General features: G+C 58.8%; 57 protein-coding genes (1 of these 57 cut by a window edge). 39 read left to right on the plus strand and 18 right to left on the minus strand.

From position 1 onward, the window contains the following. From ACIROY_RS21945 to mfd, 4 genes are all read right to left on the minus strand, one after another. Nucleotides 1-96: CoA-transferase (locus tag ACIROY_RS21945; protein ID WP_402278782.1), on the minus strand; the 96-nt coding region annotated here is incomplete at its 3' end. Nucleotides 97-216: 120 nt separating this feature from the next. Then, entirely contained in the window at nt 217-597 is a 381-nt protein-coding gene (locus ACIROY_RS21950; protein ID WP_402344214.1) for a DUF4870 family protein, read from the minus strand. A 34-nt stretch (nt 598-631) separates the two neighbouring features. After that, nucleotides 632-1,474 carry a phosphoserine phosphatase SerB gene (gene serB, locus ACIROY_RS21955; protein WP_402344217.1) on the minus strand — a complete coding sequence of 281 codons (843 nt, stop codon included), beginning with the start codon at nt 1,472-1,474 and terminating at the stop codon, nt 632-634. Nucleotides 1,475-1,502: 28 nt separating this feature from the next. Next, entirely contained in the window at nt 1,503-4,949 is a 3,447-nt protein-coding gene (mfd, locus tag ACIROY_RS21960) for a transcription-repair coupling factor (protein WP_402344220.1), read from the minus strand. Between the two features lie 167 nt (nt 4,950-5,116). On the opposite strand from mfd, the gene ispD reads away from it, so the two are divergent. From ispD to ACIROY_RS21975, 3 genes are all read left to right on the plus strand, one after another. After that, complete coding sequence (gene ispD / locus ACIROY_RS21965) at nt 5,117-5,857, plus strand: 2-C-methyl-D-erythritol 4-phosphate cytidylyltransferase (RefSeq protein WP_402344223.1); 741 nt, start codon at nt 5,117-5,119, stop codon at nt 5,855-5,857. A gap of 20 nt (nt 5,858-5,877) precedes the next feature. After that, complete coding sequence (gene ispF, locus ACIROY_RS21970) at nt 5,878-6,381, plus strand: 2-C-methyl-D-erythritol 2,4-cyclodiphosphate synthase (RefSeq protein WP_402344225.1); 504 nt, start codon at nt 5,878-5,880, stop codon at nt 6,379-6,381. A gap of 164 nt (nt 6,382-6,545) precedes the next feature. Then, entirely contained in the window at nt 6,546-6,749 is a 204-nt protein-coding gene (locus ACIROY_RS21975) for a cold-shock protein (protein WP_053197264.1), read from the plus strand. Nucleotides 6,750-6,968: 219 nt separating this feature from the next. Here the strand turns inward: ACIROY_RS21975 and aceB are convergent, their stop codons facing one another. Next, the gene (aceB, locus tag ACIROY_RS21980) at nt 6,969-8,555 is read right to left on the minus strand and encodes a malate synthase A (RefSeq protein ID WP_116435587.1); all 1,587 of its coding nucleotides are present in this window, start codon (nt 8,553-8,555) and stop codon (nt 6,969-6,971) included. A gap of 181 nt (nt 8,556-8,736) precedes the next feature. On the opposite strand from aceB, the gene ACIROY_RS21985 reads away from it, so the two are divergent. Continuing rightward, nucleotides 8,737-9,645: a LysR family transcriptional regulator gene (locus ACIROY_RS21985; RefSeq protein ID WP_116435586.1), complete on the plus strand. Its 909-nt coding sequence runs from the start codon at nt 8,737-8,739 to the stop codon at nt 9,643-9,645. A 28-nt stretch (nt 9,646-9,673) separates the two neighbouring features. Here ACIROY_RS21985 and ACIROY_RS21990 read toward each other — a convergent pair whose 3' ends face one another. From ACIROY_RS21990 to ACIROY_RS22000, 3 genes are all read right to left on the minus strand, one after another. Continuing rightward, the gene (locus tag ACIROY_RS21990; RefSeq protein WP_402344228.1) at nt 9,674-10,930 is read right to left on the minus strand and encodes a serine hydrolase domain-containing protein; all 1,257 of its coding nucleotides are present in this window, start codon (nt 10,928-10,930) and stop codon (nt 9,674-9,676) included. Nucleotides 10,931-10,939: 9 nt separating this feature from the next. After that, nucleotides 10,940-12,400 (minus strand): threonine synthase, encoded by a 1,461-nt coding sequence (gene thrC, locus ACIROY_RS21995; protein ID WP_402344231.1) that lies wholly within the window; start codon nt 12,398-12,400, stop codon nt 10,940-10,942. A gap of 92 nt (nt 12,401-12,492) precedes the next feature. Beyond that, nucleotides 12,493-13,629, minus strand: coding sequence for a helix-turn-helix transcriptional regulator (locus ACIROY_RS22000; protein WP_402278753.1), 1,137 nt, complete (start codon nt 13,627-13,629; stop codon nt 12,493-12,495). A 192-nt stretch (nt 13,630-13,821) separates the two neighbouring features. Here ACIROY_RS22000 and ACIROY_RS22005 point away from each other — a divergent pair, with 192 nt between their 5' ends. The 5 genes from ACIROY_RS22005 to ACIROY_RS22025 all read left to right on the plus strand — a co-directional run bounded on the left by ACIROY_RS22005 (nt 13,822) and on the right by ACIROY_RS22025 (nt 18,132). Continuing rightward, nucleotides 13,822-15,471 (plus strand): COG3014 family protein, encoded by a 1,650-nt coding sequence (locus ACIROY_RS22005; protein WP_402344234.1) that lies wholly within the window; start codon nt 13,822-13,824, stop codon nt 15,469-15,471. A gap of 42 nt (nt 15,472-15,513) precedes the next feature. Next, complete coding sequence (locus ACIROY_RS22010) at nt 15,514-15,936, plus strand: YcfL family protein (RefSeq protein WP_402344236.1); 423 nt, start codon at nt 15,514-15,516, stop codon at nt 15,934-15,936. A 60-nt stretch (nt 15,937-15,996) separates the two neighbouring features. After that, nucleotides 15,997-16,596 carry a penicillin-binding protein activator LpoB gene (gene lpoB / locus ACIROY_RS22015; protein WP_402278747.1) on the plus strand — a complete coding sequence of 200 codons (600 nt, stop codon included), beginning with the start codon at nt 15,997-15,999 and terminating at the stop codon, nt 16,594-16,596. Nucleotides 16,597-16,630: 34 nt separating this feature from the next. After that, nucleotides 16,631-17,479 (plus strand): hypothetical protein, encoded by an 849-nt coding sequence (locus ACIROY_RS22020; RefSeq protein WP_402344239.1) that lies wholly within the window; start codon nt 16,631-16,633, stop codon nt 17,477-17,479. 224 nt (nt 17,480-17,703) lie between these two features. Next, nucleotides 17,704-18,132 (plus strand): surface-adhesin E family protein, encoded by a 429-nt coding sequence (locus ACIROY_RS22025; protein WP_402278743.1) that lies wholly within the window; start codon nt 17,704-17,706, stop codon nt 18,130-18,132. Nucleotides 18,133-18,267: 135 nt separating this feature from the next. On the opposite strand, the gene ACIROY_RS22030 is transcribed toward ACIROY_RS22025, so the two are convergent. Continuing rightward, nucleotides 18,268-19,578: a homoserine dehydrogenase gene (locus ACIROY_RS22030; protein ID WP_402278741.1), complete on the minus strand. Its 1,311-nt coding sequence runs from the start codon at nt 19,576-19,578 to the stop codon at nt 18,268-18,270. A gap of 129 nt (nt 19,579-19,707) precedes the next feature. Next, complete coding sequence (locus ACIROY_RS22035) at nt 19,708-20,937, minus strand: pyridoxal phosphate-dependent aminotransferase (RefSeq protein WP_402344242.1); 1,230 nt, start codon at nt 20,935-20,937, stop codon at nt 19,708-19,710. A gap of 210 nt (nt 20,938-21,147) precedes the next feature. Here ACIROY_RS22035 and ACIROY_RS22040 point away from each other — a divergent pair, with 210 nt between their 5' ends. From ACIROY_RS22040 to ACIROY_RS22085, 10 genes are all read left to right on the plus strand, one after another. Further along, nucleotides 21,148-21,531 carry an Mth938-like domain-containing protein gene (locus tag ACIROY_RS22040; RefSeq protein WP_402278739.1) on the plus strand — a complete coding sequence of 128 codons (384 nt, stop codon included), beginning with the start codon at nt 21,148-21,150 and terminating at the stop codon, nt 21,529-21,531. A 13-nt stretch (nt 21,532-21,544) separates the two neighbouring features. Further along, entirely contained in the window at nt 21,545-23,263 is a 1,719-nt protein-coding gene (locus tag ACIROY_RS22045) for a glycosyltransferase family 39 protein (RefSeq protein WP_402344245.1), read from the plus strand. After that, nucleotides 23,260-23,631, plus strand: a complete 372-nt coding sequence (locus ACIROY_RS22050; protein ID WP_053197238.1) for an EamA family transporter — start codon at nt 23,260-23,262, stop codon at nt 23,629-23,631. Before ACIROY_RS22045 ends, ACIROY_RS22050 begins: the two co-directional genes overlap by 4 nt. 114 nt (nt 23,632-23,745) lie before the next feature. Next, entirely contained in the window at nt 23,746-24,867 is a 1,122-nt protein-coding gene (locus ACIROY_RS22055; protein ID WP_402278734.1) for a DegT/DnrJ/EryC1/StrS family aminotransferase, read from the plus strand. A gap of 144 nt (nt 24,868-25,011) precedes the next feature. Beyond that, nucleotides 25,012-25,968, plus strand: coding sequence for a glycosyltransferase (locus ACIROY_RS22060; protein ID WP_402278732.1), 957 nt, complete (start codon nt 25,012-25,014; stop codon nt 25,966-25,968). Continuing rightward, complete coding sequence (locus tag ACIROY_RS22065; protein WP_402278730.1) at nt 25,965-26,882, plus strand: formyltransferase; 918 nt, start codon at nt 25,965-25,967, stop codon at nt 26,880-26,882. The genes ACIROY_RS22060 and ACIROY_RS22065 overlap by 4 nt, the downstream gene beginning before the upstream one ends. A 14-nt stretch (nt 26,883-26,896) precedes the next feature. Next, nucleotides 26,897-27,952 carry a bifunctional UDP-4-keto-pentose/UDP-xylose synthase gene (locus ACIROY_RS22070; protein ID WP_402278728.1) on the plus strand — a complete coding sequence of 352 codons (1,056 nt, stop codon included), beginning with the start codon at nt 26,897-26,899 and terminating at the stop codon, nt 27,950-27,952. Between the two features lie 243 nt (nt 27,953-28,195). Beyond that, nucleotides 28,196-29,137, plus strand: coding sequence for a polysaccharide deacetylase family protein (locus ACIROY_RS22075; RefSeq protein ID WP_402278726.1), 942 nt, complete (start codon nt 28,196-28,198; stop codon nt 29,135-29,137). Between the two features lie 78 nt (nt 29,138-29,215). Beyond that, nucleotides 29,216-29,695: a peroxiredoxin gene (locus tag ACIROY_RS22080; protein WP_255419432.1), complete on the plus strand. Its 480-nt coding sequence runs from the start codon at nt 29,216-29,218 to the stop codon at nt 29,693-29,695. Nucleotides 29,696-30,138: 443 nt separating this feature from the next. Continuing rightward, nucleotides 30,139-31,827, plus strand: coding sequence for a PhoH family protein (locus tag ACIROY_RS22085; protein WP_402344248.1), 1,689 nt, complete (start codon nt 30,139-30,141; stop codon nt 31,825-31,827). An 80-nt stretch (nt 31,828-31,907) separates the two neighbouring features. On the opposite strand, the gene ACIROY_RS22090 is transcribed toward ACIROY_RS22085, so the two are convergent. From ACIROY_RS22090 to rpsF, 7 genes are all read right to left on the minus strand, one after another. Continuing rightward, complete coding sequence (locus tag ACIROY_RS22090; RefSeq protein WP_029363364.1) at nt 31,908-32,915, minus strand: inorganic phosphate transporter; 1,008 nt, start codon at nt 32,913-32,915, stop codon at nt 31,908-31,910. Between the two features lie 85 nt (nt 32,916-33,000). Then, nucleotides 33,001-33,627, minus strand: coding sequence for a DUF47 domain-containing protein (locus tag ACIROY_RS22095; protein WP_016833914.1), 627 nt, complete (start codon nt 33,625-33,627; stop codon nt 33,001-33,003). A 109-nt stretch (nt 33,628-33,736) separates the two neighbouring features. After that, a complete protein-coding gene (locus ACIROY_RS22100; protein WP_402278720.1) occupies nt 33,737-35,143 on the minus strand; it encodes a replicative DNA helicase in 1,407 nt (468 codons plus the stop codon). Nucleotides 35,144-35,315: 172 nt separating this feature from the next. Then, nucleotides 35,316-35,768: a 50S ribosomal protein L9 gene (gene rplI / locus ACIROY_RS22105; RefSeq protein WP_116435565.1), complete on the minus strand. Its 453-nt coding sequence runs from the start codon at nt 35,766-35,768 to the stop codon at nt 35,316-35,318. 26 nt (nt 35,769-35,794) lie between these two features. Further along, nucleotides 35,795-36,079, minus strand: coding sequence for a 30S ribosomal protein S18 (gene rpsR / locus ACIROY_RS22110; protein ID WP_007882558.1), 285 nt, complete (start codon nt 36,077-36,079; stop codon nt 35,795-35,797). A gap of 33 nt (nt 36,080-36,112) precedes the next feature. After that, nucleotides 36,113-36,406 carry a primosomal replication protein N gene (gene priB / locus ACIROY_RS22115; RefSeq protein ID WP_402344251.1) on the minus strand — a complete coding sequence of 98 codons (294 nt, stop codon included), beginning with the start codon at nt 36,404-36,406 and terminating at the stop codon, nt 36,113-36,115. Nucleotides 36,407-36,440: 34 nt separating this feature from the next. Next, a complete protein-coding gene (rpsF, locus tag ACIROY_RS22120) occupies nt 36,441-36,809 on the minus strand; it encodes a 30S ribosomal protein S6 (protein ID WP_016833918.1) in 369 nt (122 codons plus the stop codon). Between the two features lie 252 nt (nt 36,810-37,061). Here rpsF and lexA point away from each other — a divergent pair, with 252 nt between their 5' ends. The 10 genes from lexA to ACIROY_RS22170 all read left to right on the plus strand — a co-directional run bounded on the left by lexA (nt 37,062) and on the right by ACIROY_RS22170 (nt 47,137). Next, a complete protein-coding gene (lexA, locus tag ACIROY_RS22125) occupies nt 37,062-37,706 on the plus strand; it encodes a transcriptional repressor LexA (protein WP_402344254.1) in 645 nt (214 codons plus the stop codon). Nucleotides 37,707-37,890: 184 nt separating this feature from the next. Beyond that, nucleotides 37,891-39,858, plus strand: coding sequence for a tetratricopeptide repeat protein (locus ACIROY_RS22130; RefSeq protein ID WP_402344257.1), 1,968 nt, complete (start codon nt 37,891-37,893; stop codon nt 39,856-39,858). Between the two features lie 337 nt (nt 39,859-40,195). Then, complete coding sequence (locus ACIROY_RS22135; protein ID WP_402344260.1) at nt 40,196-41,284, plus strand: flagellin; 1,089 nt, start codon at nt 40,196-40,198, stop codon at nt 41,282-41,284. Between the two features lie 77 nt (nt 41,285-41,361). Further along, complete coding sequence (locus ACIROY_RS22140) at nt 41,362-41,721, plus strand: flagellar protein FlaG (protein WP_402344263.1); 360 nt, start codon at nt 41,362-41,364, stop codon at nt 41,719-41,721. Between the two features lie 228 nt (nt 41,722-41,949). Next, the gene (fliD, locus tag ACIROY_RS22145; RefSeq protein WP_402344266.1) at nt 41,950-44,019 is read left to right on the plus strand and encodes a flagellar filament capping protein FliD; all 2,070 of its coding nucleotides are present in this window, start codon (nt 41,950-41,952) and stop codon (nt 44,017-44,019) included. A 26-nt stretch (nt 44,020-44,045) separates the two neighbouring features. After that, nucleotides 44,046-44,465 (plus strand): flagellar export chaperone FliS, encoded by a 420-nt coding sequence (fliS, locus tag ACIROY_RS22150; protein WP_402344269.1) that lies wholly within the window; start codon nt 44,046-44,048, stop codon nt 44,463-44,465. A gap of 50 nt (nt 44,466-44,515) precedes the next feature. Next, entirely contained in the window at nt 44,516-44,851 is a 336-nt protein-coding gene (locus ACIROY_RS22155) for a flagellar protein FliT (RefSeq protein ID WP_402278703.1), read from the plus strand. A 2-nt stretch (nt 44,852-44,853) separates the two neighbouring features. Further along, the gene (locus tag ACIROY_RS22160; protein ID WP_402344272.1) at nt 44,854-46,026 is read left to right on the plus strand and encodes a flagellar hook-length control protein FliK; all 1,173 of its coding nucleotides are present in this window, start codon (nt 44,854-44,856) and stop codon (nt 46,024-46,026) included. After that, the gene (locus ACIROY_RS22165) at nt 46,013-46,300 is read left to right on the plus strand and encodes an EscU/YscU/HrcU family type III secretion system export apparatus switch protein (RefSeq protein ID WP_402344275.1); all 288 of its coding nucleotides are present in this window, start codon (nt 46,013-46,015) and stop codon (nt 46,298-46,300) included. Before ACIROY_RS22160 ends, ACIROY_RS22165 begins: the two co-directional genes overlap by 14 nt. Before the next feature lie 81 nt (nt 46,301-46,381). Continuing rightward, nucleotides 46,382-47,137 (plus strand): flagellar brake protein, encoded by a 756-nt coding sequence (locus ACIROY_RS22170; protein ID WP_402278697.1) that lies wholly within the window; start codon nt 46,382-46,384, stop codon nt 47,135-47,137. A 111-nt stretch (nt 47,138-47,248) separates the two neighbouring features. On the opposite strand, the gene fliE is transcribed toward ACIROY_RS22170, so the two are convergent. Further along, nucleotides 47,249-47,590 (minus strand): flagellar hook-basal body complex protein FliE, encoded by a 342-nt coding sequence (gene fliE, locus ACIROY_RS22175; protein WP_402278695.1) that lies wholly within the window; start codon nt 47,588-47,590, stop codon nt 47,249-47,251. Nucleotides 47,591-47,858: 268 nt separating this feature from the next. On the opposite strand from fliE, the gene fliF reads away from it, so the two are divergent. From fliF to fliO, 10 genes are all read left to right on the plus strand, one after another. Beyond that, on the plus strand, nt 47,859-49,622 hold the full coding sequence (gene fliF, locus ACIROY_RS22180) for a flagellar basal-body MS-ring/collar protein FliF (protein WP_402278693.1): 1,764 nt from the start codon (nt 47,859-47,861) through the stop codon (nt 49,620-49,622). Further along, entirely contained in the window at nt 49,615-50,610 is a 996-nt protein-coding gene (gene fliG / locus ACIROY_RS22185) for a flagellar motor switch protein FliG (RefSeq protein ID WP_402278691.1), read from the plus strand. The genes fliF and fliG overlap by 8 nt, the downstream gene beginning before the upstream one ends. Nucleotides 50,611-50,690: 80 nt before the next feature. After that, nucleotides 50,691-51,389 (plus strand): flagellar assembly protein FliH, encoded by a 699-nt coding sequence (gene fliH, locus ACIROY_RS22190; RefSeq protein WP_402278689.1) that lies wholly within the window; start codon nt 50,691-50,693, stop codon nt 51,387-51,389. Nucleotides 51,390-51,443: 54 nt separating this feature from the next. Next, the gene (fliI, locus tag ACIROY_RS22195; RefSeq protein WP_402344278.1) at nt 51,444-52,847 is read left to right on the plus strand and encodes a flagellar protein export ATPase FliI; all 1,404 of its coding nucleotides are present in this window, start codon (nt 51,444-51,446) and stop codon (nt 52,845-52,847) included. Between the two features lie 37 nt (nt 52,848-52,884). Further along, complete coding sequence (gene fliJ / locus ACIROY_RS22200; RefSeq protein ID WP_053197188.1) at nt 52,885-53,325, plus strand: flagellar export protein FliJ; 441 nt, start codon at nt 52,885-52,887, stop codon at nt 53,323-53,325. Between the two features lie 20 nt (nt 53,326-53,345). Continuing rightward, nucleotides 53,346-54,608, plus strand: coding sequence for a flagellar hook-length control protein FliK (locus ACIROY_RS22205; protein ID WP_402278686.1), 1,263 nt, complete (start codon nt 53,346-53,348; stop codon nt 54,606-54,608). A gap of 112 nt (nt 54,609-54,720) precedes the next feature. Continuing rightward, a complete protein-coding gene (gene fliL / locus ACIROY_RS22210) occupies nt 54,721-55,242 on the plus strand; it encodes a flagellar basal body-associated protein FliL (RefSeq protein WP_402278684.1) in 522 nt (173 codons plus the stop codon). Nucleotides 55,243-55,246: 4 nt separating this feature from the next. Beyond that, nucleotides 55,247-56,260 (plus strand): flagellar motor switch protein FliM, encoded by a 1,014-nt coding sequence (gene fliM, locus ACIROY_RS22215; RefSeq protein WP_116435545.1) that lies wholly within the window; start codon nt 55,247-55,249, stop codon nt 56,258-56,260. Continuing rightward, complete coding sequence (fliN, locus tag ACIROY_RS22220; RefSeq protein WP_016833952.1) at nt 56,253-56,702, plus strand: flagellar motor switch protein FliN; 450 nt, start codon at nt 56,253-56,255, stop codon at nt 56,700-56,702. Before fliM ends, fliN begins: the two co-directional genes overlap by 8 nt. Further along, nucleotides 56,699-57,142, plus strand: the 5' portion of a protein-coding gene (gene fliO / locus ACIROY_RS22225; protein ID WP_402278681.1) for a flagellar biosynthetic protein FliO. It continues 24 nt past the right edge of the window; only the first 444 of its 468 coding nucleotides appear in the window; its start codon is at nt 56,699-56,701; its stop codon lies off the right edge, out of view. Before fliN ends, fliO begins: the two co-directional genes overlap by 4 nt.

The raw sequence follows: 57,142 nt of genomic DNA on the forward strand, positions 1-57,142 counted from the left end.
AATGCCGCACAGGCCGAAGCCGCCGACGGCAATCGTCTGGCCGTCCTTGACGATGCCGGATAACGCGCTGGACGCGTCGGGATAGACTTTATTCATGCTGTCGCCTCTCTTTTCTATTATTTCCAGTTGCTGATGTTGCTGAGGTTGCTGCTGTTGCCGAAACTTGCCGGCCCATTCTAATCCATCTGCATGACAGGAGCTTGACGCCCCACCCGATCAAACAGGCATGGCCTTGTTGTCGTTGAGGTCGAGCCAGCCTTTGATGATGCGATAGGCTTTCCAGATCCATGCCAGCGACCAGATCAGCACCGCCAGCGGAATGCCAATCAGGGTGATCCACGCCAGGCCGCCTGCAAACATCCAGAACAGATACCACCAGAACGAGCGGATCTGCCAGCGGTGGTGGCTATAGACGAAGGTATCGGCGGCGTCGCCGAGCTTGATGTAGTTGACGATCAGCGGCAGCCACGACAGCATGCCCAGCGACAAGACCAGACTCAGCCCGTGGAAGATGTACAGCCACCACGCCAGGTCCTTGGCCGATTGCAGCCTGGCGTCGAACACCAGTTCCTGATTTCCCTGACTTGTCGTGTCCATGCGTTTCTCCCGGGTTGTTTGCAGATGCGTGTGATTACGCCAGTATGTTCAAGATGCCGTCGAGTCCCACAAAGTTCAATGCCACGCTTGCCTGAGCGCGCACGACTGGTTTGGCGCGGAACGCCACCGAAAGTCCGCTCACGCCCATCATCTTCAGATCGTTGGCGCCGTCACCCATGACGATGGCTTGCGAGGTCGGCACACCCAGTTCGGCGCAAACGCGCTCCACGGTCAGGCGTTTTTCCTCGGCGTTGACGATGCCGCCGACGACTTTGCCGGTCAGCTTGCCGTCGACGATTTCCAGTTCGTTGGAATGCGTGTAGTCGAGATTGAGGCGACTCTTCATGCGGTCGGTGAAGAAAGTGAAACCACCCGACACCAGCAAGGTCTTGAGACCGGCGGCCTGGATCGCCTGCAGCATCTTCTCCGCGCCCAGGGACAATTGCAGGCGTTCGTCGTAGACGCGCTGCAAGGCGCCGGCATCGAGTCCCTTGAGCAAGGCAACGCGACGCGTCAGGCTCTCGTTGAATTCGATTTCACCGCGCATGGCGGCTTCGGTGATTTCAGACACTTGCGGCTTCAGGCCTTGCATGTCGGCGATCTCGTCGATGCATTCAATCGTGATCAGCGTCGAATCCATGTCCATCGCCACCAGCTTGAAATCCTTGAGCGTGCGGCCCGCTTCGACAAAAGCGTAATCGACTTGTTGCGCCAGGCAGGCGGCGTCGATTTGCGCCTTGAGCGCGGCGCTGTGGGCAATACCCTCGCAACGCCAGGCATGCGCGTTGATATCCACCACGCGCTGCGGCTGCGCGAGTGCAACGATGGCCTCGATGTCGGCGCGATTGGTGTTCAGTCCCTGCAAGATCAGATTCATGGTGCGTCTTCTTTGTATTTAAAATTTTTCAGCCGACCAGCGAGCGCATGGTCGCCTTGATTTGCATCACGCGCGCGTTGAGATCGGGCATGTTGGCAGTGATGCGCAACTTGTCCTGGCCGTTGAGCTTGATGTGGCGATTCTTCTGGATCAGCTCGATGATGCGCATGGCGTCGACCGGCGGATTCGGCACGAATTGCAGCAGCGCCGATTCGGCATGCGCGTCGATCTTGATGATGCCGAGCGGCTTGGCAGCGATGCGCAGGCGATGCGTCTCGACCAGCGCCTTGGCGACTTCAGGCAGCTTGCCGAAGCGATCGATCAGCTCTTCCTGCAAGGCGTCGATGGTTTCCTGCGAAGTACAGTTGGCGAAACGTTTGTACAGCGACAGGCGCTCGTGGACGTCGCCGCAATAATCGTTCGGCAGCAAGGCCGGCACATGCAGGTTGATCTCGGTGGTGCTGGCCAGCGGCGCCGCCAGATCCGGCTCGCGACCGTCCTTGAGTGCACGCACGGCTTCGCTGAGCATGTCGGAATACATCTGAAAACCGATCTCGTGCATCTCCCCCGACTGGCTGTCGCCGAGCACTTCGCCGGCGCCGCGGATTTCGAGGTCGTGCATGGCGAGGTAGAAGCCGCTGCCGAGTTCTTCCATCTGCTGGATCGCTTCGAGACGGCGTTGCGCCTGCTTGGTCAAGCCCTTGACGTCGTTCACCAGAAGATAAGCATAGGCCTGGTGATGCGAACGGCCGACGCGGCCGCGCAACTGGTGCAACTGCGCCAGGCCGAACTTGTCGGCGCGATGCATGATGATGGTGTTGGCGGTCGGCACGTCGATGCCAGTCTCGATGATGGTGGTGCACAGCAGGATGTTGGAACGCTGCGCGACGAAATCGCGCATGACCGTTTCCAGGTCGCGCTCATGCATCTGGCCGTGTGCGATGACCACGCGTGCTTCCGGCAACAGCGCTTCGAGCATGGCCTTGCGGTTTTCAATCGTATCGACTTCGTTGTGCAGGAAGTAGACCTGGCCGCCGCGCTTCAATTCGCGCAGGCAGGCCTCGCGGATGGTCGACTCCCCTTCCGCGCGCACGAAGGTCTTGATCGCCAGTCGTTTTTGCGGCGCGGTGGCGATGATGGAGAAATCGCGCAAACCTTCCAGCGCCATGCCCAGCGTGCGCGGAATCGGCGTGGCGGTCAGCGTGAGCACGTCGACCTCGGCGCGCAGCGACTTAAGCGCTTCCTTCTGGCGCACGCCGAAGCGGTGTTCTTCATCGATGATGACCAGGCCCAGGCGCGAGAATTTGACGTCGTCGGACAGCAGCTTATGCGTGCCGATGATGATGTCGAGCGTGCCGTCGGCCATGCCCTTGATGGCTTGGGTGATTTCTTTTCCGGTACGGAACCGCGACAGCTCGGCAATGCGTACCGGCCAGTTGGCGAAGCGGTCGGCGAAGGTCTGCGCATGCTGCTCCGCCAGCAAGGTGGTCGGTGCCAGGATGGCGACCTGCTTGCCGCCCATGACGGCGACGAAGGCGGCGCGCAGGGCCACCTCGGTCTTGCCGAAACCGACATCGCCGCAGATCAGCCGGTCCATCGGCTTGCCGCTGGTCATGTCGCCGATGACAGCGTTGATGGCGGCAGCCTGGTCGGGCGTCTCTTCAAAGCCGAAACTCTCGGCGAAGGTTTCGTAATCGCGTGCGGAATACTGGAAGGCATGGCCCTGGCGCAGCGCGCGGCGCGCATACAGGTTGAGCAATTCTGCCGCGGTGTCGCGGATCTGCTGCGCCGCCTTGCGCTTGGCTTTTTCCCACTGGCCGGAACCGAGCGAATGGAGCGGCGCATCTTCCGGCGAGGCGCCCGAATAGCGCGCGATCACATGCAGTTGCGAAACTGGCACGTAGAGCTTGGCTTCCTTGGCGTATTCCAAGTGCAGGAATTCAGTCTCGCCCTCGCCCAGATCCATGCTGAGCAAACCCATGTAGCGGCCGATGCCGTGGTTGGCGTGTACCACCGGGTCGCCGATCTTGAGCTCGGACAAATCGCGCACCATGTGCTCGACCTGCGTGACGTTTTCCTGCTTCTTGCGGCCGACGCGGCGACCGGAACCTGCATACAGTTCGGTCTCGGTAATGAAGACGACCTGCTCCTGTTCCAGCTCGAAGCCGGCATGCAAGGGCGCCACGCCCAGCATCAGCGGCTCGGTGTTGCCGATGAAGCTGTCGTAGCCGTCGCACAGCGCCGGATGCAGGTCGTATTCGGCGAAGTATTGCTGCAAGGTTTCGCGACGTCCGTTGGACTCGGCGCACAGCAAGACGCGCTTGCCGGTTTTGAGCAGATAGCCGCGCAGGTTGGTCAGCGGATCGTCAGTACGACGATTGACTGCGACGTTGGGAATCGGCGCAGACAAAGCCGATGGCGCGTCGTCGGTTTGCAATACCCAGCGGCCGTAAGGCTTGACCAGTGTGAAGAAATCCTCGTCGGTGAGGAACACCTGCTCCGGCGCCAGCACCGGACGTTCGCGATCGGCCTTGAGGAAGTTGTGGCGCGAGCGCGTGTCGCTCCAGAAACGCTTGATGGCCTGATCGATGTCGCCGACCGTGGCGAACATACTGTCCTCGGGCAGATAGCGGAACAATGTCGCGGTCTCTTCAAAAAACAACGGCAGATAATATTCGATGCCGGCCGAGGCGATGCCGTTGCCGATGTCCTTGTAGATCGCAGATCGAGAAGGATCGCCTTCAAACACTTCGCGCCAGCGGCTGCGGAAAGCGGTGCGTGAAACTTCGTCCATCGGGAATTCGCGGCCCGGCAGCAGGCGCACTTCGCGCACCGGATACAGCGAACGCTGGGTGTCGGCGTCGAAGGTGCGGATGGTTTCGATGGTGTCGCCGAACAGATCGAGGCGATACGGCAGCGCCGAGCCCATTGGAAAAATATCGATCAGACCGCCGCGCACCGAATACTCGCCGGGCGACATGACTTGCGTGACGTGGGTGTAACCGGCCAGCGTCAATTGCGACTTCAGACGCGCCTCGTCGAGCTTCTCGCCCTGCTTGAAGAAGAAGGTGTAGGCGGCCAGGAAACCCGGCGGCGCCATGCGCAACAAAGCGGTGGTGGCCGGCACGATCAGCACGTCGCACTGGCCGCTCTGCACTTCATACAAGGTGGCCAGACGCTCCGAGACCAGATCCTGATGCGGCGAAAAGGCGTCGTAAGGCAGCGTTTCCCAGTCCGGCAGCAAATGGCAGCGCAGCTTGTCTTCGCCCTCAGCGCTACGCTGAAACCACGGGATTTCCGCCAGCAGGCGCTGCGCATCGGTGGCGTTGGCGACGACCACGGTCAGCATGCGCTTGTTGGCTTTCAAGGCAAGCGCGGCTTGCGCCAGCAGATAGGCGTCGGCGGAACCATGCGGCGCCGGCGGAACAAAGCGCGCACCCGGCTTGGGAAGGGATTTTTTCAGGTCAAAAGACATTAGCTGGATCGGAAGGCGCCTGGGGCGCGCAAAATACTGCGAAAGAAGCCAAATTTGGCTTTAGAATTCAGCCTCACATTATAAACGAAGCCCTCTGCTGGCAAGGCTGCGCCCCAAGGCGCCGCACGCAGGCATTTTCTGCGCTCTTGCCGTCATGGCGCACCGGCATGACCGCTTCCGCATCGTCACCTCAGGCCCGCCATTTTGCGCTGATCCCCGCCGCCGGCATCGGCGCACGCGTGGGCGGCGCCATTCCCAAGCAATACCTGCCGCTGGCCGGCAAACCGATGCTGCAATATGCGCTCGACACCTTCGCTTCCAGCGCGCTGATCGCCCACACTTTCCTCGTGGTCAGCGCCGACGACGGTTACATCGGCGACTTCCTGAAGACGCAGCCGCAACTGGCAGGCAAGCTGACAGTGCTGCGCAACGGCGGCGCGACGCGCCAGGATAGCGTGCTGAATGGTTTGCAAGCGATCAGCGCGAAGCTCGGCGCGGACGACTGGGTGCTGGTGCATGACGCCGCACGCCCAGGGCTGACCGCTGAATTACTGGAGCGTCTCATCGCCTCGCTGCATGACGATGAAGTTGGCGGCCTGCTGGCGCTGCCGGTGGTGGACACGCTCAAGCGCAGCGGCGGCACGCCGGAGCGGCGGGAGCGCGTGCAGGCCACCGTGCCGCGCGATGCGCTGTGGGCGGCGCAGACGCCACAGATGTTCCGCTACGGTTTGTTGATGCGGGCGCTGGAACAGGCGCATGCGCAAAATCGCGTCAGCGACATCACCGACGACGCCAGCGCCGTCGAGATGCTGGGCCTGCAGCCAAAGCTGGTCGAAGGCAGCCCGCGCAATTTTAAAGTCACGCTGGCGCACGATGTCGCGCTGGCTGAACTCTTCCTGAAGACATAAGGATATAAAGGATATACCGCATGACGTTTTCCCCTCCTCCATTCCGCATCGGCCAGGGCTACGATTGCCACGCTCTGGTGACAGGGCGCAAGCTGATCATCGGCGGCGTCGACATCCCGCACAAGACCGGCCTGCTTGGACATTCTGACGCGGATGTGTTGCTGCACGCCATCACCGATGCGATTTTCGGCTCGGCGGGATTGGGCGACATCGGCCGCCATTTCCCCGATACCGATGTGCAGTTCAAGGGCGCCGACTCGCGCGTGCTGCTGCGTGAAGCGGTCAAGCGCCTGGCCGCCGCCGGTTATGTGATCGGCAACATCGACGCCACCATCATCGCGCAAGCGCCCAAAATGGCGCCGCATATTCCATCCATGGTGGCCCATGTGGCCGCTGATCTTGGCATTGCACCGGAGCAAGTAAACATCAAGGCCAAGACCAACGAAAAGCTGGGCTACCTCGGTCGCGAAGAAGGCATCGCCGCCGAAGCGGTCGTTTTGGTATACAAAACGGCAGCAAATTAAATCATTCTCATAGAGTGAAAAACGCTTGCATTGGCGATTTAATCGGTATAATTAAACGGTCGTTAAGATTCGAGTTGGTAGTGCGGTATTAGTCTGTCATTCCTCTCTAGGTTTAAACGATAATAACGGGCAAAAAGCCCACACTAACTTATTTAGGAATTAACATGGCAACTGGTATCGTAAAGTGGTTCAATGACTCGAAGGGCTTCGGCTTCATTACTCCTGACGAAGGCGGCGAAGATTTGTTCGCTCACTTCTCGGCTATCCAATCGAACGGCTTCAAGTCCCTGAAAGAAAACCAACGCGTTTCTTTCGAAGTGACTACTGGTCCTAAGGGCAAGCAAGCTTCGAACATCGTCCCGCAATAATTGCGCAGATAAGCAAATCGATTCGTCGGTTTGCTTCGATGATGAAAAATCCCCGACTTGTCGGGGATTTTTTTCGTCCGGAGATTTGTGATGACACGTTGGTGAGTGCCCTGCTCCAATGCAAAACGCCCGGCATGACCGGGCGTTTTTGCGTGTAGAGCGATGCTGGAGAAACGGCGACCTCAGTGCAGATCGCCGCCTCGCCGCATCAGCGCTTCATCAGATTTCTTCGTACAGCGGCAATGTCAGGAATTCGGCAAACGTCTCCGACGTCGACATGTCTTCGAAGATCTTGGCGGCGCGGTCGTAGGTCGGACCGGTACCGGCCACTTCCTTGACCTTGGCCAGTTCTTCCGGAATCATCGCGCGCACCATGTCGGCAGTGACCTTGCGGCCGTCTTCCAGGTTGCCCTTGCTGCTGCGGATCCATTGCCAGACTTGTGCGCGGCTGATTTCCGCAGTTGCCGCATCTTCCATCAGGTTGTGGATAGGCACGCAACCGTTACCGGCCAGCCAGGCACCGAGGTAGTGGATGCCGACGTTGATGTTGTAGCGCAGGCCGGCTTCGGTGATCGGCGTTTCAGGCTGGAAGTTGAGCAGGTCGGCCGCCTTGACGTCGACGTCCGGACGTTGCTTCTCGAACTGGTTCGGCTTGTCGCCCAACACCGCCACGAATTCCTTCATCGATGGTTCGACCAGACCCGGGTGAGCCACCCAGCCGCCGTCGTAGCCGTCGGTCGCATCGCGACGCTTGTCGTTGATGATGCCTTGCATGGCGATGGCGTTCTTTTCCGGATCGTTCTTGATCGGGATCAGTGCGCTCATGCCGCCGATGGCGGGCGCGCCGCGCTTGTGGCAGGTCTTCAGCAACAGCAACGCATACGAACGCATGAACGGTGCGGTCATCGTAACCTTGGCGCGGTCGGCCAGGCAGAAGTCCTTATCGTTCTTGAATTTCTTGATGCAGGAGAAGATGTAATCCCAGCGGCCGGCGTTCAGGCCCGAGCTGTGCTCGCGCAGTTCGTACAGGATTTCTTCCATTTCGAAGGCGGCGGTGATCGTTTCGATCAGCACGGTCGCCTTGATGGTGCCTTGCGGCAGGCCGATTTCGTTTTGCGCCATCACGAAGATGTCGTTCCACAGGCGCGCTTCCAGGTGCGATTCCATCTTCGGCAGGTAGAAGTAAGGACCGGCGCCGCGCGCCAGTTGCTCCTTGGCGTTATGGAACAGGAACAGCGCGAAGTCGAAGATGCCGCCGGAGATGCGCTTGCCGTCGATGGTGACGTGCTTCTCGTCCAGGTGCCAGCCGCGCGGGCGCACCACCAGCGTGGCGATCTTGTCGTTGAGCTTGTAGCTCTTGCCATTCGATTCCAGCGAAATGGTGCGGCGGATGGCGTCGAACAGATTGATCTGGCCGCTGATCTGGTTGTCCCAGACCGGCGAGTTCGAATCTTCGAAGTCGGTCATGTAGCTGTCGGCGCCCGAGTTGAAGGCGTTGATGACCATCTTGCGCTCGACCGGGCCGGTGATTTCGACGCGGCGGCATTTCAGTGCTTCAGGAATCGGTGCGATCTTCCAGTCGCCGCTGCGGATGTTCGCAGTCTCAGGCAGGAAGTCGGGACGCTCGCCGGCGTCCAGACGCTTTACACGCTCAACGCGCGCGGCCAGCAACTCTTGGCGACGCGACTCGAAGGCGCGGCTTAATTTGGCTACCAGCGCGAGCGCGTCAGGCGTCAGGATCTGTTCATAACCAGGCTTGATTTCACCAGAAATCTGCATCCCGGCCGGCAGTGTCAATTGCGTCATGCTGTGCTCCTAAGTAGATAAAAAATCGGATGACAATGTCTTGTCGAATTGTATTTTTGTGCACTTAGTATATTTAAACTAAATCCACATGAGTGAAACGTTTTATCACTTTATCTTTGCGTTTTAGTCACAAGTGACGAGATAATGGCTGTGCCGCTTTCCAGCCTTCGAGAGTACCGCCATGGATCAGTTCAAGCAAATCTCCACCTTCGTTGACGTCGCCGCCAAAGGCAGCCTGTCGGCCGCCGCCCGCGCCGAGGGCATCGCCCCCGCCATGATCGGGCGCCGGCTCGATGCCCTGGAGGAACGCCTGGGCGTCAAGCTGCTGCAGCGGACCACCCGCAAGATCGTGCTGACCAATGAAGGTGCGGCCTTCCTGGAAGACTGCCAGCGCATCCTGACCGACCTCGAAGACGCCGAATCCTCGGTCTCGGAACGCAGCGCGCGCGCCAGCGGCAACCTGCTGATCTCGGCTCCCGCCGGTTTCGGCCGCCAGCACGTGGCGCCGCTGGTGCCCTCCTTCCTGACCGAACATCGCGACGTCACGCTCACGCTCAACCTCAACGACCGCATCGTCGACCTGATCGGCGAAGGCGTCGACGTCGCCATCCGTATCGCCGCGCTGACCGATTCCAACCTGATCAGCGTCAAGCTGGCCGAGAACCACCGCGTGGTGGTGGCGGCGCCTTCTTATCTGCGCCGCCATGGCATTCCCGAGACGCCCGACGACCTGGCGCGCCACAACTGCCTGGCCATCAGCAGCGAAGGCAGCCAGCGCGGCTGGACGTTGAGACAGCACGGCAAGGTCAGCGTCTACAAGGTCGGCGGCAATATGGTCTGCAACGACGGCGAAGTGCTGCACAACTGGGCGCTCAACGGCAAGGGGCTGGCCTGGCGTTCCATGTGGGAAGTCGGCGCCGCGCTCGAATCGGGTGAACTGGTGACGGTGCTGGACAAGTTCGATGCACCGGCGCCGGCGATTTATGCGGTCTTTGCCCAACGCCGGCATCTGCCGCTGCGAATACGCGCCTTCGTGGATTTTTTGCGGCATACCTATGCCCAGCCGAATTACTGGCGGCATCCGGCCTGAGCAGTTCGACGAGATCGGGCGATGGCGATTACCACTTGCCGTAAGTCGCCACGATCCCCCGCAACAAAGCGTCGCGCTCTGCGCCGAGATGCGCGCCGCTGGCGTCGCCTGATGCGTCCTTGCCCACTGCCGTGTGCACCACCACCAGCCTGAGTTCAGGGTCGACGAAAACCGCCTGGCCGTACACCCCCAGCAGCGCAAAGCGACGCCGGCTGCCGGGCAGGATCCAGGTTTGCAGGCCGTAGCCGGAATACTTGCTGCCGTGATACGACATGGTCCCCGGCCGGAATGCCGCGGGCTGACGCTCAGGGTCGGTCATGTCGAGCAGATGTTCGCGCTGCACCACGGCGTTGCCGCGCACCTCGCCGTCGGCCGCCATCATCATCCCAAGTCGTGCGTAGTCGTACACAGTGGCGTTGAAGCCGCCTTGCGCCACTTCGATGCCGTCGCCGGGATTGAGCATCCAGGTGGCCTTGGCTTGGGCGCCGATCGGCTGCCAGATTTTTTCACCGATGTAGTCGCACAGAGTGCGCCCGGTGGCGGCGCGCAACACCAGCGCCAGCACGTTGGTCTGCGCGCCGGCATAGTTGAAACGCTCGCCTTCCGGATCGCTGCGCTCGATGACGCTGCGTACAGCTTCAAGCGTGCCTGACTTGCGCATGATGTCGTTGAAGGCGGCGCGGTCATCGTGCGCCGAATAGTCTTCGACATACCTGGCGCCGGAGGCCATGCGCAGCAGATTGACGATGCGCGTTTCGCCATAGAGAGAGCCGGCCAGTTTTGGGACATAGGTTTTCGCCGGATCTTCCAGCGAGTGGATGCTTCCGTCTTCCAGCGCCTTCATGACGCCCAGCGCGACGATGGTCTTGGCCATGGAATTGGACAACATGCGCATGTCGGGCGTGCGCGCGTAGTTGTAGCGCTCGGCCACGATGCGGCCGTCTTTCACCACCACGACGGCCGTGGCGCGCTGGCGCGTCATGTAGTCGTCGAGCGTGAACGTGTCGCCGCGAAAGCGATAGATGAAAGCGGTCTCGGTAGCGTTCTTTTCCAGCGCCACCGGATCGCGCGACGACGCCAGCGTACAGGAGGGATTGAAGCTGTCCATCGCGCTGAAGGAGCCCACCAGGTAGTGCTGCTGATAGGCCTGGCGGAGATTGGAGGCGACCGGATAGCCGGAAGATTTTCCCAGCGCGTCTTCGTCAGGAGCCGCCGCGGCAGAGGCGACGACGCCGGCAAGCAGCGACGACGCGACCAGCAATCTGATGGTCGCGACCTTGCTCATGTGCTTTGCTTACAGCCCGGTGTGCGTTGCCACAAAGGCTTTGACCTTGGCGGCGTCGGCAGACATGACCTCGAAACGCTGCGGCAGCGCTTCGATGTTTTCAAAGCCCGCCGGACGGTCGGCATCGCGGCCCAGCGCTTCACGGATGGTCTCGTTGAACTTGGCCGGCAAAGCGGTTTCCAGCACGATCATGGTGACGCCTTCGGCGAGATTCTCACGCGCGACCTTGATGCCGTCGGCAGTATGGGTGTCGACCGTGATGCCGTAGCTCTTTTCGGCGAAGCGGATGGTTTCCAGGCGGTCGGCATGCGTCGACTTGCCCGAGGCGAAGCCGTAGCGGATCACGCTGGCGAATTCATCGCCGTCGCTGCCCGGTTTGCCGGTCAGGTCGAAGCCGCCTGCGGTCTCGACCTTGTGGAACAGGGCCTTGACGCGTGTGCTGTCGCGACCGAGCAAGTCGTAGATAAAGCGCTCGAAGTTGGACGCCTTGCTGATGTCCATGCTCGGGCTGCTGGTGTGGTAAGTCTCGGCCGACTTGCGCACGCGATAGACGCCGGTGCGGAAGAATTCGTCGAGCACATCGTTCTCGTTGGTGGCGACCACCAGCTTGTCGATCGGCAGGCCCATCATGCGCGCGATGTGGCCGGCACAGATATTGCCGAAATTGCCCGACGGTACCGTGAACGAGACCTTCTGTTCATTGCTGGTCGTGGCCGAAAGATAGCCGCGGAAGTAATACACCACCTGCGCCACGACACGCGCCCAGTTGATCGAATTGACTGTGCCGATTTTTTGCGCGGCCTTGTAGCCGAGATCGTTGGAGATTGCCTTGACGATGTCCTGGCAATCGTCGAACACGCCTTCCACCGCGAGGTTGAAGATGTTCGGATCCTGCAGGCTGAACATCTGTGCGGTCTGGAACGCGCTCATCTTCTTGTGCGGCGACAGCATGAAGACACGGATGCCCTGTTTGCCGCGCATGGCGTATTCGGCAGCGCTGCCGGTGTCGCCGGAAGTCGCGCCGACGATGTTGAGTTCAGCGCCCTTCTTGGCCAGCGCATATTCGAACAGGTTGCCCAGCAACTGCATCGCCATGTCCTTGAAGGCCAGCGTCGGGCCATTCGACAGGCCTTGCAGTACCAGCTTCTTGCCATCCTTGTCTTCCAGCGTGCGCAGCGGCGTGATCTGCGCAGCATCTTCACCGGCACGCGTGTTGCGATACACCTCGGCGGTGTAGGTCTTGTGCGTCAGCGCCTTGAGGTCGGCGTCGGGAATGTCGCCGGCGAACTTCTTCAGCACTTGATAGGCCAGGTCCGCATAGGACAGCGTGCGCCATTGATCGAGCTCGGCGCCGGTGACTTGCGGATACTGCGCCGGCAAGTACAGGCCGCCGTCCGGCGCCAGGCCGCCCAGCAGGATTTCGGAAAAGGAAGGTGTGGCAGAGTGACCGCGAGTGGAGACGTATTGCATGGCGTAAGTAAGAGTGGAAGTGGTCTTGCAACATGTTGCACGGAGACCGCCATTATAGCTGGCTCGCGTACCGAGTCCGCGTTTTTGCCTTGCTAAAGCATCACGTGCGGCTGCGACGCCAGCAAGGTACGGATCAGCTCCGCCTGGCGCTTGGCGCCGGTTTTGGCGAACAGGCTGGCCAGATGGGTACGCACGGTATTGCGGCTGATGTCGTTTTTGAGCGCATACGACTCGATGGTGTCGTTCTCGAGCAGCGCTTCGGCCAAGCGTGTCTCGGCCGGCGTCAGGCGATAAATGACCTGCAATTGCGCCGATCGCGAGACGCGCTGGCGCGTCATGTCCTGCAGGATCAGCAGGGCAAACGGACCGCCGCACAAGGGATCGAGCGCAGCAGGAATCGTCGCCGGAATCACCGACACCAGCAGCGGCGTCGATTGCTTGCGGCGCGCGATGGCGAACCATTGTCCCTGCCGCGGCTCCGTCGTGGTCGCCATGCGCAGCGCGTGCTGCAGCCGTTCGGCGTCGGCCGGCTCGGACACAACCAGCTTGTCATTGCGCACGGACAAGCCGTCGGCGGCGGCCAGGATGGTGGTCGCCTGCGGATTGAGCGAGACGATGCGGCCAGCGGCGTTGATCCATAAGGTACCGTAAGGCAGATGCGCCACCACCGATTCGCTGGCCGTCTGCTGGCGCTCCAGCGTCTGCATGCGTGCGCGCAGCGTGGCCGAACGGATCAGGTGTGGCGACAGGCTGCGCAGGAAGGCGTATTCGGTTTCGGCGTATTCATCCGCGCCCAGCGGACGCAGGAAAGCGATCGCCTCGGATTGCGTGGTGCGCTCGCCGATACGCCCGACCACCATGTGGCGGCCGCCATACTTGAACAGGAAGTCATTGTAGATTTCGCTCTTGCGCACGAATCGCTCGTCGAAACGCTGATGGTCGGCGCGCCACTCGCCGACCCGCCCGGTGGCAAGCCAGCCGAGGCGGTCGTCGACCTGGCTGTAGTATTCCTTGTATTCGAGATCGCCGGCTTGATAGTCGCTGTTGCTCACGCAGGACGCGATCACTTCGCGGCTTTCCACATCCATGTGGACGTAGTGACCGGCGATGGCGCCCACCTCGCGGCAGATCATTTCCATGGCCGGCGCGATCCGGCTCAGATCCTGGACGGAGTCGTAAATCAACTCCACCAGCTGGCCGAAGCGCTGTTCCGCATTCCCCGTTGACATAAAGAAACCCCTGAATCGCGTTGTTTGACGTTTTTTGTCGCGACTTCTATCCCTGTGGCCGAGCATAGAACATTTCGCCATCTCATTCAAACGAATGAGGCTTTTTTCGACGGCCGTCTTTACAATAAATGCAACAAAAAAATGCCTGCCGGCATCTTTCGGCAGCAGCTCATATCCTGGGGAGGATAAAAAATGCAAGAACAAAACAAATCCGTCGCATTGACCATCAAGCGGCTCGGAAAAAACATGGGCGGCGGCATCTGCCTGATCTCGCTGGTTTCACTATTGGCCGGTTGCGCCACCAACGGCTACGACCGCAAGGCGACCACGACCGTCGACGCCATGAAGTCCGGCAGCGCGGACCTGGCCTTGCAGGCGCTGGAACAGCAGAACCCCGACAAGGACAAGGACCTGCTCTACTTCATGGAAAAGGGCGAACTGCTGCGCATGAAGGGTTCCTATGAAGCCAGCAAGGAAACCTGGCTGGCCGCCGACGAAAAGGTGCGCGGCTGGGAAGACCAAGTCAAGACCGATCCGTCCAAGCTGATGGGCGACATCGGCTCCTTCGTGCTCAACGACACCACGCGCCGCTATGACGGCCGCGACTACGAAAAAGTCTTCATCAACCTGCGCCTGGCGCTGGACCATCTGGCCATCGGCGACTGGGATTCGGCGCGCACCGAAATCAAGAAGATGCACGAGCGCGAAGCGATCATCGCCGACTTCCGCAGCAAGGAACTCGACGCCGCCAAGAGCAGCGCCGAATCGAAGGGTCTGAAGACCACTTCCTTCAAGGAACTCAACGGCTATCCGGTGGAAACGCTGGAAGACCCGGCCGTGCGCGCACTGAAGAATTCCTACGAGTCGGCGTTCGCCAATTACCTCGCCGGCTTCGTGTACGAAGGCCTGGGTGAGCCATCGCTGGCGGCTGCCGGCTATCGCAAGGCGATCGAAATGCGTCCCGGCCAGGCCACGCTGGAAGAAGGATTGAAAGGACTGGACGGTCGCGTACGCAACCGTTCGCCGAAACTGGTCGATACGCTCATCGTGATTGAGTCGGGCAGCGCGCCGGCGATCAGTTCGATGACCCTGCCGATCATCCTGCCGATCCCTGGTCGCAGCGGCCTGAGCCTGATCGCCACGCCGATTTCGTGGCCGGTCATCCGCGCCGCCGACAATTCGGTGGTCCCCGCCAGCATCACGGTCGACGACAAGCCGGTGCAAGTCGCTCTGCTGACCAGCGTCGACCAGATGGCGCGCCGCGCGCTGTCGGATGAAATGCCGGGCATCATTGCGCGCTCGTCCATCCGCGCCATCACCAAGGGCGTGGCGCAAAAAGCCATCGACGACAATTCCGGCTCGCTGGGCATGTTCGGTTCGCTGCTGAGCATCGCCGCCAAAGCCGGCACGATGCTGGGTGAAGTCGCCGATGAACGCACCTGGCGCACCCTGCCGGGCTTCTTCTCGGTGGCGCGCGTGAAACTGGCACCGGGCATGCACAAGATCCTGCTGCCGACCGCGACCGGTCCGCAATTGCGCGAAGTCGGCGTCTCCGGCGCGTATGCCATGGTCTCGCTGCGCACTTCGGGTCCCTCGCTCTATCTGGCGCAGACCCCCTATAATGCCGAGCAAGCAGCTTTAGCGTTGGCGGCGCCGGAAAAACCGATCCCCGCAGCCAAGAACGCCAAGGCCAAAACCACCGGCAAAAAGGTGGCGGCGAACAACAAGAATGCTGGCAACGATACGGTAGCCGCAGCACCGGCGGAAAAAGCCGCGACGATCGCCAGCAACACCAAGAAAAAAGCCATTGTGCCGGTATCGGCCAGTGTCAGCGCACCGTGAACACACGGGCGCTGAAACAGGATTAAACAGGGAGTCGTCCACATGAACATCAAACACGCATTGCGCGCAGGCGCACTGGCGTCCGCGTTCGCGCTCGGCATGCAAGCCATGCCGGTCCAGGCGCAAACCATCGCCTCCAAAATCGAATTGCTGGGAGCCCCGGCGTCGCTGGAATTCACCGGCCTGCGCATGCGCGAACAGAACGGCCTGCTCAACGTCCAGGCCGAACTCACCAACCGTGACAACCGCCAGCACACGGCTTACTACCGTGTCAAATGGATGGACGAAACCGGCTTCCAGGTGTGGGACGACGAACCGTGGAAACCACTGCTGGTGAACGGCGAACAAAAGCTGACGCTGCAGATGGTCTCGCCGACCACCAAGGCGCGCGACTTTGCGATCCAGTTCAGCGCCACCATCAACAAATCGCTGTCGACCAGCGACGCTCCTTTAATGGGACGCTGAGACCGCACCGGTCTCCGTCTCCGCTTTGATTCACATTACTGATTACCACAAGGAATTGCCATGATGCACACTACCGCCCGCTACGCCGGCCTCACCCTGATTTCCGCCCTGCTGTTCGGCTGCGCCCAGACCGGCACGCCGACTGTCGGCAACAACGTCCAGTACGGCGATGCCAAGGCCGTCGAACAAGTCACCAATGAATTCGGTTCGACCGACCTGCAGACCATCGCCGAATCGATGGCGCGTTCGCTGGGCCAATCTGCTGCCGGCTACAAGAGCAAGCCGCTGGTGACCATCGCCGATGTCAAGAACAAGACCAGCGAATACATCGACACCCGTTCGATCACCGACTCGATCCGCGTGCAATTGCTCAAGGGCGGCACCATGCGCTTCGCCACCGACATCGTCGGCATGCAGAATCAGACCGACGAACTGACCCGTCAGAACAACACCGGCCTGTACAAGAAATCCGCCACCGCCAAGGTCGGCAAGATGGAAGGCGCGCAGTTCCGCATCGAAGGCAACATCACCTCCATCGTCAAGCGCACCAGCAACACCACGGACGTGTACTACAAGTTCAGCCTGATCATGACCAACATCGAGTCCGGCACCATCGAATGGGCCGACGAGAAGGAAATCCGCAAGACGTCCAAGCGTTGATTCCCGTTCACCAAGGTTGAGAGAGGATTTCCCCATGCCGACATCGCCATCCCGGATGTTCAACGCGCTGCTGGCTTCGCTGGCGTTCGCGTTGACACTGGCGGCGCCGACGCTTGCGCAGGCGCAGAACCTGCCCAAGATCGCCGTCACCGACTTGTCGTACGAAGAGAAGGTAAAGGAATATTTCCAATACTTCGAAGCGCGCGAAAAACACAACAACAGCTACTCCGCCAATGCTCGCGCTAGTGACTCCAACTTTGCGTCCTCGGCCTCGATGTCGGAACGCGCATCGAGCCGCGGCGAGAGCTCGGTGATCGCCGCCTCCGGCACCATCACCACGATCAGCCGCGGCGAACTGCGCAAGTTCACCGCCGACATCAAGGGCGAATTGCTGAAGTCGGGATCGTACCGCCTGGTGCAGGGCAAACCCTGGACCCAGCAAAACACCGAGAAGCTGTTCGACATCATCGACCGCATCAAGAAAGGTTACTACCCCGGCGCAGACTACGTGCTGTTCGGCACGATCAACAACATCGACTTCCGCCAGGAAAGCAATCCGGTGCAAGGTTCGAATGCGGTGTCGTTCTCGCTGGCGCTGGAACTGGTAGGCGAATTTTCGCTGATCAATACCCGCACCTACGAGATCAAGGCAGCGTTCTCGGCGATGGGTGAAGGCTCCGACGTGCGCCTGGCCAATGCCGCCGGCACGGTGATTTCGCTCAACAAGAGCAAGGTCATGCAGGAAGTGTCACGCTCGCTGGGAGATGCCGTCGCCGCCGAGATGGAAGCCCAGTTCAATCCGGCCGGCTCCAGCCGCAGCTCGCGCCGCATCGAACGCCAGCAGGAAACCGTACAAGAGCAAAAGACCGTCATTTTCAAATGACCTTCTCCACCGGCGTGCAAACCCTTGTGCGCCGGCTTTTATTCTCCCGCCCCCCATCCTCCCTCACCCTTCTCCGTCCGTCCAGGGAAGTGAAATAAAACGTTACCAGGCTTGTAAGCACTCCGGCGGCGCGTTATGCTGGCAGCCCTGAAGCGTATGCAGGCACGGCTTTCGTCGCATACTCCAAGCGCTCTCGCGCCCCACCGGATAGAAATGGACACATGATGAAAAAATGGATTTTGATGCTGAGCGTTCCCGGTCTCCTGTGCGCCGGCGTCGCCCGCGCGGAAAACTGGCAATCGGTCGGCGGCAGCGACCAGGCTGAATTGGCGATAGACGTCGACTCGATCAAGGAAAGCAAGGGCATCCGCGAAGCCTGGTCCATGTGGAATTTCAAGGAAGCGCGTCCCAATAATGACAGCGGCTTTCCAAGCCTGAAATCGTACCAGGACATGCACCAGTACAACTGCAAGGAGCAGACGCTGAAGCTGACGCGCGAAGTGATCTACGCGGAAAACGACGCTAAAGGCGCCAAGCGCGATCATTCCGACGCATTGAAGAGCATGCAGTTCACCAAGGCGGCGCCCAATTCGGTGGCAGACGCCATGCTGCAACTGGTGTGCGGCTACGAGATTCCTGCCGCGAAGAAGTAATTTTCGGCGGACTTCGGTTCTGCAACGGACAAGGGCGCCTTCGGCGCCCTTTTTCATTGTCCCGACACAAGCGAAGGCGCAATGCAGCAAAGAAAAAGGAGGCCGAAGCCTCCTTTTCATGCAAGTGCAACGTGCTTAGTTGAGTTCTTCCAGGCGGATCTTCATGACGCTGCCCATGACCGTGGTGAGCGCTTCGATCTTGGCAATGGCGGCCTCGATGTTGCGTTCCTGGGTCTGGTGCGTAAGCATGATGATATCGGTCTGCTGTTCGCCTTCGGCCGGCTCCTTCTGCAGCATGGCGTCGATCGAAATCGACGAGTCCGCCAGGATGCGCGTGACGTCGGCCAGCACGCCCGGCTTGTCGGCCACATGCATGCGCAGGTAGTAGCTGGTGGTGACGTCCTGGATCGGCAATACCGGCGTGTCGGCCATGGCGTTCGGCTGGAACGCCAGCGACGGCACGCGGTGCTCCGGATCGGCGGTGGCCAGGCGCGTGATGTCGACCAGATCGGCGATCACAGCCGAAGCGGTCGGCTCGGAACCGGCGCCCTTGCCGTAGTACAGCGTCTCGCCGACGGCGTCGCCGCGCACCATCACGGCGTTCATCGCGCCTTCGACATTGGCGATCAGACGGCCGGTCGGGATCAGCGTCGGATGGACGCGCAGTTCAATGCCCTTTTCGGTCTGGCGCGTGATGCCCAGCAGCTTGATGCGATAGCCCAGTTGCTCGGCGTAACGGATGTCGGTCGCTTGCAGCTTGGTGATACCTTCCACGTGCGCCTTGTCGAACTGCACCGGGATGCCGAAGGCGATCGCAGCCATGATGGTCAGCTTGTGCGCCGCGTCCACGCCTTCGATGTCGAAGGTCGGATCCGCTTCGGCGTAGCCCAGGCGTTGCGCTTCTTTCAGCACGACGTCGAAGTCCAGGCCCTTGTCGCGCATTTCGGACAGGATGAAGTTGGTAGTGCCGTTGATGATGCCGGCGATCCACTGGATGCGGTTGGCGGTGAGGCCTTCACGCAAGGCCTTGATGATCGGGATGCCGCCGGCGACGGCCGCTTCGAATGCGACCATCACGCCCTTTTCCTGTGCGGCCTTGAAGATCTCGTTGCCGTGCGTGGCGATCAGCGCCTTGTTGGCGGTGACCACGTGCTTGCCGTTGGCGATCGCCTTCAGGACCAGGTCCTTGGCGAGGCCGTAGCCGCCGATGAGCTCGATGACAATATCGATGTCCGGATCATTGACCACCAGATTGGCGTCGTTGACAACCTTGACTTGTCCATTGGTCAGCTCGGTGGCGCGCTCCGTGTTCAGATCGGCCACCATGGTAATTTCAATGCCGCGCCCTGCGCGCCGCGCAATTTCTTCCTGATTGCGCTTCAATACATTGAAAGTACCGGAACCCACGGTGCCGATGCCGAGCAAACCTACTTTGATGGATTTCATATTGTCTTCGTGGTTGATAAAAAAAGCCGTCGGCAGGAATCACAACGATTGCTGACGGATGCTGCGGTAAAACCGGAATTGCCGGCCTGCCCCGCCACGTGCGGAGCAGGCCGGTGAATCATGTCGGGTTCAGTTGGTGCCGTGACGCCGACGATAACCTTCGAGGAAATGCGCGATGCGGCCCATCGATTCGGTCAGGTCGTCGGTGTTGGGCAAGAACACCACGCGGAAGTGATCCGGCGTCGGGCAGTTGAAGCCGGTGCCCTGGACGATCAGCACTTTCTCTTCGGCCAGCAACTCATAGGCGAACTCCTGGTCGTCCTTGATCGGATAGATTTCCGGATCAAGGCGCGGGAACATGTACAGCGCCGACTTCGGCTTGACGCAGGTCACGCCCGGGATGTCGGTGAGCAGCTTATGCGCGAGGTCGCGCTGCTTGGCCAGGCGGCCGGTCGGCGCGACCAGGTCGTTGATGCTCTGGTAGCCGCCCAGCGCAGTCTGGATGGCGTACTGACCCGGCGCATTGGCGCACAGGCGCATCGACGCGAGCATGTTGAGGCCTTCGATGTAATCCTTGGCGTGCTTCTTCTCGCCCGAGACCACCATCCAACCGGCGCGGTAGCCGCAGGAACGATAGTTCTTGGACAGGCCGTTGAAGGTGATGAACAGCACGTCGTCGGCCAGCGAAGCCAGCGAGGTATGCGTGTTGCCGTCGTACAGGACCTTGTCGTAGATCTCGTCGGCGAAAATGATCAGCTGATGCTGGCGCGCGACCTCGACCAGTTCCTTGAGGACCTCGGTGGAGTAAAGCGCGCCGGTCGGATTGTTCGGATTGATGACCACGATCGCCTTGGTGTTGGGCGTGATCTTCTTGCGAATGTCGGCGATGTCCGGTTGCCAGCCTTGCTGCTCGTCGCAGACGTAGTGCACCGGCGTGCCGCTCGAGAGGCTGACCGCAGCGGTCCACAATGGATAGTCGGGCGACGGCACCAGCACTTCGTCGCCGGTGTTGAGCAAGGCATTGACGCTCATGACGATCAGCTCGGACGCACCGTTGCCGAGGTAGATGTCGTCGATGGTGACGCCCTGGATGTTCTTTTGCTGGGTGTAGTGCATGACCGACTTGCGCGGCGCGAACAGGCCCTTGGAGTCGGTGTAGCCGGAGGCGTTGCCCATGTTGCGGATCATGTCCTGCACGATTTCATCGGGCGCATCGAAACCGAAGGCGGCCAGGTTGCCGATGTTCAGCTTGATGATCTTGTGGCCTTCTTCTTCCATTTGCCGCGCTTTTTCCAGCACGGGGCCACGGATGTCGTAACAGACATCCGCCAGTTTTTTCGATTTTTGAATCGGTCGCACGGTACTAATCCTTTGAATGAGCCTGATTCGCTTGCTTGGCTTGCCCGGCGGAGCCGCCGGAACCGGCCATTTTGCCGAAAGCCTTCCATTTTATCAATGAATAAAACATAGCCCCGAACCGGAAAACGCTACAATGCAGCACTTTAAGACCTTATTGCCGAAAATAGCCCGGTCCGACCCACCGCCGGCGGCATTTCGGCACTGCGCGCCATGAAGCTTCATTCCACAGAAACCCAGCAATATCAGACCGTTTCCTCCTACGACGATACCGGCGTCGAGCTCAATGCGATCCGCTTCGAGCAAAGCCTGATCGTACTGCCGGAAACCCCGCCGGCGCCCTGGCCGGTGACATCGTTCGACGCATTGACCGCCGAACATTTCGACCAGATCGATGCTACCCAGCCCGATGTCGTGATCCTCGGCACCGGCGCGCGCCAGCGTTTTGTCCATCCCAAGCTGACGGCGGTCCTGACCGCGCGCCGCATCGGCGTCGAGTGCATGGACAACCAGGCAGCTTGCCGCACGTACAACATTCTCATGGCAGAAGGCCGCAAAGTGGCGCTGGCATTGATTCTCGAACAAAAACCAGCTTAAGGACCTCGCCGCGATGCGCGACTTGTACAAATCCAAAGCGTTCGTCTGGACGCTGCTTATCTTCTTCCTGCTGATATGGTTCTACATGCTTGGCGCGCGCACCCTGGTGCCGACCGACGAAGGCCGCTACGCAGAAATGGCGCGTGAAATGGTCGCGACCCAGGACTGGATCACGACTCGCCTGAACGGCATCAAGTATTTCGAAAAGCCGCCGCTGCAAACCTGGATGAATGCCGTCACCTTCGAACTGTTCGGTCTCGGTGAATGGCAGGCGCGCCTGTGGACCGGCCTGTGCGGCCTGTTCGGCATCGGCCTTGTCGCCTTCACCGGCCGTCGCGTGTTCAACGCGCGCGTAGCGTTCTACGCCCCCCTGGTGCTGGCTTCCAGCTTCTTCTGGGCCGGCATGGGTCACATCAACTCGCTGGACATGGGCCTGGCCGGGATGATGACGCTGAGCGTCTGCGCCCTGCTGCTGGCGCAACGCAACGACGCCAATCGCGATGAACAGCGCAACTGGATGCTGCTGTGCTGGGCCGGCATGGCGCTGGCGGTCCTGTCCAAGGGACTGATCGGCATCGTGCTGCCGGGCGCGGTGCTGGTGCTGTACACGATCTTTTCGCGCGACTGGGCGATCTGGAAACGGCTGCATCTGATCAAGGGGCTGGTCCTGTTTTTCGCCATCACCACGCCGTGGTTCGTGCTGGTGTCGCTGAAAAATCCGGAATTCCCGCAATTCTTCTTTATCCACGAACACTTCCAGCGCTTCACGACCAAGATTCACAGCCGCACCGGTCCGTGGTACTACTTCATCCCGATTTTGCTGCTGGGCATCCTGCCGTGGCTGGGCGTATTCGTGCAAAGCCTGCTGCATGGGTTGCGCGAAGACCAAGGGAGCAGCAGCTTCAACAGCCTGACCAACGGCAAATTCCAGCCGCGCAAGATGCTGCTGATCTGGTCAGTGTTCATCTTCGTGTTCTTCAGCATTTCCGGCTCGAAGCTGCCGTCCTACATCCTGCCGATCTTCCCGACGCTGGCGCTGCTGATCGGCAGCTACCTGGAGCGTGCATCGTTCAAGGCGATCGTCTGGTCGGCCTCGGTGGTCGCCGTGCCTTGCGCCATCGCGATGGCCTTCATCCCGCGCGTGCCCTCGCTGGCCAAGGATGCTTACTCGCTGCCGCTGGTGACCGCCCACGTGCCGTGGATTTATGCCGCGACCATCATCGCCTTTGTCGGTGCGGTGCTGGCGATCCGTTTTGCCCGCTCGCAAAAAGACCTGGCAGTCGTGTTCCTGGCGGCAGCGACCTTTGTCAGCGGCCAATTGCTGATGTTGGGTCACGATCCGCAGGGTCGCTATTCGGCCGGTATCGATTACGTTCCCGCGCTGCAGGCTGAACTGACGCCGGAAACCCCGATATACCTGGTCGGCCGTTACGAGCAAGCCCTGCCCTTCTATCTGCAACGTACGATGACGTTGGTGCGCCATGCCGATGAGATGGAATTCGGCCTGAAGCAGGAACCGCAACTCTGGCTGCCGACCATTGACGCCTTCGTGGCGCAATGGGTCGCCGACCACGCCGCCGGCAAGAAGGATATCGCCATCATCGATCCCTCGGTCTATGCCGACCTGAAGCAACGCGGCGTTCCGATGCGCATGATCGGCCAGGATCCGCGCCGTGTGATCGTGGCGAACAATCCTGATGTCATTGAGAAGAACCCGAAGGCCGCGCCATGAACCTCACCACCTTCGGCTTCATCTTCGTCGGCATCTGCCTCAACGCCGTCGCGCAATTGCTGCTCAAGGCCGGCACCAATGCCGTCGGCGCGATCCATCTGACGGCGGAGAACTGGTTCTCCACCGGCATCAAGCTGGCTACGCAATTGCCAATCATCGGCGGCCTGACCTGCTATGTCATTTCTGTCGGCGTATGGATCATCGGCCTGTCGCGCGTGGACGTGACGATCGCTTATCCGCTGCTGTCGCTGGGTTACATCATCAATGCCGTCGGCGCCTGGTATTTTCTCGGCGAAGTGGTATCGGCGCAGCGCCTGCTGGCCATCGGCGTGATCATCGTCGGCGTTATCCTGCTGACAAGAAGCTGATAACAAGCCGAATGCACCGACTTGGCTGATTTACAATATGCGGCTTGCGTGCAGGCGATATGATCGCCGGTGCAGCCGACTGAATTCACTACCCCAGATTATTGCGAGCAACCCATGACTCAGCCATTCCTGCCGTTCTCCAAACCAACCATAGACGAACCCACCATCGCCGCCGTCGCCGACGTTCTGCGTTCCGGCTGGATCACCAGCGGCCCCAAGGTCCAGGCATTTGAGAAGGCCCTGTCCGACTATCTGGACGGCCGCATCGTGCGCACCTTCAATTCCGGCACCTGCACCATGGAAATCGCGCTGCGCATCGCCGGCATCGGCGCCGGCGATGAAGTCATCACGACGCCGATTTCCTGGGTCGCCACCGCCAATGTCATCATCGAAACCGGCGCCACGCCTGTCTTCGCCGACATCGACCCAATCACCCGCAACATCGACCTCGACAAACTCGAAGCCGCCATCACGCCGCGCACCAAGGCCGTGATCCCGGTCTACCTGTCGGGCCTGCCGGTCGACATGGACCGCCTGTACGCGATCGCCAAAAAGCACAACCTGCGCGTGATCGAAGACGCCGCCCAGGCGCTCGGTTCTACCTGGAAAGGCAAACGTATCGGCGCGTTCGGCGACTTTGTCTCGTTCAGCTTCCAGGCCAACAAGAACGTGACGAGCTCCGAAGGCGGTTGCCTGGTCGTCAACAATGCCGACGAAGCGCGCCTGGCGGAAAAATACCGCCTGCAAGGCGTCACCCGCAGCGGCTTCGACGGCCTCGAAGTCGACGTGCTGGGCGGCAAGTTCAACATGACCGACATCGCGGCCGCGATCGGCCTGGGCCAGTTTGCCCATATCGACGCGATCACCGAAAAGCGCCGCAGCCTGGCGAAGCATTACTTCGAGGTATTCGGCCCTGATTTCGAAGCACAAAGCGGCGCCCAATTGCCGGTGGCCGACTTTGAAAACTCAAACTGGCACATGTTCCAGCTGGTCTTGCCCGAGCGCATCACGCGCGCCGCTTTCATGGAAAAGATGATGGAGCGCCAGATCGGCATCGGCTATCACTACCCGCCTATCCACCTGCTCAAGCTGTACCGCGACCGCGGCTTCCGCGAAGGCATGTTCCCGATCGCCGAGCGCGTCGGTCGCCTGATCGTGTCGCTGCCGATGTTTACTGCAATGAGTAAAGAAGATGTCGAGCGCGCAGTCGGCGCGGTAAAATCCGTGCTCGCATAAGTTGACCGGGTGCATCCATGTCCGCCAGGCAACTCCGGCGGCATGATTGCCCTTACCGGCCGCGAGTCGGCGCATGGTATGCGGCTTGCATTGCATGGTTTACAGTAACGCTTTCAGTACAGCAATTTTTCATTCCAGGCTTTGATGAAACCAGAAATTTCCGTCGTCATTCCCGTCTATAACGAGGAATCCGGCCTCGCCAAACTGTTCGACCGCCTCTACCCGGCGCTGGACGCCCTTGGCATGCCCTACGAAATCATTTACGTCAACGACGGCAGCCGCGACAAGTCGGCCGCCATCCTGGCCGATCAGTATCGCCTGCGTCCGGACGTTACCCGCGTGGTGCTGTTCAACGGCAATTACGGCCAGCACATGGCGATCCTGGCCGGGTTCGACGCCACTCGTGGCGACATCGTCATCACGCTTGACGCCGACCTGCAAAACCCGCCGGAAGAAATCGGCAATCTGGTGGCCAAGATTCGCGAGGGCTACGATTACGTCGGCTCGATCCGCCGCCAGCGCCAGGATTCGGCGTGGCGCACCTTGGCCTCCAAGGCCATGAACCGTCTGCGTGAAAAGATCACCCACATCAAAATGACCGATCAGGGCAACATGCTGCGCGCCTACGGCCGCAACGTCATCGACCTGATCAACCAATGCCGCGAAGTCAATACCTTCGTACCGGCGCTGGCGTACACCTTTGCACGCAAACCGACGGAGATCATCGTCGAGCATGAAGAACGCGCGGCCGGCGAATCGAAGTATTCGCTGTATAGCCTGATCCGCCTGAATTTCGACCTGGTCACCGGCTTCTCGCTGGTGCCGCTGCAATTCTTTTCGCTGCTCGGCATCGGCCTGTCGTTCGCCTCGGCGGCACTGTTCATCCTGATGGTGATCCGCCGCTTCATCCTCGGCGCCGAAGTGCAAGGCGTCTTCACACTGTTTGCGATCACCTTCTTCCTGATCGGCGTGATCCTGTTCGGCATCGGTTTGCTGGGCGAATACATCGGCCGCATCTACCTGCAGGTGCGCGCACGTCCACGTTATGTGGTCCAGGCCGTGCTCGAACAGTCTTACGAGCAGGATAAGCAGAGCTCATGAACGCAGTCGTCTTTGCCTATCACGACGTCGGCGTACGCTGCCTGAAAGTGCTGCTGGCGCGCGGTGTGAAGGTGGCGCTGGTGGTGACGCACGAAGACAGCGCCACCGAAAACATCTGGTTCAGTTCGGTCGCCGGCGTTTGCCGCGAATACGGCATCCCGTACATCACGCCGGAAGATCCGAAGTCGCCGCAACTGCTCACGCAGGTACAGGCTGCACAGCCGGACTTCATCTTCAGTTTCTATTATCGCCACATGCTGCCGGTCAACCTGCTGGCGCTGGCCAAGCACGGCGCCTACAACATGCATGGCTCGCTGCTGCCGAAGTACCGTGGCCGCGTGCCGATCAACTGGGCGGTGCTGCACGGCGAAACCGAAACCGGCGCCACACTGCATGAAATGGCCGCCAAGCCGGATGCCGGCGCCATCGTCGCGCAAACTGCCGTACCGATCCTGCCTGACGACACCGCTTTCGAGGTTTTCGGCAAGGTCGTGGTTGCCGCCGAGCAAACCCTGTGGCGAGTGCTGCCGCTGATGCTGGCCGGACGAACGCCAAAGCTGCCCAACGACCTCACCAAGGGTAGCTACTTCGGCGGCCGCAAGCCGGAAGACGGCCGGATCGACTGGAAAAAGCCTGCCCAATACGTGCATAATCTGGTTCGCACTGTCGCGCCACCCTATCCCGGCGCCTTCGAGGAAATCGCAGGTGATAAAATCACGCTGGTGAGAACGCGATTGGTGCCGGCTTCCGCCCGCCCCACGCTGGAGAGGTCGCACGGCACGCAAGACAAGTTCTTTGAAGGCGGCCGCCTCTACGCTCGCTGCGGCGACGGCAACTATCTGCAAATCCTGGGCATCCAGATCAACGATCAGGACGTCTCTCTTAACAATTATCTGAAATACATGGCTGTCTAAGCCGTCCAATTATTATGAAAAAAGTCCTCATTCTCGGCGTCAACGGCTTCATCGGCCACCATCTGTCCAAGCGCATCCTGGAAACCACTGACTGGCACGTCTATGGCATGGACATGATGACCGATCGCATCACCGACATCCTGGACAACGAAGAATACAAGTCGCGCATGCACTTCTTCGAAGGCGACATCACCATCAACAAGGAATGGGTCGAGTACCACGTCAAGAAATGCGACGTGATCCTGCCGCTGGTCGCCATCGCAACGCCGTCGACTTACGTCAACAAGCCGCTGCGCGTGTTCGAACTGGACTTCGAAGCCAACCTGCCGATCGTGCGTGCTGCCGCCAAGTACGGCAAGCATCTGGTGTTCCCGTCGACCTCGGAAGTCTATGGCATGTGCCATGACGACGAATTCGATTCCGAAGAATCCGAACTGATCTGTGGCCCGATCAACAAGCCGCGCTGGATCTACTCCTGCTCCAAGCAACTGATGGATCGCGTGATCTGGGGCTACGGCATGGAAGACAACCTGAATTTCACGCTGTTCCGTCCGTTCAACTGGATCGGCGCCGGTCTGGATTCGATCCATACACCGAAAGAAGGCAGCTCACGCGTCGTGACTCAGTTCTTCGGTCACATCGTGCGCGGTGAAAACATCTCGCTGGTCGACGGTGGCCAGCAAAAACGCGCCTTCACCTACATCGACGACGGCATCGATGCGCTGATGAAAATCATCGCCAACGAAGGCGGCATCGCCACCGGCAAAATCTACAACATCGGCAACCCGACCAACAACTACTCGATCAAGGATCTGGCCGACATGATGTTGAAGCTGGCCACCGAGTATCCGGAATACGCCGATTCGGCCAAGCAGGTCAAACTGGTGGAGACCACGTCCACCGCCTACTACGGCAAGGGTTATCAGGACGTGCAGAACCGCGTGCCGAAGATCACCAACACCTGTGAAGAGCTGAACTGGAAGCCGACCTTCACCATGGCCGACACGCTGCGCAATATTTTTGACGCGTATCGCGGCCAGGTTGCGGAGGCCCGCGCACTGGTTGACTGATCATCGTCAGGCGCACCAAACCAATCCGCCCTCGGGCGGATTTTTTTTGTGCTGGAATAAGCATATCGGCAATCGCCTCGTCACGGAAACGCTCAGGAAAATACGAATGAATCCTCAAAATGGGTTTATTCGTCGCGCCTTTCGTGCCACAATTTGGTCATCAGGCAACCGGATCGCGCGCGTCGCCGTCGCAGCAGCATGACCGTTGACGCCACCGCCCTCCCCTCAAGAAAGCAAGCAACCTTGCCCCAGATCACTCTCAAAATCGACGCCGACACCTATCGCGGCACCCGCGAAGGCGTGCCCAATCTGGTCCGCCAACTGCTGCGTCATGACGCCAATGCGACCTTCCTGTTTTCGCTCGGGCCCGATCACACCGGCTGGGCGCTCAAGCAAGTATTCCGCCCCGGCTTCTTCAGCAAGGTGTCTCGCACGTCAGTGGTCGAACACTACGGCATCAAAACGCTGATGTACGGCACGCTGCTGCCGGCGCCGGACATCGGCAAGACCTGTGCAAACTACATGCGCGCGGTGCGCGACGCCGGCTTCGAATGCGGCATCCACACCTGGGATCACCGCGTCTGGCAAGACCACGTGCGCACGCGCGATGCGGCCTGGACGCGCGAGACCATGCAGCGTTCTTATGCGCGCTTCCACGACATCTTCGGCCATACGCCGGTGACGCACGGCGCCGCCGGCTGGCAAATGAACGACTACGCCTTTGCCCAGCTCGATGAGTTCGGCATCGCCTATTCCTCGGACGGTCGCGCGCTGCTCAACGAAGACGGTTCGCTGCAGGATCTCGACGCCGGTCCGCATCGCCTCGCTTCCGGAGGCAAGCCTTTGTCGTGCGTGCAATTGCCGACCACGCTGCCGACGCTCGACGAGCTGCTCGGCCGCACCATCAACGGCGTTGTCATGGATACGTCAAATGTCGCCGCTATGCTGTTGCGACTGACCGAACAACGTCGCGACCATGTCTTTACCTTGCATGCTGAGCTTGAAGGGCAGAAACTTGCCCCCATCTTTGAGCAATTGCTGCTCGGCTGGCGCGCCCAAGGCTACGATCTGGTGTCGATGGGCGAGTACTACCAGACCGTGAAATACGATGTCCTGCCGATTCTGCCTATCGCATGGGGCGAGTTGCCGGGACGTTCCGGCGACATGATTCTGCAGGCCGCATAAGCGACATGCGCAAGACAGACACGCGACATCGCACGATTCTCGACGACACAACACCAACACTTACCTCGGGACGCCATTTTGACTGACGACACACCATCCATACTGAACAAGACCGTGCCGGAATTTTCCGCTGCGATGACCAGCGGCAAAACCTTCTCGCTGTCGGATTACAAAGGCAAGAAGCTGGTGCTGTACTTTTATCCAAAAGACAATACGCCGGGCTGTACCACCGAGGGCATCCAGTTCCGCGAAAGCTATCCGGAATTCCAGAAGCACAATACGGAAATCTTCGGCATCAGCCGCGATAGCCTGAAGTCGCACGAAGGTTTCAAGGCCAAGCTGGACATGCCCTTTGAACTGATTTCCGATCCTGACGAAACGCTGTGCATCATGTTCGACGTCATGAAAATGAAGAACATGTATGGCAAGAAAGTCCGCGGCGTCGAACGCAGTACGTTTGTGATTGACGGATCGGGCACATTGGTGAAAGAATGGCGTGGAGTAAAAGTGCCATCGCATGTCGACGAGGTGCTCAGTTTTGTGAAGACAATTGCTTAAGAAACGTTAGTCCCACGACGACATACGTTTTCCCGAGCGGCAGCAAGATCGATCTCAAGAGTCATGTTGCAGCCGCCAGCCGAAAGTTGCGGTCAATTTAGATAAGCCTTTGAATTCAAATAGAAAACCGTTTTTTGGAAGCCGTTTTTGGATCAGGTCCCGAACCTGCCAAAACGGCTTTTTTACTTTGCGAATTTGCGCTGCGGAGAAAGCACCGGCAACACGCTACACCTGTACCGACGGTACGCGCAGCATTGCCTTGTCCGCCGCCTTCCCCTCTTCCACTAATCAAGCCCTCCTTCCTCTTTTCCTGCGTCCGTCGGCGACGCATGCCTGTACCAAGAAGGGTTTTATTAGCGGCAGTCGTTCGTTGTTGCACCTCCAGCAAGACCTGTACGCTCTGACAAAGCGGCATTTTTCTTCCCTTCACTACCGAGGTTCTGATGCCCCTGCCCAAACTGCCGAGTAAACCAGCTGCCTTATTGGCGCCCAAAGATTATCCGAAGGCCGAACGCGGTAAAACCGTCAAACCCCATATCGCATTGGTAGAACCTGCTGCACCGATTGCCCCGGTTGCCTCCATTGCTGCTCCAGTTGCCAAGGCGGCGCAGCAGCCGCAAGCCAAGATCACCGGCAAGAGCCAGGCCGAGAAACCGCGTGCGGCCACACCCAAAGTGCTGGAATCGCGCGCCAAGTCAACCACCAGTCGCATTGCCGACAAGCTCGGCGTGTCGAAACTGTTCGTACTCGACACCAATGTGCTCATGCATGATCCGACCTCGCTGTTCCGCTTCGAGGAACACGATATCTATCTGCCGATGATCACGCTGGAAGAACTCGACAACCACAAGAAGGGCATGTCGGAAGTCGCCCGCAACGCACGCCAGATTTCACGCTCGCTTGATGCGCTGGTCAGCGATATCGCTGAAGACGCCATCGACCTCGGCATCCCGCTGTCCAAGCTGGGCAACAAGGACGCCAAGGGCCGCCTGTTCTTCCAGACCAAGTTGCAGAACGCCAAGCTGCCCGATGGCCTGCCAGAAGGCAAGGCCGACAATCAGATTCTCGGCGTGGTGCGTGCGCTTGACCAGCAATACCCGGACCGTCCGGTCGTGCTGGTGTCGAAAGACATCAACATGCGCATCAAGGCGCGCGCCATCGGTTTGCCGGCGGAAGATTACTTCAACGACCATGTGCTGGAAGATACCGACCTGCTGTATTCGGGCATCCAGCAACTGCCGGACGACTTCTGGAACAAGCACGGCAAGGGCATGGAGTCGTGGCAGGAAAACAAGCACGGCACCAGCTACACCTATTATCGCGTGACCGGTCCGCACGTACCTTCCATGCTGATGAACCAGTTCGTCTTCATCGAACCGAAGAACGGCGAACCGGCCTTCTACGGCCAGGTCACGCAGATCAACGGCAAGACTGCGGTCCTGCAGACGCTGCGCGACTACGGTCACACCAAGAACAGCGTGTGGGGCATCACGGCGCGCAACCGTGAGCAGAACTTCGCGCTGAACCTGCTGATGAATCCGGAGTGCGATTTCGTCACACTGCTCGGTCAGGCCGGTACCGGCAAGACCCTGCTCGCCCTGGCGGCCGGTCTGGCGCAAGTACTGGAAACCAAGAACTACAACGAAATCATCGTCACCCGCGTCACCGTACCGGTGGGCGAAGATATTGGTTTCCTGCCCGGTACTGAAGAAGAGAAGATGGGGCCGTGGATGGGCGCTTTCGACGACAATCTGGAAGTGTTGAACAAGTCCGACGGCGACGCCGGCGAATGGGGCCGTGCGGCAACGCAAGACCTGATCCGCTCGCGCATCAAGATCAAGTCGCTGAACTTCATGCGCGGTCGCACCTTCGTCAACAAATTCCTGATCATCGACGAAGCGCAGAACCTGACGCCGAAACAGATGAAGACCCTGGTCACCCGTGCAGGTCCGGGCACCAAGATCGTCTGCCTCGGCAACATCGCGCAGATCGACACGCCTTACCTGACCGAAGGTTCCAGCGGCCTGACCTACGTCGTTGACCGCTTCAAGGGCTGGTCGCACAGCGGCCACGTCACGCTGGCGCGCGGCGAGCGTTCGCGTCTGGCGGATCACGCCAGCGATGTCCTGTAAGGCAGCATCGGAGCAGAAGCATGCAGCAAATAAAAAAGCCACCGCGAGGTGGCTTTTTTATTGTCCGCAGAGACGTCCGCTTACAGGATGTGCATACCGATCCACCAGGCGATCGCCGCGACGAACGCCGATGCCGGAATCGTGAAGATCCAGGCCCATACGATATTGCCCGCAACGCCCCAGCGCACCGCCGACATCTTGTGCGATGCGCCGACACCGACGATCGCGCCGGTGATGGTGTGCGTGGTCGAGACCGGCACACCCATTGCGGTGGCGATGAACAGCGTGATCGCACCACCTGTTTCGGCGCAGAAGCCGCCTACCGGCTTGAGCTTGGTGATCTTTTGGCCCATGGTCTTGACGATGCGCCAGCCGCCAAACAGTGTGCCCAGGCTGATCGCGCAATAGCAGCTGATGATCACCCACATCGGCGGATTGTCGGCTCCGGAATTGCCCGATGCAATCAACAGCATCCAGATGATACCGATGGTCTTCTGCGCATCATTGCCGCCATGGCCGAGACTGTACATCGATGCCGACACCAACTGCGCGCGGCGGAACCAGCCGTCAACCTTGCGCGGCGTCGAGCGCACGAAGATCCACGACACAAGCAACATCATGATGGAGCCCAGGATGAAGCCCAGCAGCGGCGACAGCACGATGAAGATGACGATCTTGATCAGGCCTGAAGCCACCAGCGAACCGGTGCCGGCCTTGGCGACCGCAGCGCCTACCAGGCCGCCGATCAGGGCATGCGACGACGACGACGGGATGCCGTAGTACCAGGTCACGAGATTCCAGAAAATCGCACCGATCAAGGCGCCGAACACCACCACGTGGTCCACCACGGCGGGATCAATCGTGCCCTTGCCCACCGAAGCGGCAACGTGCAGTTGATGAAAAACAAACACCGCGGCCAGATTGAAGAACGCCGCCATCGCCACCGCCGTTTGCGGACGCAACACGCCGGTGGACACCACCGTCGCAATGGCATTTGCAGCGTCGTGGAAACCGTTCATGAAATCGAACAGCAGCGCCAGGACAATCAGCAAGGCAAGAATGTGAAAACTAATTTGAACTGTATGCATGGATAAACCGTTATCTTGAGAAGCAGCGGCAACATCGCACCGTGACGGCGCCAGTGTCGAGCGCCGGCGCAGTCAATGGCGAAGGTCAGGCATTTTCGACGATGATGCCTTCAATGATGTTGGCGACGTCTTCGCAACGATCGGTAACGGTTTCCAGGATTTCGTAGATGGCTTTCAGCTTGATCAGGTTGCGCACATCAGGCTCATCGCGGAACAGCTTGGACATGGCGGCGCGCATGACATGGTCGGCATCCGATTCGAAGCGGTCGATCTCTTCGCAGATGGCGAGGATCTGGCGCGAGTTATCCATGTTGTGCAACAGGCCGACGGCTGCCTTCACCTTCTCGGCACAGGCCAGGCACAGTTCGGCGAGGCGCTTGGCTTCCGGCGTGATGGCCTTGATGTCATACAGCGAAATGGTTTGCGCGCCATCTTCCAGCAGGTCGAGGATGTCGTCCATGCGGGTGATCAGTTGATGGATGTCATCACGGTCCAGTGGTGTGATAAAGGTCTTGTGCAACAGCTCGATGGTGTTGTGAGTGACTTTGTCCGCCTGCTTTTCCAGGGTCTCGATCGCATGCACGCGAATTTCCAGGTCGTCGAAATTGGTCATTAATGCGACCATTTCCTTGGCGCATTTCACACCCAGCTCTGCGTGCTGGTTGAACAGATCAAAAAACTTGCCCTCGGTGGGCATCAGGCGTCCAAACATGTTCCACTCTCTTATGAATAATTAATGCTTCACTTACACAACATGAGCCGCCAGGGAGGCGGCCTGCATTGTCCGCGCAGCCCGGGGCTGAGCGATGAACTTCGCCGCGTCAGTCGCCGCCGTAAGGCGACGCCAGACTGCCGACATAGTTGTCGTACTTGGTAAATTGCCCCAGGAACGCAAGGCGGATACTGCCGATCGGACCGTTACGCTGCTTGCCGATGATGATTTCGGCGGTGCCTTTGTCCGGTGAATCGGGATTGTAAACTTCGTCACGGTAAATGAACAAAATCACGTCGGCATCCTGCTCGATGGCGCCGGATTCGCGCAAGTCGGACATCACGGGACGCTTGTTGGGACGTTGCTCCAGCGCGCGGTTCAGCTGCGACAAGGCGATCACCGGGCAATTGAGTTCCTTGGCAAGGCCCTTCAGGCTCCGCGAAATTTCGGAAATTTCAGAGGCGCGGTTTTCGCCGCTGTTGCCGCCGCCGTTGCCTGACATCAGTTGCAAGTAGTCGATGATGATCAGACCGAGCTTGCCGCATTGGCGCGCCAGGCGACGCGAGCGCGCGCGCAATTCGATTGGACTCAAGGCCGGTGTTTCATCGATGTAGAACTGCGCGTCGTTCATCTTCTGAATCGCGTGCGTCAGGCGCGGCCAGTCTTCGTCGATCAGGCGGCCGGTGCGCAGGCGATGCTGGTCGAGACGGCCGACCGAGCCCAGCATACGCATGGCCAGCTGGGCGCCGCCCATTTCCATCGAGAACACGGCAACCGGCAGGCCGCTGTCGATGGCAACGTTTTCACCGATGTTGATGGAAAACGCAGTTTTACCCATCGAAGGACGGCCGGCCACGATGATCAGATCGCCCGGCTGCAAGCCGGAAGTCATCTTGTCGAGATCGATGAAGCCGGTCGGCACGCCGGTGATGTCGCTGGTGCTGTCGCGGTTGTACAGTTCGTCGATGCGCTCGACCACCTGGGTCAGCAGCGGCTGAATCGACAGGAAGCCTTGCGAGCCGCGCGAGCCCTCTTCCGCGATCGCGAAAATCTTGGATTCGGCCTCGTCGAGCATCTGCTTGACGTTCTTGCCTTGGGGGTGGAAAGCATCGCCTGAAATCTCATCCGACACCGTGATCAGCTTGCGCAGGATGCCGCGGTCGCGCACGATTTCGGCGTAGCGACGGATATTCGCCGCAGAAGGCGTGTTTTGCGCCAGCGCGTTGAGATAGCTCAGGCCGCCCACTTCTTCGGCCTTGCCGCTGGTGGACATTGCCTCGTAGACGGTGATCACGTCGGCCGGCTTGCTTTCATTGATCAGCTTAACGATGTGCTGGAAGATGATGCGATGATCGTAGCGATAAAAATCTTCTGCGCTGACGAAGTCGGCAATACGATCCCACGCAGCATTATCAAGCATCAAACCGCCAAGGACGGATTGTTCGGCTTCGATGGAGTGCGGCGGGACGCGCAGGGATTCTAGTTGCGGATCGGGAGATGCGTTCATGGCGCGCATTATACCTGCTAAGAGTAGTCGCTACAGGTGCGGAGGCAGATTAGCCGGCGGTTTTACAAACTACGGTCAGACTTGCACCGGTCCCGGCATGATGTACGGGACCGGAAAAATAAAAAAGCCAGGCGAACCCGGCTTCTTTATCAAAACAGATGGAACGACTTGGCGTAATGAATTACGCGTGGTCGCCCGCAACAGCAACAGTCACGTCAACCACGACGTCGGTGTGCAGAGCAACCGACACAGCGTGATCGCCAACGATCTTCAGAGGACCTTGTGGCAGACGAACTTGCGCCTTTTCGACCGGGAAACCTTGCTTTGTCAGCGCGTCAGCGATGTCAAAGTTGGTCACGGAACCGAACAGACGACCGTCAACGCCGGACTTCTGGGTGATCTTGACTGTCAGGCCGGCCAGTTTTTCGCCTTGGGCTTGTGCTGCTGCCAGCTTTTCAGCGGCGGCTTTTTCCAACTCGGCGCGCTTCGCTTCGAATTCAGCGATAGCGGCTGTTGTGGCGCGGCGCGCCATGCGTTGCGGGATCAGGAAGTTACGTGCGTAACCGTCCTTGACGCGGACGACTTCGCCCAGACCACCGAGATTAACGACTTTTTCCAACAGAATGACTTGCATGTTTTTCTCCTATATCTCGTCGTCAATTACGCGTTGTGCAGATCTGTGTATGGCAGCAACGCGAGGTAGCGTGCGCGCTTGATCGCTGTGTCAACTTGACGCTGATAGTGTGCCTTGGTGCCGGTCAGACGTGCTGGCATGATCTTGCCGTTTTCTTGCACGAAATCCTTCAGAGTGTCGACGTCTTTGTAATCGACTTGCTCAACACCTGCGGCTGTGAAACGGCAGAATTTTTTACGCTTGAACAGCGGGTTTTGCTGTTGGCGTTTTTGCTTCAACTTGCTTTTATCGAACTTTTTACCGAATGCCATTTTGCGGCTCCTGATATCTAAAATTGAGTGGTTCTAAACTACAGATTCAAAATCAACGATGTGAAACACGAAGCTTTTGCTGTTGCGATTCCTGCGCGCCATGAAACCGCTGAACTTGAGCATCTCGCCGAGACCGGCCCGGTTAAGCCGACCTGAAATTTCGCCTGCAGCGAATGCAGTGATTTCAAACTCGACCAACCTCTTGATGCCCGCTTCCGTCTGCTCCGATTGGTGCTGCAACTTCGCAGTCACTACCGGGATGCCTGCCGGGGTGTAACGTATGACGTCACGCTCGGCGATGGTGGCAACAAACTGAAAGTGATTCACGCTCCCTGATGCTTTTCTATCGCAATGTCAGCAATTAAGCCGCTGGTGCTTCTGCGCGATTGCTCTTTACTGCGTCTTCCTTCTGGACAGCCTTCAGGATTGGCGAAGGACCGGTTTCGGCCTTCTTCATCTTGACTGTCAGGTGACGCAACACTGCATCGTTGAACTTGAAGCCGGTTTCGATTTCGGCCAGAGTTTCGCCGTCAACTTCGATATTCAGGCAAACATAGTGTGCTTTTGCCAGTTTTTGGATTTGGTACGCCAATTGACGGCGGCCCCAATCTTCGACACGGTGAATCTTGCCGCCGCGTGCAGTAACGATGCCTTTGTAACGCTCGATCATCGCTGGAACTTGCTCGCTTTGGTCCGGATGGACGATAAATACGATTTCATAATGACGCATGTAGACTCCTTTATGGACTGATTAACAAATCGCCCACCTCGGCGTCAAGACGAGTGTGGGAAGAGGAAAGCCCGCAATCATATACCAGAATGCCAAAAACCTCAATGCTTTCAGGCATTTGCCGTGGAACAGCGCCCACAGATCGGAAAACGGTCGATGACATGATTTCAATATTGCAGATTGACACTGCTTTATAACTGTATAAAAATACAGACTGTTTATGCAACCAGCATAACTTCCCCGAAAGCCGACATGCTCAAACTGACCGCTCGCCAGGAACAGATTCTGAATCTGATCAAAGACGCCATCGAAAACACCGGCTTCCCGCCTACACGAGCAGAAATCGCCAATGAGCTGGGCTTCCGCTCCGCCAATGCCGCCGAAGAGCATCTGCAGGCGCTGGCGCGCAAAGGCGCCATCGAAATTTCTCCGGGCACCTCGCGCGGAATCCGCCTGCGAGATGGATCGATTACCAATCCTGGCCGCCAGATGGCGCTGCCCCACCCTGCACTCATGCAGCTGCCGCTGGTCGGCCGCGTCGCCGCCGGCTCGCCGATCCTGGCGCAAGAACATATTGAGAGCAATTACAACGTCGACCCGGCGCTGTTTTCGGCCAAGCCGGACTACTTGCTGAAGGTGCGCGGCATGTCGATGCGCGATGCCGGCATTCTGGACGGCGATCTTCTCGCGGTAAAAAAGGCCGATCAGGCGCGCAACGGACAGATCGTCGTGGCGCGCATTGGTGACGACGTTACCGTCAAGCGCTATCGCAAGACCGGCTCACTGATTGAATTGTTGCCTGAAAATCCCGACTTCAAGGTGATCAAGGTCTCTTCCGAAGAGGAAAACTTCGCCCTGGAAGGCTTGGCCGTCGGCTTGCTGCGCAGCTGGAATTGATCCAGTCGCGAGCAGCACCCAGATAAAGCCCGCTAAATCGCGGGCTTTTTTTACGTCTGTTTGCAAGATCGAAACCGGAATTGCATCATATGATATGCACAGCTTATTGCGACCGGATCAAGCACTACAAGACACTCTTCCGCTCGCAAAGCAGCACAACTACTTAATCCGGCAAGGAATCACAATGTCAACGCGTAGCAGCAACAAGCCCGCCAACAAGAGCACTCAACCCAATGTCAAAGATCTCCTGGCCGTAAGAGAGTGCCTGAGCTTGCTGGACGATCACAAGGTCGACGAGGCAAAAGTACTATGCGCCCAGGTGCTCAAGCGCGCGCCGAATCTTGTCTATGCCAATCATGCCTGGGGCTTGATCGCCATGCATAAGAATGACTATGTCACGGCAGAGGCAGCCCTGCGCAAAGCCGTGGCGGCAGACCCGAAAAATTCCGAATACGTTGCCAACCTGGCGACCTCCGTCCTCAACCAGGACAGGATCGATGATGCCATCGCACTGTACGAAGAAGCCATCAAGCTCAACAGCGAGAACAAAGATGCACGCATCGGCTTGGCCAACGCCCTGCACGAAAAGAACGATCCTGACGCCTCGATCGCCTACTTCGAGGACGCCGTCAAACGCAATCCCGATGCGCCCGGCCCGCTGTCCCACCTGGGCAAGGCCCTGATCGATGCAAAGCAATACAAGGAGGCCGTCGGCGTCCTGTTCAAGTCCTTGCAACTGCAAATCAATTTCGCTCCGGCACACACCAACCTGGGCATCGCCTTCCAGGAAATGGACATGCTCAAGGATGCCCTGGAATGCCACAAGACCTCCCTGCTGCTGGACCCCACGGACATCTACGCGCAAAACAAGATAGCCGACACGTACATCAAGCAAAAAGACTACGACAAGGCCAACGAGCACTATCGGCGCGTCCTGGAGCTGGCGCCCAAGGATCCGAACAGCTACACCAAACTCGCATCGAGCCTGTTCACCCATCAGGATCGCTACGAAGAGGCCATGGCGCTGTTCCACCAGGCGCTTGAGGTCGATCCCAAGCATCCGGTGACGCTCAACAATATCGGCGCAACAATGTATGACTACGGCGAGACGGTGTCTTCGTTGCAATATTTCAAGGATGCACTCGCGCTCAAGCCCAACTACCTGACCGCGCAGCACAATCTTGCGCTTGGACAACTTCTGGCCGGCGACCTGAAAGACGGCTGGGCCAATCACGAAAGCCGGCTGGAAGTCAAAGAGCGTCGCTACGTCTATAAATTGATCCACAAGCTTTTCGGCCTGATCCCGAAATGGGACGGCAAATCCTCGCTCAAGGGCAAGTACATCCTGCTGATGCACGAACAAGGCTTCGGCGACAGCATCCAGTTCGTCCGCTACGTCCACAAGCTGCTGGAGCAAGGCGCCCGCGTGGCCCTGCATGTGAAAGATCCGCTCGCTCGCCTGTTCCGCAGCGTGTCCGATCAGGTGACCCTGGTGCGCGAGAACGATCCGCTGCCCAAATGCGACTGCGCTTACGTGCTGATGAGCCTGCCGCACGCCCTCGGCACTGATCGTGTCGAAGATATCCCATCCTATCCATCCTACCTGTCCGCAGATCCGCTGGACGTCAAGAGCTGGAAAGACAAAATGGACTCGCTTGCCGGCAATACCGGCGATTTGCGCGTCGGCTTCGTATGGGCCGGCAATCCGGAGCACGGCAATGACCGCAAGCGTTCGATTCCGCTGGAGACCTTCGCACCGCTATTCAATACACCTGGCGTCCAATTCTTTTCCATCCAGAAAGGACTGGCCACACCGGAACTGGCCAAGCTTCCCAAAGAACTGCCTGTATACAATATAGGCGACGCCTTTAACGACTTTGCCGATACGGCCGCAGCGATGGCTAATCTGGATCTGATTATCAGCGTCGACACCTCGGTGGTCCATCTGGCCGGCGCGCTCGGCCGGCCAACCTGGACGTTGCTGGCCCACACCCCGGACTGGCGCTGGCTGAATGACCGCGAGGACTCGCCGTGGTATCCAAGCATGCGCCTGTTCCGCCAGCAAAGCCGCAACGACTGGCCTACCGTTATCGACAAAGTGGCTTCAGAGCTTGCGATTCTGGCACAAGAGAAAAAGAAAAATCCTTCCTAATCAAACACTTGCCGCATCCAAGCGATGCGGCAAGCCCCCAAAAACACCACGCCGCAATCCCCCGCCATCTCCCGAAGCATCAAAATTGGAACTTTTCCCGGAATACCAGCTAAAGTTTTCTTAAATAGCGTCGAAATAAGATTTGCTTGACGTATAGAAGCACGCAGTTTTAGGTCGGACAGCATTGGAAAAATTTTTTTGCGATAAACATTAAACTTTTTCCGATACCGTCCGATATAGCTAACAACAGCGGTTTGAACGCCTGAGGCTTTAGGTAAAAACCAAAGTTAAGCACTGAAACTCGGATTTATCGGCCTCAAATCTTAGGAGAATTAACATGGCATCAGTCATTAATACCAATATTGCGTCGCTTAACACGCAACGCAACCTCAACACCTCGCAATCGTCGTTGAACACTTCGATTCAACGTTTGTCTTCCGGTTTGCGCGTCAATAGCGCAAAAGACGACGCTGCAGGCTTGGCAATTGCCGACCGCATGAATGCTCAGGTCAAAGGCCTGGCAGTTGCGCAACGTAACGCCAACGACGGTATCTCCCTGGCTCAAACCGCTGAAGGCGCACTGAGCACAGTTACCGACAACCTGCAACGTATGCGCGAACTGGCTGTCCAAGCTTCGAACGGTTCGAACAGCGCTCAGGATCGCAAGACTCTGAACGACGAATACAAGCAACTGTCGGATGAAACATTCCGCGTTCTGAACGGTACAAACTTCAACGGTCAAAACCTGTTCACAGGTATCGGTTCCGGCGCCAGCGCTGGCACAGGTTCCGATAACGCCAACGTTTCGGCTTCCCTGACACTGACTTTCCAAGTCGGCGCCAACGTTACCGACAACAAGCTGAACGACCAAATCAGCATCTCGCTGTCCGACTTGTCCAACGACAAGACCATCTCGACAGTTATCGGTACCAGCGCCAAGGGTCTGATCGGTCTGGGCGTGACAACTTCGGTTGACGCTGCTCAAGTGACTTACACTTCGGCCAAGGCAGCTCTGGACAACCTGTTCGCAACAGGTTCGACAATGACATCGACAGCACTGGCAGCTTCTGCTGTGACTCTGCAAAGCGCTATCGACACCGCCAAGCTGTCCCTGGACAAGGCGATCGCCGATCCATCGGCACAAAGCGATGCGCAAAAAGCGATCAAGAACCTGGACAACGCGATCAACCTGATCTCGTCCAAGCGTGCAGAGTTCGGTGCGGTCCAAAACCGCTTCAGCGCCGTTATCAGCAACTTGCAGATTTCGAGCGAAAACATCACCGCCTCGCGCAGCCGTATCATGGATACCGACTACGCGGCAGAAACTGCAAACCTCACACGTGCGCAAATTCTGCAACAAGCAGGTACGGCGATGCTCTCGCAGGCGAACTCCGCACCGCAAAGCGTCCTGTCTCTGTTGAAGTAGTCTTAAGAGCCATGTAGGATAATATGCGGAGAATATGCAAGTATTCTCCGCATATGCCTTGATGAAGGAGTAAAAACATGTCGATTTCCCCGCTTAATATCACTGCTGCAGGCGACTCTGGTTCGTACACGCCGGTGCAGCCGTCCAATACAAAACCAGATCCAGTGGTATCGACAGTTGCGCCTGCAGCAACCCCGCAAGCGCAACGTTCCACCGAAAGCGATGTGGCTGATGCTGTTGATAAATTGAATGACTTTGCAAGCAAGAATGCATCGGACCTCAATTTTTCGCGCGATCAGGAAACCGGTAAAACGATTGTGAAAGTTGTCGATACGGCAACCGACGTCGTCATTCGCCAGATTCCGACCGAAGAAGCTGTTGCTATCGCAAAGTCGATTGATAAGATGCAAGGTTTGCTGATCAATCACAAGGCGTAAGTCTGCTACGAACTGTTGGAGCATTTTAATATGCATGCGCAAGCGCCATATTTGCGCATGATATATTTCGCCCCGGTAGTTCATAACAGATTTTTGTTTTTCTGTTGCATGTCATCAGAACCCCATCAAGAGTTGACACTCAATTGATGTGAAGCCAGCCAGCTTTATCACTCTTGTCTGATTTCAGCATCGCATTTTGCGCTCAGCGCATAGATTTCAGGAGATAGCATGGCCACCTCTACCGGGACAATTTCAACCTCGGCAGGTCCCCTCGACGTAGCGACCCTCGTTTCCAAACTGATGGGTGCTGAGGCCAAGGTTCTCGATCCGCTTACCTCGCAAGCCAGCAGCTATAACAGTCTGATTTCCGCTTACGGAAATCTGAAAAATGCGGTTTCCACATACCAAAGCGCCCTGAAGGGCCTGACTGCTGCCAGTTTTGCTGCGCAAAAGTCCACTGTGTCCAATAGCGGTACCGGCACGACGTTGACGACTGATCCGTTCACAGCCGACGTGAACACCGACGACTCCACCAAGGTATTGGCGCAAAAGATTCAGTCTGCCGGTTACCCGAGCTCGCAACAGTTCGCTGCCGGCGACTCTGTCGCGATCAAAATCGGCACCAATCCGCCGACCTTCGTTACCTTGCAGGCCAATGCCACCCTGGCCGGCGTCCGTGATGCGATCAATGCCTCCAAGGCCGGCGTCACCGCCAGCATCGTGACCGACGGCACGGGCGATCACCTGGTCATGGAATCGAACACTGCCGGGACCGCCAACACTATCAAGGTGCAGGCGAACAACAGCCTGGCCGGCCTGGCTTACGATCCGTCGAGCTCTACGCCGAGCACTGTGACGCAAATCCAAGCGCCACGCGATGCCACTGCGGCGGCTTCGGGTACTTATTCCGTGTCGGTGTCGCAATTGGCGCAGGCGCAAAAAATCACGTCCACCGGTTTTGCTGCCGGCTACTCGTTTGACTCGGGCATTCTGGCAATCAAGACCGGCACCGGCTCGACCGCCATCATCAAACCGGCGACCAACACGCTGGCCGGCGTACGCGATGCGATCAATGCAAGTGATGCGGGCGTGAGCGCTACCATCGTCAGCGACGGCACAGCTGCCCATCTGGTTCTCACAGCCAAGGACAGCGGCTCCGCCAACTCAATTCGTGTTACCGGCACCGGCAGCTATTCGGCGCTGACCTTCGACCCGAGTGGCAAGTATTCGTCGCCAGGTGTCGCCACAGGGCAGACGTATGACGCAGGTACCGGAGCATTGACGCTGAAAGTCGGCAATACGACCACCAGTGTCGCCCTGTCCGGCGCAGGCAAAACCCTGCAGGACGTGCGTGACGCGATCAATACCGCCAATGCCGGCGTGACTGCCAGCATCACCAATGACGGCACGCAAGACCATCTGGTCCTGACGCCATCCGGCACCGGCGCGACCAGCCCGGTGTCCTTGACGGGCACTGGCGACTTCGCCAATCTGTCCGGCAGCACGATGGGACAATTGCAAGCTGCGCAAGACGCGAAACTGAGCATTGACGGCACCACCGTCACCAGCCCGTCGAATACAGTCAAGGACGCCATTTCGGGTGTTACGCTGAATCTGACCAAGGTCACCACGGCGGCGGACAATTTCTCACTGAGCATTTCCAACGACACGACCGGCGTGACGTCCACTGCGACCACCTTCGTCTCCGCGTACAACGCGCTTGCGAAGGCCATCACCTCCCTCACCCAACAGACGCCGGCGACCACGCTCGGCCAGGCTGGTACCTCTTCGCCACTGGCAAGCGAGAGCTCGGTACAAAGCATCCTGACCCAGTTGCGCAGCGCGCTGCTGGGCAACGTTCCAGGCGGCAGCGGCATCAGCTCGCTGACCGACATCGGCATCGGGTTCCAGAAAGACGGCACGCTGGCGCTGGATGCGACCAAATTGTCGACTGCGACCACCAAGAATTTTGCGGGCATTGCCAATTTATTCACATCGACCGCGACTACCAACGCCGATGGCACGACGACCGGAACCAATGGTATTTTGACCAACGTACAAAAATTGGTCGACGGCTTCCTCGCCGATGGCGGTATTATTGATACCAAGACCAAGGGATTGCAGGCCAGCCTGAAGATCAACACGGATCGCCAGACTGTCATCAACACCCGCTTGACCAGTATGCAGGATCAATACACCAATCAGTTCAATGCACTGAACTTGACGCTGGCCAGCATGGCGGCTACGCAAAGCTATCTGACGCAGCAATTGGCCAACCTGCCCAAAGCCAGCAGCTGATCGTTAAGCGAACACAGGAGAGGATAATGTTCGGAACCATGCAACGAGGCGCAAACGCCTATGCGAATATCGGCGTTGAAACCGGTGTGATCGCAGCAAGTCCGCACAAGCTGATCACCATGCTGTTTGATGGCGCCCTCGTTGCGATCGCGATGGGCCAGAAATACATGAAAGCCGGCGACATCAAGAACAAGGGCGAATCGATCACCAAGGCCATTCTGATCATCGAGAGCGGCTTGCGCGCCAGTCTGAACAAAAATGTCGGCGGTGAGATCGCCATGAACCTCGATGCGCTGTACGAGTACATGGGACGCCGCCTGCTGTCGGCGAATATCGAGAATTCGCAGGAAACGCTGGATGAAGTGCATGGCTTGCTCGACGGGCTGCGCGAAGCATGGGAACAAATTACTCCGAATGCGGCTGACAGCTCGCAGGCAGCTGCCTGATTGCGGCAATCGACGATTCTTCACTCACAGTCACCCGAAAGCAAAACACCATGGACGGTGCAGAAGTCATTTCCCTTTACGAGTCGATTGCCGATCTGACCGACCAGATGTTGGCCGCAGCACGCAAGGAAGACTGGGCATTGCTGACCAAGCTCGAAGCCGACTGCGCGCATGTCGTCGACTTTCTCAAGCGCAACGAACTGCAGGTCGTGCTCAGCGACGACCGACGTGACCGCAAGATCGAGATCTTGAAAAAAATCCTGGAAGACGATCGCGACATCCGCAAGCTCACTGAACCAGGCCTGCAAAAACTCTCGTCCCTGATACAGAGCACCAGCACTGAGAGAAAACTGGCCAATACCTACGGCATGAATCAACGAGGCTAGCAATGATTCCCCGGGCCGACATAGCGATGACCGTCCAGCCCGTAGCCGCCGTCGATGCGCCAACGGCGATAGTCTCGGTCGCCGACGCAAAGCAGGAAGCCTTCAGCCGCCTCGCGCAAATCGCCAACGGCCAGCAACTGCAGGCCAAAGTTCTCTCTACCTACAACGACGGTAGCTATCTCGTTCGCATCGCCAATACTGCTGCGCGCATGGTCTTGCCGACCTCGACGCGCACCGGCGACACACTCCAGCTGACCATGGTCGGCAAGGATCCGCGCCCTACTTTCCTGCTGACCGAAAGTTTCCGCGGCGAGGATGAGGAGAGCACGGAAGTCTCGCTGAGCACTGCCGGCCGGGCGATGGAAAAGGACATGAAGTCGCTCAAGGCGACTCAGCAAGGCCTCACCAACGTCGGTGCGCGCGACAATCAGCTCGACGAGGGCGACGCCAAGAATGCAGCGCCGAACCAGCTTGCGCCCGAAAGCACCAAAACCTCACTCAGCAGCGCCGGCAAGCTAGTCGACGCCCTGCTCCACGCCTCCGAAGAAAGCGACCTGCCCAGCGCCATCAAGCCGAGCCGCCCGCTGGTCGCCAATCCGACCAGTAACACCCCGCAACTGGCAGACGCCCTGCGCGACTCGGTCGCCTTGAGCGGCGCTTTTTACGAGTCCCATGTGGCCGAATGGGCCGACGGCAAGCGACCGATGGCGGAACTGCTCAAAGAACCCCAGGCGCAACTGGCGCAGCAGACGCAGTCCGGAGTGGCCAGCCTGCTCAACACCACGGACCCCGCCAATACGCAAATGGGGCAGTTGATCAACCTCCAACTCAATGCGCTGGAGCAACAACGCATCGTCTGGCATGGTGAAGTCTGGCCAGGCCAGCAGATGGAATGGGAAATCCATCGGGATAGCCCTGACCAGCAGCAGCAAGCCCCCCAGGAAGACGAACACGCGCCCTCCTGGCACAGCGTGGTGCGCTTCAACTTCGAACATCTGGGGGCGGTATCAGCTTCGATACGACTTATCGGCCAGCAGATCCACATGCAGGTGCGCACCGACAACGATGTCACCGCAGCGGCCTTGCGCGCCAACGGCCGCATGCTGTCCGAATCCATGGAAGCGGCCGGCTCTTCTCTCGACTCCTTGATTGTGAAACGGGATGAACAAGCCTAAGCTGCCCTACCAGAATGCTGTTGCGCTGGCCTACAATACCAATCAGGCGGCCCCCAAGGTCGTCGCCAAAGGCAGCGGCCTGGTCGCCGAAGCCATCATCGCGCGCGCCAAGGAAAGCGGCGTATTTGTGCACGAATCAAAGGAACTTGTCTCGCTGCTGATGCAGGTGGACCTCGACCAGCAAATTCCTCCCGCTCTTTATCGTGCGGTGGCGGAACTTTTGGCTTGGTTGTACCGCATTGAAAATATGCAATTGGACCGCAGTGATGTATGATTAGGGGTTAGATTAAATACTGCCCTTTTGGGATATAAGTCTACCCTTCTATCCTTTGATTTGAGACGCATAGACGCACAGATGGCAAACAACGACGAGATTAAAGACGACAGCCCGTACCGCGTACATTCGCGCCGGGAAATCGTATCCCTGCTGAATAGCATGATGGAACGCAATCAGCTGCTGAGCCTGCTCATCAAGGGTGGCTCAGAGTCTATTATCACGTCGATTCTGGACATCGATGAAGACGCGAACAGCGTCGTCATCGACGCGGCGCCAAGCGCCTCGCTCAATCTCAGCATCCTGCAAAGCAACCGCATCGGTTTTGAAGCGCTGTACAACAATATCCGCATCACGTTCAACGTCGACCGGGCGAAGCACTGCGAATTCCAGTCGCGTCCGGCGCTCAAGATCGATATTCCGGAAAGCCTGGTGCGCCTGCAGCGCCGCGAATATTTCCGCATTCCCACGCCGATCGCCAAGCCTTTGCGTTGCACGTTCCGCGTGACGCAGGATGACGGCTCATTCACCACGATCGTCACGCTGCTGAACAATATCAGCGCCGGCGGCGTTGGCCTGACTGATGAAAAGAAGATCCTGGACAGCACAGTCGGCCGCGTTTACGAAGACGTTTCGCTCGAAATGACTGACAACACCATCGTCACCGTGAAGCTGGTGGTGCGCGACTGCAAGGAAGCCAAGCTGACTTCCGGCAAGACCGTCAATCGCTTCGGCTGCGAGTTTGTCGATCTCCCCCGCGCCGTTCTGGCGGCGGTTCAGCGATTCATTACCAAACTGGAGCGCGAACAAAACGCCAAAGCATCGGGGATGATGTAAGTCAGGTAATCCCGCGTCGCAAAATGCGCCGCGCAATAAAAAGAGCTGCCGCGGCAGCTCTTTTTATTTCATCCGACAATAAACGGCAAAGAATCGCCGGAAAAATACCGGTCACACCTGCATCGTCATGATGTCGCGATAAGCCGAAACCAGCTTGTTGCGCACCTGGATACTGGTCTGGAAGGAAATACTTGATTTCTGCATGGCAATCATCACATCCGACAAATTGATGTTGTCGTCGCCCATGGCGAAGGCTTCAGACATCTTCTTGGATTTTTCTTGCGATGCATTCACTTCATCGAGCGAATTTTTCAGAACGCTGGCAAAATCTACTCTGGACGCAGGTTTTTCGCCGCCGGTGATACTTTCCACCGGAGCAACATTTCCTTGAGCGCGCGCAGCAGCAGCCTTCAGCTGGGACACCATCGCTTCAATCCTGCTCGTATCGATCATACTCGTTGCCAATTTTGCACCTCTTCGAATTCAATCAAGCATCTGCGATTACACCTCGCAATCACAATTCCCGCTTCTACAACGGCAGATTAGCATGCCATCCCCTGCATTTCGCAACAATAAGCGGGGAAATAGCCATTCTGTTCCAGAGATCAAATTTTCGCTCTGGCAGGACAATCCACACTAAGCAAAAAACCTATATGGGTAGGGAAGCAGTGAAGCAAATCATACATAGCCACAAGCTCGGCAGCACATGCAAGGGGAAATCATGGCGGTAGCAGCCGATGGCACGCTGACCAACGACAGCAATGCCTCAGCCACGGACGGCACGACTTCGGGAGAACATTCGTCCCAGGAGCCGCCGCGCAATGGCGTCGTTCGCTATGCGCAATCGCCCCAGGGGCGCCGCGTCCTGCTGATGGTCGCTGCAGCAGCGGTCATCGCCTTGATGATCGGCATCTGGATGTGGAGCCAGAAGACCGAATACCGGGTCCTGTTCTCCAACTTCTCCGACCGCGACGGCGGCGCCATTGTCGCGTCCCTGCAGCAAATGAACGTGCCGTACAAGTACTCTGAAGGTGGCAGCGCCATTCTGGTGCCTGAGACCATGGTGCACGACGCACGCCTGAAACTGGCGTCGCAAGGTCTGCCCAAGGGCGGCAACGTCGGTTTCGAACTGATGGAAAACCAGAAACTTGGCGTGTCCCAGTTCCTTGAACAAGTTAACTTCCAGCGCGCCCTTGAAGGCGAACTGGCGCGTTCGATTCAATCACTGTCGGCAGTGCAGGCGGCCCGTATCCACCTGGCCCTGCCCAAGGCGTCGGTGTTCGTACGCGACCAGCAAAAGCCGACCGCCTCTGTCATCCTCAGCCTGTATCCTGGCCGCGGACTGGACGCCCAACAAGTCAGCGCCATCGTCCACCTGGTGGCCAGCAGCGTTCCCGAGCTGTCGCCCAAGAGCGTGACGATCGTCGACCAAAACGGCAATCTGCTGTCGGACACCACCAAGCAGCCCGCCAACGGCCTTGATCCGACTCAGCTCAAGTACGTTCAGGATCTGCAGCAGGACATCATCAAGCGCGTCGAATCGATCATCGCTCCTATCGTCGGCACGGGCAACGTTCGCGCCGAAGCGACCGCCGATGTCGATTTCTCGCGCAGCGAACAAGCGGCAGAAACCTACAAGCCTAACCAAACTGCCGATACCGCCGCCGTTCGCAGCAAGCAAAGCAGCGAATCGCAAAACGGCAATTCAAGCACATCCGGTATCCCGGGCGCGCTGACTAACCAGCCGCCTGCTCCGGCCACTGCACCGATCGTCAATCCGCCTGCGGTAGCGGGTACTGCGGGCGCCGCCGGTACGGCAGCTGCACCGGCAACCAGCTCCGGCACCTCGCATAAAGACGCGACGATCAACTACGAGGTCGACAAGACCGTACGTTACGTCCAGCAACCAATGGGTGGCGTCAAGCGTCTGACGGTCGCGGTGGTGGTGAATTACAAGCGCACCATGGATCAGACCGGCAAGGTCGTGATGAAGCCGCTGACCGAAGCCGAGCGCAATCAGATATCGGATCTGGTCAAGGAAGCCATGGGCTTCAACAAGGATCGCGGCGACTCGCTGAATGTGGTCAACACACAGTTCAGCAGCGAGATGGAACCGGAATTGCCATTGTGGAAACAGCCGGACATGATCCAGCTGGCCAAGGAAATCGGCAAGTACGTCCTGCTGGCGGCCGTGTTGCTGTACCTCTACTTCGGCGTGCTGCGCCCGATCATCTGGAAGCTCTCCGGCCGCGAAGAACGCGAAGCCAAGGAACGCGCCGAAGCCGAAGCCAAGGCTGCCGCCGAAGCCGCCGCCGCGATGTACGATCCGGACAATCCGGACGCCATCGTCGAGCTGTCGCCCGAAGCAGCAGAGGCCGACGCCCGCTCCGAGTACAAGAAGAATCTCGAATCCGTCAAGCAACTGGCCAAGTCCGATCCGAAACTGGTTGCAAGCATCATTAAGGCATGGGTGAACAATGAGTAACGAAGGCGTTCAAAAAGGTGCCATCCTGATGCTGGCGCTGGGCGAGGACGAGGCCGCCGAGGTCATGAAGTACCTCGGCCCCAAGGAAGTCCAGAAGCTGGGCGCGGCCATGACCACCTTGAAAAACATCAGTTTCGAGGAAATCAACGGCGTGCTCGATGATTTCCTGGCCGAGACAGGCCAGGCTTCGTCGATCGGCCTCGATTCGGACGAATACATCCGCAGCGTGCTGACCAAGGCGCTGGGCGACGACAAGGCCACATCCCTGCTCAACCGTATCCTCGGTGGTCGCGACGCCAGCGGCATCGAAAGCCTCAAGTGGATGGATGCGCAATCGGTCGCTGAACTTATTCGCAATGAACACCCTCAGATTATTGCGACGATCCTGGTTCACCTCGAACGCGATCATGCTTGCGATATTCTCAACAATTTCACCGAACGCCTGCGCAACGATGTCATTTTGCGTATCGCAACCCTGGATGGCGTGCAGCCGACGGCATTGCGCGAATTGAACGACGTGCTGACCAAGCTGCTGACCGGCAACGAAAGCCTGAAGAAGCAACAAATGGGCGGTATCCGCACTGCTGCGGAGATCCTCAACTTCATGTCCGGCGAGAGCGAAACATCGGTGATGAGCAATCTGCGCGCCTACGACGAAGACATGGCGCAAAAGATCATGGACGAAATGTTCGTGTTCGAGAACATCATCGACATCGACGGCCGCGGTATCCAGCTGCTGCTGCGCGAAGTGCAATCGGAATCGCTCATCGTCGCACTCAAGGGCGCCTCGCAAGCGCTGCGCGACAAGATTTTCGGCAACATGTCGCAACGTGCTGCGGAAATGATGCGGGAAGACCTGGAATCCAAGGGACCTGTGCGGCTGTCGGAAGTCGACGCGCAACAAAAGGCCATCCTGCAAATCGTCCGCCGCCTGGCCGACGAAGGCCAGATCGTGCTCGGCGCGAAGGGCGAAGATGCATTCGTCTAACGCCGCTGCGACCGGCGCATGCTGCCCCCATGGCCGCATGACGCCGATTGCATCCATGGCTCAGCCTCACCGGATCTGAAATGGCTTCAAGAAACAACATCATTCCCAAAGAACAGATGACGCCTTACCAGCGTTGGGAAATGGCGTCCTTCGATGAGCCGCAGGAAGAGATTCCGACGCCCGAAGAACAGTTTGTCGAAGAAATCCCGCCGCCGCCCTCGCTGACCCTTGAAGAGATCGAGGCCATCCGCGAGCAAGCGCGCCAGGAAGGCTACGCCGAAGGCCAGCAGCAAGGCATGCAGGCAGGCCGCTCGGAAGGCTACATGGCCGGTTTGCAGCTAGGCCAGACGGAAATCAACGAGACCATCCAGCACCTGCGCCAGATCGCGGTGTCGTTCGGCACGGAAGTTTCGCAGACCAGCGAAACCATGGCGCCCGAATTGCTCAATCTCGGTCTCGATATCAGCAAGGCGATGATCAAGACGGCACTCACCGTCAAGCCGGAACTGATCCTGCCGACCATCAGCGCCGCGATCCATTCCTTGCCAAGCTTGCAGTTGCCCGCCCTGCTCTATTTGCAGCCGGACGATGCTGCACTGGTGCGTGAACATCTCGGCGAAGAGCTCAGCCAGAACGGTTGGCGCCTGGTCGAAGACCCGGAACTGCAACGCGGCGGCTGCCGCATGGAAACCGGCACCAATCAGGTTGACGCCACCATGCAGACGCGCTGGCGCCGCATCGCCGAATCACTCAGCAAACAGCTTGACTGGCTGGAGTAGCGCCATGCGCGCACCACTCCCCGCTGTCTCGCTCAACGTGTACAAGGTGCAACGATGAATTCGCCGATGCCCTCCCATTTCAGCCGCTGGCAGGCCTATCTGCATAATTGCAGCGGCCTGGTGGCGATGACTGAACCGACGCAGCTTTCCGGACGCATTACCCGCGTCGCCGGACTCGTCATGGAAGCAGTCGGCCTGAAATTGCCGGTCGGCAGCCCGTGTACCGTCCCGCTGCCAAATGGCACCCTGATCGAGGCAGAAGTCGTCGGTTTCCAGGATGAACGCCTGTTTTTGATGCCACAGAGCGATGTCGAAGGCATCGTGCCGGGCACCCGAGTCTATCCGGTCGAGCCAGTCAAACCGCCGCCGCGCACCGGCCCGATCGCCTACATCCGCCGTACCGACGAACACTCGCGCCGCCTCCCGGTTGGCGATGAATTGCTGGGCCGTGTGCTCGACGGTGCCGGACGTCCGCTCGACAATCTCGGACCGCTGCATACAGAAAATTCAGCCCCGCTCAGCGTGCGCGCCGCCAATCCGCTGGGACGCGCACCTATCGAAGACATCCTCGACGTCGGCGTACGCGCCATCAACAGCATGCTGACAGTCGGACGCGGCCAGCGCATGGGCCTGTTCGCGGGTTCCGGCGTCGGCAAGAGCGTTTTGCTCGGCATGATGGCCCGCTACACCAGCGCCGACGTCATCGTGGTCGGCCTGATCGGCGAACGCGGCCGCGAAGTGAAGGAATTCATCGAACACATCCTTGGCGATGAAGGCATGGTCCGTTCGGTCGTCGTAGCCGCCCCGGCCGACACGCCGCCGCTGATGCGCCTGCAAGGCGCCGCCTATGCGACTGCGATCGCCGAACACTTCCGCGACCAGGGCAAGAACGTGCTTCTGATCATGGATTCGCTGACCCGTTACGCCATGGCGCAACGTGAAATCGCCCTGGCCATCGGCGAACCGCCGGCCACCAAGGGTTATCCACCTTCCGTCTTCGCCAAACTGCCGGCGCTGGTCGAACGCGCCGGCAACGGCGACGTCGGCGGCGGCTCAATCACGGCGTTCTACACCGTCCTGACCGAAGGCGACGATCAACAGGACCCGATCGCTGATGCGGCGCGCGCGATTCTCGACGGCCACATCGTGCTTAACCGGGTGCTGGCCGAGGCCGGGCACTACCCGGCGATCGATATCGAACAATCGATCAGCCGCGCCATGCACAGCATTACTTCCGCGGAACATCAGCGCGATACACGTCGGCTGAAACAGTTGTACTCCCGCTATCAACGCAACCGCGACCTCATCAGCGTGGGCGCGTATTCAGCCGGATCCGACCCGGTGCTGGACCAGGCGATCCAGTTGATGCCGCGTATCGAGGCGTTCTTGCAGCAGGGCATCCCGGAACGCGCAGGTGTTTCCGAGAGCTTGGGGCAACTTACCGCTCTATTCCAGTGATTGAGCACTTCGCCCCGAAAATATAATCAAAGCTACCATGGCTACGACCACTGCACTCGAAACGCTGATCGAATTGGCGACCAAAGAGACCGACGAAGCGACAAAACGCTTGGGCCGGTCTGTTCGTACGAGTGAAGAGGCGCAGCAGAAACTTGTCATTCTGGAACAATACCGCGACGACTATGCCTTGCGTTTTCAGGAAAGCCTGTCCTCCGGTTTGACGGCGATGAGCTATCGGAATTTTCAGCTGTTTATCGAGAAAATCGACAGCGCCATCACAGGGCAGCAAAATGTGGTGAAAAACGCCCAGCAACGCGTGGCGGAAGCACGGGCTGCATGGCAGGCATGCGAGCGCAAACGGATGTCTTATGACACACTGGCGACGCGGGCGAAACAAACGGCGCAATTGCGCGAAACACGACGTGATCAGAAGCAGACGGATGAACAAGCGTCGCGGATCACGTTTTACAAACGGTAGGCTAGGAACTGGCGGAAACGATGAAAACACAATTGCCGATCTTGAACGTCGCAAACCTGCAGAACTCTGCACGCCCTGCCACGCAAGCCGACTCTTTCACGGCCGAGGTTCCGTTCAACCAGGTGTTGAACAAGGAAGTCAGCAACCGCAACACCGAAAATCAAAGCAAGCCCAGCGATGCCGCCAAGGACAAGTCGCCGGAACCGGTCAAAGCCGCTCCTGCACCAACCGCCTCGACGCCGCCAAAGTCGGATACGGACAAGACCGCTTCATCCGACGAAAAACAGGATGAAGACCAGGCTGCCGAGGACGCCAGCGCCGCTACCGATGCCGCCTCTGCACAGCAAATGCTGGCACTGGTCACCAACATGGGCCAGATGAGCATTCAGCCGCTGTCCAAGAAAACCACTGACCAGGACATGGATGTCCTGGCCGGCCAGAAAGGCAAGAAGCCGATCGGCGAGATCGGCACCGAGGCGAAGACCGACCTTGCCCTGGCCGATACTGAGGGTGACGACAAGAGCAAGGGCAAGAACAACCCGCTCGACCTGGCGGCGTTGAAAGACAGCGAAAAAGACGCAACGGACGGCAAGTCAGCGCTGCCAACACGTGCCACCACCGAAAAGAGCCAGGCCGAATCGCCGGTAACCGCAAAGTCCTTCCAGGCAGATTTGCAGGACTCCGCCGCTGCAGCCCGCGCCGCCAAGGTCACGCCGGAAGTCGCTGTCAAACCAATCGAAACACCCGTGCAGCCAACCGCCGCCACCGTGGTCCCCGCCCTTCAACAGGCGATGTCCCTGAGCCAGCAAGCCGCCATCAGCGGCCAGGCAGTGCAACGCCTGACGCCGGCCGTCGGCAGCCAGGGTTGGGATCAGGCCGTCGGCCAAAAGGTGCTGTGGATGGCCAACGGCGGCCTGCAAAGTGCATCGCTGACGCTGAACCCACCGGATCTGGGCCCATTGCAAGTGGTCCTGCACGTCAACAATCAACAAGCCGATGCGACCTTCATCACCGCTCAGCCCGAAGTCAAGCAGGCGCTCGAAGCCGCCATGCCAAAGCTGCGCGAAATGATGGACCAGGCGGGCATCCAGTTGGGCCAGGCCACCGTCAACACCGGCAACCCGAACCAACAACAAGGCGCGAACCAGCAACAACAGGCGCGCGGCACCAGCGGCAACTCGTCGAACTTTGGCGGCCGCGACAATGAAACAGACGTCAATGTGGCCGTCGTGCCTCGTCCGGTCGCTCGTGGCGGCCAAGGCCTCGTGGACACATTTGCATAAGTCGGACAGCATTCAATAAAAACAGGTGTTCAGCCGGCAGTATCAATATCGGCGGTTTCTTGCCGATAGTATTGTGATGTGCTCAACGAACACGCACGAAAGGGAAAATTAGATGGCAACAAAAGCAGCAAAACCGGCAGCCAAGGGGGCGGACGCTGCAGAGGCGGCACCGGCGAAATCGAAGAAGATGCTCTTCATCATCATCGGTGCAGTGCTGGTGCTGGCAATCGGCGGCGGCGCAGCCTTCATGCTGATGGGCGGCAAATCCAAGAAAGCCGACGAAGAACACGCCGAAGAAAAGGCCACCTCGAAGGTGCCTGTATTCGTTGTCATCGAACCGTTCGTAGTGAACCTGCAGCAGGAAACCGGCGACCAGTTCCTGCAAGTCGCCTTGACACTGCAAGTGCCGAACGCGGAAACCGCCGAAAGCCTCAAGGTCTTCATGCCGCAAGTGCGCAGCCGTCTGCTGATGGTCCTGTCGAGCAAGAAGGCTTCCGAGCTGCTGACCAGCGAAGGCAAGCGCAACCTCACCGACGAGATCATCGATCAGTTGGGCGAGCCGTTTGCCGGCGGCGGCAAGGGCCCGTCGATCACCGACGTGTTCTACACCTCTTTCGTCATTCAACAGCAGTAGCATCATGGCAGAACACTTTCTATCGCAGGAAGAAGTCGATGCACTCCTAAGAGGAGTGACGGGGGACGAAGACGAAGAAAAAAGCGTCGAAGAAACCCCCGGGACGGTACGCAACTACAATCTTGCAACGCAAGAGCGTATCGTTCGCGGCCGGATGCCGACGCTTGAAATCATCAACGAACGTTTCGCCCGCCTGTTCCGCATCGGTTTGTTCAACTTCCTGCACCGTACCGCTGAGATTTCGGTCGGCCCGGTGAAAGTCTCGAAGTACAGCGAATTCATCCGCAACCTGGTGGTGCCGACCAACCTGAATCTGGTCCACATCAAACCGTTCCGCGGTATCGGCCTGGTGGTTTTCGATCCGCAGTTCGTGTTCCTGCTGGTGGACAACATGTTCGGTGGCGACGGACGCTTCCATACCCGCATCGAAGGCCGTGAATTCACGCCGACCGAGCAACGCATCATCATGCGCGTGCTGGACATCGTGTTTGAAAACTATTCCAAGTCGTGGGAGCCGATTTACCCGATTGAATTCGAGTACATCCGCTCGGAACTGAATACCCAGTTCGCCAACATCGCCACGCCCAATGAAGTTGTGGTGTCGACCTCGTTCACCATCGAACTCGGCCCCGTCAGCGGTGAAATCCACATCTGCACGCCGTATTCGATGATCGAACCGGTCCGGGACAAACTCACCAGCAGCATGCAAGGTGAAGCCCTGGAAGTTGACAAACGCTGGATCCGGCTAATGAAGCAGCAGATCCAGACCGCTGAAGTTGAGCTGATTGCCAACTTCGGCACCGCCCGCGTCACATTTACCGATTTGCTGAACATGCAAGTCGGCGACGTCATCCAGCTGCAGACCGCCAACCCGGTCACCGCGCAAGTCGATGGCGTTCCCGTGATGGAGTGCAGCTATGGCAAATTGAATGGTCAATACGCGTTGCGCGTAGAAAAACTGCTATCCATCACGCACAACGAAACACCAGAAAGTATTCAAGGAGAGCAGAATGGCTGAAGATAACGTTGACCAAACAGCGGCGGAAGACGATCCGTGGGGCGCCGCGTTGGCCGAGCAAACAGAAGCGGAAGAGTCGCAGAAGAAACACATTCCTGAAGAAGAAGGCCTGACAACCAAGCCGGCCGAAGCAACCATCTTCAAGGATCTCAGCGCATCGGATATTCAGACCAACACGCCCAACGACATCGACTTCATCCTCGATATTCCCGTCCAGCTGACGGTGGAACTGGGTCGCACCAAGATCGCCATCAAGAACCTGTTGCAACTTGCGCAAGGTTCCGTGGTGGAACTCGACGGCATGGCCGGCGAACCGATGGACGTGCTCGTGAACGGCTGCCTGATTGCACAAGGCGAAGTGGTGGTGGTCAATGACAAGTTCGGTATCCGTCTGACTGACATCATCACTCCTGCAGAGCGCATCCGCAAACTCAATAGATGATCCGTCCGCGCCGTCCCCGCAATCTGCTGACCTGCATCCGCTGCAGCATCGCTCTCGTGCCGGCAGCGCTTGCCGCCGGCGCAGCGCGTGCGGCGGAACAGCAAACAGCCCCGGCATTGCCCTCCACTACCGGCAGCGTGTTCACCATGCTGCTGGGGTTGACGGCCGTGCTGGCGATCATGGCCGGCATCGCCTGGCTGTTCAAGCGCAGCGGCCTGGTGCAGCGCGCGCAGGGCAATGCGGTCGCCAAGATCATTGGCGGCGTCAGCGTCGGCACGCGTGAGCGCGTGATGGTCATCGAAGTCGCGGATCAATGGATCGTCATCGGCGTTGCGCCGGGACGCGTCAATACACTGGCCACCATGCCTCGTCAGGAACACGTTGCAGCGCCGGCCTCGGCCGCCTCTGCCAACTTTGCATCCTGGCTGAAAAACACGATC

The organism is Herbaspirillum sp. NPDC101396 (assembly GCF_044767365.1).
GTDB lineage: Bacteria > Pseudomonadota > Gammaproteobacteria > Burkholderiales > Burkholderiaceae_D > Herbaspirillum.

Coding starts and splice junctions, on each gene's coding strand:
- ACIROY_RS21950 (WP_402344214.1), bottom strand. CDS start 597: ATGGACACGACAAGTCAGGGAAATCAGGAACTGGTGTTCGACGCCAGG.
- serB (WP_402344217.1), bottom strand. CDS start 1,474: ATGAATCTGATCTTGCAGGGACTGAACACCAATCGCGCCGACATCGAG.
- mfd (WP_402344220.1), bottom strand. CDS start 4,949: ATGTCTTTTGACCTGAAAAAATCCCTTCCCAAGCCGGGTGCGCGCTTT.
- ispD (WP_402344223.1), top strand. CDS start 5,117: ATGACCGCTTCCGCATCGTCACCTCAGGCCCGCCATTTTGCGCTGATC.
- ispF (WP_402344225.1), top strand. CDS start 5,878: ATGACGTTTTCCCCTCCTCCATTCCGCATCGGCCAGGGCTACGATTGC.
- ACIROY_RS21975 (WP_053197264.1), top strand. CDS start 6,546: ATGGCAACTGGTATCGTAAAGTGGTTCAATGACTCGAAGGGCTTCGGC.
- aceB (WP_116435587.1), bottom strand. CDS start 8,555: ATGACGCAATTGACACTGCCGGCCGGGATGCAGATTTCTGGTGAAATC.
- ACIROY_RS21985 (WP_116435586.1), top strand. CDS start 8,737: ATGGATCAGTTCAAGCAAATCTCCACCTTCGTTGACGTCGCCGCCAAA.
- ACIROY_RS21990 (WP_402344228.1), bottom strand. CDS start 10,930: ATGAGCAAGGTCGCGACCATCAGATTGCTGGTCGCGTCGTCGCTGCTT.
- thrC (WP_402344231.1), bottom strand. CDS start 12,400: ATGCAATACGTCTCCACTCGCGGTCACTCTGCCACACCTTCCTTTTCC.
- ACIROY_RS22000 (WP_402278753.1), bottom strand. CDS start 13,629: ATGTCAACGGGGAATGCGGAACAGCGCTTCGGCCAGCTGGTGGAGTTG.
- ACIROY_RS22005 (WP_402344234.1), top strand. CDS start 13,822: ATGCAAGAACAAAACAAATCCGTCGCATTGACCATCAAGCGGCTCGGA.
- ACIROY_RS22010 (WP_402344236.1), top strand. CDS start 15,514: ATGAACATCAAACACGCATTGCGCGCAGGCGCACTGGCGTCCGCGTTC.
- lpoB (WP_402278747.1), top strand. CDS start 15,997: ATGATGCACACTACCGCCCGCTACGCCGGCCTCACCCTGATTTCCGCC.
- ACIROY_RS22020 (WP_402344239.1), top strand. CDS start 16,631: ATGCCGACATCGCCATCCCGGATGTTCAACGCGCTGCTGGCTTCGCTG.
- ACIROY_RS22025 (WP_402278743.1), top strand. CDS start 17,704: ATGAAAAAATGGATTTTGATGCTGAGCGTTCCCGGTCTCCTGTGCGCC.
- ACIROY_RS22030 (WP_402278741.1), bottom strand. CDS start 19,578: ATGAAATCCATCAAAGTAGGTTTGCTCGGCATCGGCACCGTGGGTTCC.
- ACIROY_RS22040 (WP_402278739.1), top strand. CDS start 21,148: ATGAAGCTTCATTCCACAGAAACCCAGCAATATCAGACCGTTTCCTCC.
- ACIROY_RS22045 (WP_402344245.1), top strand. CDS start 21,545: ATGCGCGACTTGTACAAATCCAAAGCGTTCGTCTGGACGCTGCTTATC.
- ACIROY_RS22050 (WP_053197238.1), top strand. CDS start 23,260: ATGAACCTCACCACCTTCGGCTTCATCTTCGTCGGCATCTGCCTCAAC.
- ACIROY_RS22055 (WP_402278734.1), top strand. CDS start 23,746: ATGACTCAGCCATTCCTGCCGTTCTCCAAACCAACCATAGACGAACCC.
- ACIROY_RS22060 (WP_402278732.1), top strand. CDS start 25,012: ATGAAACCAGAAATTTCCGTCGTCATTCCCGTCTATAACGAGGAATCC.
- ACIROY_RS22065 (WP_402278730.1), top strand. CDS start 25,965: ATGAACGCAGTCGTCTTTGCCTATCACGACGTCGGCGTACGCTGCCTG.
- ACIROY_RS22070 (WP_402278728.1), top strand. CDS start 26,897: ATGAAAAAAGTCCTCATTCTCGGCGTCAACGGCTTCATCGGCCACCAT.
- ACIROY_RS22085 (WP_402344248.1), top strand. CDS start 30,139: ATGCCCCTGCCCAAACTGCCGAGTAAACCAGCTGCCTTATTGGCGCCC.
- ACIROY_RS22090 (WP_029363364.1), bottom strand. CDS start 32,915: ATGCATACAGTTCAAATTAGTTTTCACATTCTTGCCTTGCTGATTGTC.
- ACIROY_RS22095 (WP_016833914.1), bottom strand. CDS start 33,627: ATGTTTGGACGCCTGATGCCCACCGAGGGCAAGTTTTTTGATCTGTTC.
- ACIROY_RS22100 (WP_402278720.1), bottom strand. CDS start 35,143: ATGCGCGCCATGAACGCATCTCCCGATCCGCAACTAGAATCCCTGCGC.
- rplI (WP_116435565.1), bottom strand. CDS start 35,768: ATGCAAGTCATTCTGTTGGAAAAAGTCGTTAATCTCGGTGGTCTGGGC.
- rpsR (WP_007882558.1), bottom strand. CDS start 36,079: ATGGCATTCGGTAAAAAGTTCGATAAAAGCAAGTTGAAGCAAAAACGC.
- rpsF (WP_016833918.1), bottom strand. CDS start 36,809: ATGCGTCATTATGAAATCGTATTTATCGTCCATCCGGACCAAAGCGAG.
- lexA (WP_402344254.1), top strand. CDS start 37,062: ATGCTCAAACTGACCGCTCGCCAGGAACAGATTCTGAATCTGATCAAA.
- ACIROY_RS22130 (WP_402344257.1), top strand. CDS start 37,891: ATGTCAACGCGTAGCAGCAACAAGCCCGCCAACAAGAGCACTCAACCC.
- ACIROY_RS22135 (WP_402344260.1), top strand. CDS start 40,196: ATGGCATCAGTCATTAATACCAATATTGCGTCGCTTAACACGCAACGC.
- ACIROY_RS22140 (WP_402344263.1), top strand. CDS start 41,362: ATGTCGATTTCCCCGCTTAATATCACTGCTGCAGGCGACTCTGGTTCG.
- fliD (WP_402344266.1), top strand. CDS start 41,950: ATGGCCACCTCTACCGGGACAATTTCAACCTCGGCAGGTCCCCTCGAC.
- fliS (WP_402344269.1), top strand. CDS start 44,046: ATGTTCGGAACCATGCAACGAGGCGCAAACGCCTATGCGAATATCGGC.
- ACIROY_RS22155 (WP_402278703.1), top strand. CDS start 44,516: ATGGACGGTGCAGAAGTCATTTCCCTTTACGAGTCGATTGCCGATCTG.
- ACIROY_RS22160 (WP_402344272.1), top strand. CDS start 44,854: ATGATTCCCCGGGCCGACATAGCGATGACCGTCCAGCCCGTAGCCGCC.
- ACIROY_RS22165 (WP_402344275.1), top strand. CDS start 46,013: ATGAACAAGCCTAAGCTGCCCTACCAGAATGCTGTTGCGCTGGCCTAC.
- ACIROY_RS22170 (WP_402278697.1), top strand. CDS start 46,382: ATGGCAAACAACGACGAGATTAAAGACGACAGCCCGTACCGCGTACAT.
- fliE (WP_402278695.1), bottom strand. CDS start 47,590: ATGATCGATACGAGCAGGATTGAAGCGATGGTGTCCCAGCTGAAGGCT.
- fliF (WP_402278693.1), top strand. CDS start 47,859: ATGGCGGTAGCAGCCGATGGCACGCTGACCAACGACAGCAATGCCTCA.
- fliG (WP_402278691.1), top strand. CDS start 49,615: ATGAGTAACGAAGGCGTTCAAAAAGGTGCCATCCTGATGCTGGCGCTG.
- fliH (WP_402278689.1), top strand. CDS start 50,691: ATGGCTTCAAGAAACAACATCATTCCCAAAGAACAGATGACGCCTTAC.
- fliI (WP_402344278.1), top strand. CDS start 51,444: ATGAATTCGCCGATGCCCTCCCATTTCAGCCGCTGGCAGGCCTATCTG.
- fliJ (WP_053197188.1), top strand. CDS start 52,885: ATGGCTACGACCACTGCACTCGAAACGCTGATCGAATTGGCGACCAAA.
- ACIROY_RS22205 (WP_402278686.1), top strand. CDS start 53,346: ATGAAAACACAATTGCCGATCTTGAACGTCGCAAACCTGCAGAACTCT.
- fliL (WP_402278684.1), top strand. CDS start 54,721: ATGGCAACAAAAGCAGCAAAACCGGCAGCCAAGGGGGCGGACGCTGCA.
- fliM (WP_116435545.1), top strand. CDS start 55,247: ATGGCAGAACACTTTCTATCGCAGGAAGAAGTCGATGCACTCCTAAGA.
- fliN (WP_016833952.1), top strand. CDS start 56,253: ATGGCTGAAGATAACGTTGACCAAACAGCGGCGGAAGACGATCCGTGG.